Source organism: Streptomyces sp. NPDC048718, assembly GCF_043198875.1.
Lineage (GTDB): Bacteria > Actinomycetota > Actinomycetes > Streptomycetales > Streptomycetaceae > Streptomyces.
Window position 1 is genome coordinate 1 of sequence record NZ_JBICVG010000030.1, and the last position, 45592, is coordinate 45592.

The 45592-nt window shown below is 72.4% G+C and carries 38 protein-coding genes; 14 read left to right on the top strand and 24 right to left on the bottom strand.

Translation table 11 applies throughout. From position 1 onward, the window contains the following. Positions 1-319 precede the first annotated feature (319 nt). The gene (locus ACGFRB_RS32985) at positions 320-1327 is read right to left on the bottom strand and encodes a stage II sporulation protein M (RefSeq protein ID WP_393248308.1); all 1008 of its coding nucleotides are present in this window, start codon (positions 1325-1327) and stop codon (positions 320-322) included. Positions 1328-1448: 121 nt separating this feature from the next. Between ACGFRB_RS32985 and ACGFRB_RS32990 the strand changes: the two genes are divergently transcribed. Then, a complete protein-coding gene (locus tag ACGFRB_RS32990; protein ID WP_393248310.1) occupies positions 1449-2381 on the top strand; it encodes an RDD family protein in 933 nt (310 codons plus the stop codon). A gap of 29 nt (positions 2382-2410) precedes the next feature. Here ACGFRB_RS32990 and ACGFRB_RS32995 read toward each other — a convergent pair whose 3' ends face one another. The 8 genes from ACGFRB_RS32995 to ACGFRB_RS33030 form a co-directional block, all read right to left on the bottom strand. After that, the gene (locus tag ACGFRB_RS32995; protein ID WP_393248312.1) at positions 2411-3022 is read right to left on the bottom strand and encodes a hypothetical protein; all 612 of its coding nucleotides are present in this window, start codon (positions 3020-3022) and stop codon (positions 2411-2413) included. Between the two features lie 280 nt (positions 3023-3302). After that, a complete protein-coding gene (gene ahcY, locus ACGFRB_RS33000; RefSeq protein WP_363012304.1) occupies positions 3303-4757 on the bottom strand; it encodes an adenosylhomocysteinase in 1455 nt (484 codons plus the stop codon). A gap of 471 nt (positions 4758-5228) precedes the next feature. After that, the gene (locus tag ACGFRB_RS33005) at positions 5229-6182 is read right to left on the bottom strand and encodes a cation diffusion facilitator family transporter (protein WP_393248314.1); all 954 of its coding nucleotides are present in this window, start codon (positions 6180-6182) and stop codon (positions 5229-5231) included. 99 nt (positions 6183-6281) lie between these two features. Beyond that, complete coding sequence (gene manA, locus ACGFRB_RS33010; protein WP_393248315.1) at positions 6282-7478, bottom strand: mannose-6-phosphate isomerase, class I; 1197 nt, start codon at positions 7476-7478, stop codon at positions 6282-6284. 404 nt (positions 7479-7882) lie between these two features. Continuing rightward, on the bottom strand, positions 7883-9043 hold the full coding sequence (locus tag ACGFRB_RS33015) for an SIS domain-containing protein (protein ID WP_393248317.1): 1161 nt from the start codon (positions 9041-9043) through the stop codon (positions 7883-7885). Positions 9044-9394: 351 nt separating this feature from the next. After that, complete coding sequence (locus ACGFRB_RS33020; RefSeq protein ID WP_361237140.1) at positions 9395-9577, bottom strand: Trm112 family protein; 183 nt, start codon at positions 9575-9577, stop codon at positions 9395-9397. A gap of 330 nt (positions 9578-9907) precedes the next feature. Next, a complete protein-coding gene (locus tag ACGFRB_RS33025) occupies positions 9908-11272 on the bottom strand; it encodes a phosphomannomutase/phosphoglucomutase (protein WP_393248319.1) in 1365 nt (454 codons plus the stop codon). A 96-nt stretch (positions 11273-11368) separates the two neighbouring features. Then, the gene (locus ACGFRB_RS33030; RefSeq protein WP_361237146.1) at positions 11369-11800 is read right to left on the bottom strand and encodes a DUF3499 domain-containing protein; all 432 of its coding nucleotides are present in this window, start codon (positions 11798-11800) and stop codon (positions 11369-11371) included. Between the two features lie 366 nt (positions 11801-12166). On the opposite strand from ACGFRB_RS33030, the gene ACGFRB_RS33035 reads away from it, so the two are divergent. Then, positions 12167-12604, top strand: a complete 438-nt coding sequence (locus ACGFRB_RS33035; RefSeq protein ID WP_363012299.1) for a metallopeptidase family protein — start codon at positions 12167-12169, stop codon at positions 12602-12604. Positions 12605-12754: 150 nt separating this feature from the next. On the opposite strand, the gene ACGFRB_RS33040 is transcribed toward ACGFRB_RS33035, so the two are convergent. The 3 genes from ACGFRB_RS33040 to ACGFRB_RS33050 all read right to left on the bottom strand — a co-directional run bounded on the left by ACGFRB_RS33040 (position 12755) and on the right by ACGFRB_RS33050 (position 18866). After that, the gene (locus ACGFRB_RS33040) at positions 12755-14347 is read right to left on the bottom strand and encodes a DUF5719 family protein (protein ID WP_393248321.1); all 1593 of its coding nucleotides are present in this window, start codon (positions 14345-14347) and stop codon (positions 12755-12757) included. Continuing rightward, positions 14344-18222, bottom strand: a complete 3879-nt coding sequence (locus ACGFRB_RS33045; RefSeq protein ID WP_393248323.1) for a glycosyltransferase family 2 protein — start codon at positions 18220-18222, stop codon at positions 14344-14346. The genes ACGFRB_RS33040 and ACGFRB_RS33045 overlap by 4 nt, the downstream gene beginning before the upstream one ends. A gap of 380 nt (positions 18223-18602) precedes the next feature. After that, the gene (locus tag ACGFRB_RS33050) at positions 18603-18866 is read right to left on the bottom strand and encodes a WhiB family transcriptional regulator (RefSeq protein WP_361237125.1); all 264 of its coding nucleotides are present in this window, start codon (positions 18864-18866) and stop codon (positions 18603-18605) included. A gap of 811 nt (positions 18867-19677) precedes the next feature. Here ACGFRB_RS33050 and ACGFRB_RS33055 point away from each other — a divergent pair. From ACGFRB_RS33055 to ACGFRB_RS33065, 3 genes are all read left to right on the top strand, one after another. Continuing rightward, entirely contained in the window at positions 19678-20238 is a 561-nt protein-coding gene (locus tag ACGFRB_RS33055) for a cysteine dioxygenase (protein ID WP_393248325.1), read from the top strand. 167 nt (positions 20239-20405) lie between these two features. Further along, positions 20406-21434: a 2-phospho-L-lactate transferase gene (gene cofD, locus ACGFRB_RS33060; RefSeq protein ID WP_393248327.1), complete on the top strand. Its 1029-nt coding sequence runs from the start codon at positions 20406-20408 to the stop codon at positions 21432-21434. Then, the gene (locus ACGFRB_RS33065) at positions 21431-22837 is read left to right on the top strand and encodes a coenzyme F420-0:L-glutamate ligase (RefSeq protein WP_393248329.1); all 1407 of its coding nucleotides are present in this window, start codon (positions 21431-21433) and stop codon (positions 22835-22837) included. Before cofD ends, ACGFRB_RS33065 begins: the two co-directional genes overlap by 4 nt. A gap of 25 nt (positions 22838-22862) precedes the next feature. Here ACGFRB_RS33065 and ACGFRB_RS33070 read toward each other — a convergent pair whose 3' ends face one another. From ACGFRB_RS33070 to ACGFRB_RS33080, 3 genes are all read right to left on the bottom strand, one after another. Next, complete coding sequence (locus ACGFRB_RS33070; protein ID WP_393248331.1) at positions 22863-23774, bottom strand: DNA-3-methyladenine glycosylase family protein; 912 nt, start codon at positions 23772-23774, stop codon at positions 22863-22865. A 576-nt stretch (positions 23775-24350) separates the two neighbouring features. Beyond that, complete coding sequence (locus ACGFRB_RS33075) at positions 24351-25433, bottom strand: sugar phosphate nucleotidyltransferase (RefSeq protein ID WP_393248333.1); 1083 nt, start codon at positions 25431-25433, stop codon at positions 24351-24353. A 111-nt stretch (positions 25434-25544) separates the two neighbouring features. Continuing rightward, positions 25545-27200 (bottom strand): N-acetylmuramoyl-L-alanine amidase, encoded by a 1656-nt coding sequence (locus ACGFRB_RS33080; RefSeq protein ID WP_393248335.1) that lies wholly within the window; start codon positions 27198-27200, stop codon positions 25545-25547. Between the two features lie 137 nt (positions 27201-27337). On the opposite strand from ACGFRB_RS33080, the gene ACGFRB_RS33085 reads away from it, so the two are divergent. The 4 genes from ACGFRB_RS33085 (at position 27338) to ACGFRB_RS33100 (ending at position 34060) form a co-directional block, all read left to right on the top strand. Next, the gene (locus ACGFRB_RS33085) at positions 27338-28105 is read left to right on the top strand and encodes a TIGR03089 family protein (protein ID WP_393248337.1); all 768 of its coding nucleotides are present in this window, start codon (positions 27338-27340) and stop codon (positions 28103-28105) included. Positions 28106-28507: 402 nt separating this feature from the next. Beyond that, positions 28508-29794 carry an LCP family protein gene (locus tag ACGFRB_RS33090; RefSeq protein ID WP_393248339.1) on the top strand — a complete coding sequence of 429 codons (1287 nt, stop codon included), beginning with the start codon at positions 28508-28510 and terminating at the stop codon, positions 29792-29794. A gap of 199 nt (positions 29795-29993) precedes the next feature. Further along, positions 29994-32192 (top strand): LCP family protein, encoded by a 2199-nt coding sequence (locus ACGFRB_RS33095; protein ID WP_393248341.1) that lies wholly within the window; start codon positions 29994-29996, stop codon positions 32190-32192. A 386-nt stretch (positions 32193-32578) separates the two neighbouring features. Beyond that, complete coding sequence (locus tag ACGFRB_RS33100; protein WP_393248343.1) at positions 32579-34060, top strand: LCP family protein; 1482 nt, start codon at positions 32579-32581, stop codon at positions 34058-34060. A 107-nt stretch (positions 34061-34167) separates the two neighbouring features. Here ACGFRB_RS33100 and ACGFRB_RS33105 read toward each other — a convergent pair whose 3' ends face one another. Continuing rightward, positions 34168-35184 (bottom strand): glycosyltransferase family 2 protein, encoded by a 1017-nt coding sequence (locus ACGFRB_RS33105; RefSeq protein ID WP_363012286.1) that lies wholly within the window; start codon positions 35182-35184, stop codon positions 34168-34170. A 369-nt stretch (positions 35185-35553) separates the two neighbouring features. Between ACGFRB_RS33105 and ACGFRB_RS33110 the strand changes: the two genes are divergently transcribed. Beyond that, positions 35554-37005, top strand: a complete 1452-nt coding sequence (locus ACGFRB_RS33110) for an LCP family protein (RefSeq protein ID WP_393248345.1) — start codon at positions 35554-35556, stop codon at positions 37003-37005. Between the two features lie 57 nt (positions 37006-37062). Here the strand turns inward: ACGFRB_RS33110 and ACGFRB_RS33115 are convergent, their stop codons facing one another. From ACGFRB_RS33115 to ACGFRB_RS33125, 3 genes are read right to left on the bottom strand one after another with little or no spacing between them, the layout of a single operon-like run. Continuing rightward, positions 37063-37254 (bottom strand): DUF397 domain-containing protein, encoded by a 192-nt coding sequence (locus ACGFRB_RS33115; RefSeq protein ID WP_393248347.1) that lies wholly within the window; start codon positions 37252-37254, stop codon positions 37063-37065. A gap of 37 nt (positions 37255-37291) precedes the next feature. Further along, complete coding sequence (locus ACGFRB_RS33120) at positions 37292-37483, bottom strand: DUF397 domain-containing protein (RefSeq protein WP_361237082.1); 192 nt, start codon at positions 37481-37483, stop codon at positions 37292-37294. Then, positions 37470-38357 carry a helix-turn-helix domain-containing protein gene (locus ACGFRB_RS33125; RefSeq protein ID WP_393248349.1) on the bottom strand — a complete coding sequence of 296 codons (888 nt, stop codon included), beginning with the start codon at positions 38355-38357 and terminating at the stop codon, positions 37470-37472. The genes ACGFRB_RS33120 and ACGFRB_RS33125 overlap by 14 nt, the downstream gene beginning before the upstream one ends. A 257-nt stretch (positions 38358-38614) precedes the next feature. On the opposite strand from ACGFRB_RS33125, the gene ACGFRB_RS33130 reads away from it, so the two are divergent. Beyond that, the gene (locus ACGFRB_RS33130; RefSeq protein ID WP_393248351.1) at positions 38615-39061 is read left to right on the top strand and encodes an ATP-binding protein; all 447 of its coding nucleotides are present in this window, start codon (positions 38615-38617) and stop codon (positions 39059-39061) included. A 121-nt stretch (positions 39062-39182) separates the two neighbouring features. On the opposite strand, the gene ACGFRB_RS33135 is transcribed toward ACGFRB_RS33130, so the two are convergent. The 3 genes from ACGFRB_RS33135 to ACGFRB_RS33145 form a co-directional block, all read right to left on the bottom strand. Further along, a complete protein-coding gene (locus ACGFRB_RS33135; protein WP_393248353.1) occupies positions 39183-39884 on the bottom strand; it encodes a class I SAM-dependent methyltransferase in 702 nt (233 codons plus the stop codon). Positions 39885-40365: 481 nt separating this feature from the next. After that, positions 40366-40836 carry an NUDIX domain-containing protein gene (locus tag ACGFRB_RS33140; RefSeq protein WP_393248355.1) on the bottom strand — a complete coding sequence of 157 codons (471 nt, stop codon included), beginning with the start codon at positions 40834-40836 and terminating at the stop codon, positions 40366-40368. Positions 40837-40838: 2 nt separating this feature from the next. Then, positions 40839-41585 carry an XRE family transcriptional regulator gene (locus tag ACGFRB_RS33145; RefSeq protein WP_393248357.1) on the bottom strand — a complete coding sequence of 249 codons (747 nt, stop codon included), beginning with the start codon at positions 41583-41585 and terminating at the stop codon, positions 40839-40841. A 182-nt stretch (positions 41586-41767) separates the two neighbouring features. On the opposite strand from ACGFRB_RS33145, the gene ACGFRB_RS33150 reads away from it, so the two are divergent. Then, positions 41768-41902, top strand: a complete 135-nt coding sequence (locus ACGFRB_RS33150) for a hypothetical protein (RefSeq protein WP_393248359.1) — start codon at positions 41768-41770, stop codon at positions 41900-41902. Positions 41903-41909: 7 nt separating this feature from the next. Then, the gene (locus ACGFRB_RS33155) at positions 41910-43103 is read left to right on the top strand and encodes a methyltransferase domain-containing protein (protein ID WP_393248361.1); all 1194 of its coding nucleotides are present in this window, start codon (positions 41910-41912) and stop codon (positions 43101-43103) included. 272 nt (positions 43104-43375) lie between these two features. Here the strand turns inward: ACGFRB_RS33155 and ACGFRB_RS33160 are convergent, their stop codons facing one another. Then, entirely contained in the window at positions 43376-43909 is a 534-nt protein-coding gene (locus ACGFRB_RS33160; RefSeq protein WP_361237042.1) for an acyl-CoA thioesterase, read from the bottom strand. A 119-nt stretch (positions 43910-44028) separates the two neighbouring features. Here ACGFRB_RS33160 and ACGFRB_RS33165 point away from each other — a divergent pair, with 119 nt between their 5' ends. Continuing rightward, positions 44029-45405, top strand: a complete 1377-nt coding sequence (locus ACGFRB_RS33165) for an LCP family protein (RefSeq protein ID WP_363012278.1) — start codon at positions 44029-44031, stop codon at positions 45403-45405. Between the two features lie 91 nt (positions 45406-45496). Here the strand turns inward: ACGFRB_RS33165 and ACGFRB_RS33170 are convergent. After that, positions 45497-45592, bottom strand: a 96-nt coding sequence (locus ACGFRB_RS33170; RefSeq protein ID WP_157849844.1) for an acyl-CoA dehydrogenase family protein, incomplete at its 5' end; no start/stop codon positions are given.

Consider the following 45592-nt stretch of genomic DNA (forward strand, 5'->3'; position numbering starts at 1 on the left):
GCGCTTCCTTCGTTTCCGACTCTATCAGATCTTTCCGATCCGATTTCCTCGGTGCTTTCCGGTCCCGGTCGCTTTCGCTTCCGTTCCCTTCCGGCTTTCCCGACTTTATCAGAATCATTTCCGCCGACCTAATCGGTGGCTTCTTGATTCGGAAGGAATCGGGGTGGCTCCGAAGTGGAGCGAGGAAGAGTTTAAATGATCAGCCGGGAGTTTGTCCAACTTCCCGGGCAACCGTTTGAATCTACCTCCCCGCTCCGACCGTGTCAACGGTTTTTGCGGGCAAGGGAGAGACTAGCAGGTCAGCGGCGGGGTCCGCACATCAAGCGGCCGTCGGGAGTACGGCGGGCCGGTCCGCCTCCTCGACATCGCCCGTGTCGCCGGCGCGGGCCGCGCGGCCGCCGAGCACGTAGACGTACACAAGGAACGCCAGCTCGGCGGTGACGCCGATGCCGATCCGGGCCCAGGTCGGCAGGCCTGACGGGGTCACGAAGCCCTCGATCAGGCCGGAGACGAAGAGAACCAGGGCGAGGCCGATGGCCATGCCGATCGCGGCGCGGCCCTGCTCGGCGAGGGCGGCGCGGCGGGTGGTGGGGCCCGGGTCGACGAGGGTCCAGCCGAGGCGCAGGCCCGTACCGGCGGCGACGAAGACGGCGGTCAGTTCGAGCAGGCCGTGCGGAAGGATCAGGCCGAGGAACACGTCGAGCCGGCCGGCGGACGCCATGAGACCGAGGCCGAGACCGAGGTTCAGCATGTTGGCGAACAGGATCAGCAGGACCGGGATGCCGAGGAACGCGCCGAGGACCAGGCAGACGGCGGCGGCCTGGGCGTTGTTCGTCCAGACCTGGGCGGAGAAGGACGCCGCCGGGTGGCTGGAGTAGTAGGTCTCGTACTCGCCGCCGGGGCGGGTCATCGCGCGGAGTTCGGCCGGGGCGCCCAGCGCCGACTGCACTTCGGGGTGGGCGGCGACCCACCAGCCGATCAGCGCGCCGACCAGGACGGAGAGGATCGCGGTCGGTATCCACCAGTGCCGCGCGCGATAGACGGCGGCGGGGAATCCGGTCGTGAAGAAGGCGGCCGCGTCGCGCCAGGAGGCGCGGCGGGTGCCGGTGACCGTGGCGCGGGCGCGGGCGACGAGCTGGGTGAGCCGCGCCGTGAGCATCGGGTCCGGGGCGCTGGACTGGATCAGGGAGAGATGGGTGGCCGTGCGCTGGTAGAGGGCGACGAGCTCGTCAGCCTCGGCGCCGGTGAGCCGGCGGCCCCGGCCCAGCAGCTGGTCGAGACGGTCCCACTCGGCGCGGTGGGTGGTGACGAAGACGTCGAGATCCATGATCGGCTGCTGCTCCAGGCACTGGTGCGTACGGTCCGTATCTACTACTGCGGCGCGCTGCGGGTCAGCTTGGCAGACTGGCGTTCGGACGGGGACGGGCAGGGCGCAAAGGGGTGGGGCAGTGAGCGGAGTGGTGACGGGGGACGCGGTCGTCCTCGGATTGCAGCCGGCGCGGCTGCCGAGCCGGGCGCTGGCGCTGGTGATCGACCTGGTCGTGATCTGGGCCGTCTACATGGGGATGACCTTCGGTCTGCTGATGCTCACCGTGTCGCTGGACGAGGCCGCGCTCGCCGCGGTGAGCGTCGCGGCGTTCGTGCTGGTCCTGGTCGGGGGGCCGATCGCGGTGGAGACGCTGACGCACGGGCGCTCGCTGGGGAAGCTGGCGTGCGGGCTGCGGGTGGTGCGGGACGACGGCGGGCCGATCCGGTTCCGGCACGCGCTGGTGCGCGGGGCGATGGGGGTGGTCGAGATCCTCATGACGTTCGGGGTGGTCGCCGTCATCGCGTCGCTGGTGTCGGAGCGGGGGCGGCGGCTCGGGGACGTGTTCGCCGGGACGCTGGTGGTCCGGGAGCGGGTGGCCTCCTCGGCGGGCATGGTGCTGCCGCCTGCGCCGCCGTGGCTGGCGGGGCGGTTCGCCGGGCTCGATCTGTCGGCCGTACCGGACGGGCTGTGGCTGGAGATACGGCAGTACCTGACGCGGATGCGGCAGCTGGACCCCGTGATCGGGCAGCGGATGGCGGACCGGCTCGCGAACGAGCTGGTGGCGCGGACCGGGGCGCTTCCGCCGCCGGGGGTGCCGGCCGCCGCGTATCTGGCCGGGGTCGTGGCCGAGCGGCAGGCGCGGGAGGCCCGGCGGGCGTTCGCCGCGCCGGTCGGCGCACCGGTCGCCGGGGGTGTTCCGGGCGCGGTGGCGAGTGTGGGCGCAGGTGCGGGGGTGTCGGTGAGCGTCGCGCCTCAGGTGTCCGCTCCGCCCGTCGTACCGGACGCGCCGGAGGTACCGGACGCGCCCGCCGATCCCCGGCCGCCCGCGACCGGGTTCGCGCCTCCGGCCTGAGCGGGACGGGGCAGGACGGGGCCGGCGGGTCAGAACGTGTTCGGCGGGGTGTCGAGCTCTTCGAGTTCGATGCCGGGCGCCGAAAGGACCACGTCACCGGCCAGGTGGACGCTGTGCCGCTCCCCTGTGTCCAGGTCGTCGACCTGGTACTCGTCCACGGTCAGCGGGCCGTTGTCAGTGGGGTGCGCTTCACTCTTCACCAGCGACCAGGACTGATCGGTCGTCAGGGGGGCCAGTGACGGGCCCGTGAAGGCGACGAGCCGGACGCGGGCCCCGGGGGAATCGGGGGTGAGGCCGAGGAGACGCGAGAGCGCGACGAGGAATGCCGGGGACGTGCCCGTGAAGGCATGGGCGCGAACCGTGCCTTCGGTGGCATGGGCTCCGGTGGGGTCGGTACGGACCCAGGTGACGCCATCGAGGGCGGCGCCGCGGACTTGCCAGTGCGCGGTGCGCAGTTCGAGGCGGATGGGGCGGCCCCGGTCGTCGACGGCCAGGTCGACGGAGCCGGTGGGATCGCCCGAGGGGGTGGTGGTCCGTGCCACGTAGCGCCAGCCGGATGGGCCGGGCGCGCAGGAGAAGTGCTCTTCGCCAAGGGGGGTGTGATCGTGCGGATCATGGAGCGAATAGCGGCCGCGGGGCATGGGTCCTCGGGGTGCTTCCTGGAGCGGTGATCGGCTGGGCGGGGCTGCCTGGGGTGGGGGCTGCCCGGGCGGTGGTCGCCTGAGCGGTCGTCGCCCGCGGCGGTGGGCCGCCGGAACGCGGAGACGGGACAGGCCCCCGGCACGGGGGTGCGGGGGCCTGCTCGTTACCGCGGGGGGGGTCCGGGGCGGGCGGGTGGTCGGTCACCCGCCCGTCGTCGGACCGACGCTGATCGGATCGGCCCGGGCCGGTTCCGGCAGAACCGGTTCGGGCCGGGTCGGATCAGTAGCGGTAGTGGTCCGGCTTGTACGGGCCCTCGACCGGAACGCCGATGTACGCGGCCTGCTCCGGACGCAGCGTCGTGAGCTTGACGCCCAGCGCGTCGAGGTGGAGGCGGGCCACCTTCTCGTCCAGGTGCTTCGGCAGCGTGTAGACGCCGATCGGGTACTCGGACGTCTTGGCGAACAGCTCGATCTGGGCCAGGGTCTGGTCCGCGAAGGAGTTCGACATGACGAACGACGGGTGACCGGTGGCGTTGCCCAGGTTCAGCAGACGGCCCTCGGACAGCAGGATGACGACCTTGCCGTCCGCGAAGGTCCAGGTGTGGACCTGCGGCTTGACCTCGTCCTTCACGATGCCCGGGATCTGCGCCAGACCGGCCATGTCGATCTCGTTGTCGAAGTGGCCGATGTTGCCGACGATCGCCTGGTGCTTCATCCGGGCGATGTCGGACGCCATGATGATGTCCTTGTTGCCCGTGGTGGTGATGAAGATGTCCGCGGTCTCGACGACATCGTCCAGCGTGGCGACCTGGTAGCCGTCCATCGCCGCCTGGAGCGCGCAGATCGGGTCGATCTCGGTGACGATGACCCGGGCGCCCTGACCACGGAGGGACTCGGCGCAGCCCTTGCCGACGTCGCCGTAGCCGCAGACCACGGCCGTCTTGCCGCCGATGAGGACGTCGGTGGCGCGGTTGATGCCGTCGATGAGGGAGTGGCGGCAGCCGTACTTGTTGTCGAACTTCGACTTCGTCACGGCGTCGTTCACGTTGATCGCCGGGAACAGCAGGGAGCCGTCGCGCTGCATCTCGTACAGACGGTGGACACCGGTGGTGGTCTCCTCCGTCACGCCGCGGATCTCGGACGCCAGCTGGGTCCACTTCTGCGGGTTCTCGGAGAGGGTGCGGTTCAGGAGACGGAGGATGTAGCCGTACTCCTCGCTGTCCGCGGTGGCCGGGTCCGGGGCGGCACCGGCCTTCTCGAACTCGACGCCCTTGTGGACGAGGAGGGTGGCGTCACCACCGTCGTCGAGGATCATGTTCGGGCCGCCGGTGGGCGTGTTCGGCCAGGTCAGCGCCTGCTCCGTGCACCACCAGTACTCCTCCAGGGTCTCGCCCTTCCAGGCGAAGACCGGGATGCCCTGCGGGTTCTCCGGGGTGCCGTTCGGGCCGACGGCGATGGCCGCGGCGGCGTGGTCCTGGGTGGAGAAGATGTTGCAGGAGGCCCAGCGGACCTCGGCGCCGAGGGCGACCAGGGTCTCGATGAGGACGGCGGTCTGCACAGTCATGTGCAGCGAGCCGGTGATGCGGGCGCCGGCCAGCGGCTGCTGCTCGGCGTACTCCTTGCGGATCGACATCAGGCCGGGCATCTCGTGCTCGGCGAGGGTGATCTCCTTGCGGCCGAAAACGGCCAGGGACAGGTCGGCGACCTTGTAGTCCTGCGTGGCGACAGTCGTCATGACGGGGGCTGCTCCTCGTGGCATCGGTTGCGAGGGTCGATGGGGCGGCTCAACCGCGGCGGTGAGCGACGCGGGCATACGAATGCCCGGGAACTCGCGCGGTGCAGTCGTCGGAGGCCCTCTCTCCCTCGGCCGGTCCGCTCGTTTCGCGGACCGCCCGACCGCCATCAGCAGCGACGTCTGGCTCGTCACGAATCTACACCGATCGGCCCAGCGGACCACAGTCCGCCTGCTCGGGGGCGGGTTGGATCCCGCCGCCCCTGCCGGGCGGCGGGCCTGGGGCCGGGTGGTCGGGCGGGTGGTGTTCCGGGCGGGTGGCCGGGTCCGGAAAACGGGGGGGGGGGGGGGGGGGGGGGGGGGGGGGGCCGGCGGCCGGCCGCGCCCCCCCCCCCCCCCCCCCCCCCCCCCCCCCCCCCCCCCCCCCCCCCCCCCCCCCCCCCCCCCCCGTGACTCCGACGCGGGCTCCGCGCGCTACGCGGTCGTCTTGCCCGTGCCCTTGTCGCTGCCCTTGTCCTTGGTCCGGTAGATGTCCGGCTCCAGGTAGATGACCCGGGCGATCGGCACGGCGGCGCGGATCCGGGACTCCGCGTCGTCGATCGCGCGGGCGACCTCGGCGGCGGTGTCGTCGTGCTCGACCGCGATCTTGGCGGCGACCAGCAGTTCCTCGGGGCCGAGGTGCAGCGTGCGCATGTGGATGAGGCGGGTGACGGAGGTGCCGTCGACGATCGCGTCCTCGATCTTCTTCACCTCGTCGACGCCGGCGGCCTCGCCGAGCAGCAGCGACTTCGTCTCGGCGGCGAGCACCAGCGCGATGGCGATGAGCAGGAGGCCGATGCAGAGGGTGCCGATGCCGTCCCAGACACCGTCGCCGGTGAGTACGGCGAGGCCGACGCCGCCGAGGGCGAGGACGAGACCGATGAGCGCGCCGAAGTCCTCCAGGAGCACGACCGGCAGCTCGGGGGCCTTGGCGCGGCGGACGAACTGCCGCCAGCTCAGGCTGCCGCGCAGCTCGTTCGACTCCTTGATCGCGGTACGGAAGGAGAAGCCCTCCGCGGCGACCGCGAAGACCAGGACGGCGACGGGCCAGTACCAGGACTCCAGCGCGTGCGGGTGGGTGATCTTCTCGTAGCCCTCGTAGACGGCGAACATGCCACCGACCGAGAACAGCACGATGGAGACGAGGAAGGCGTAGATGTAGCGCTCACGGCCGTAGCCGAAGGGGTGCTGCGGGGTGGCCGCGCGCTGGGCGCGCTTGCCGCCGAGGAGGAGCAGTCCCTGGTTGCCGGAGTCGGCGAGGGAGTGGACGCTCTCGGCGAGCATCGACGACGAACCACTGAACAGGAACGCCACGAACTTGGCTACGGCGATCGCGAGGTTGGCGCCGAGCGCCGCCACGATCGCCTTGGTTCCGCCTGACGCGCTCATGGGTCTGGGTGTTCCCTTCGTCGGTGCTCCGGCCCCGGCGGCGCTCATGCTGATGCTGTTGCCGCCGCGACGTGCCTGGTTCGGCCGGTCATTCTCGCATCAGGCGGCGACGGTGGCACGAAAAACTGTTCCCGCCCCATGCATCTCGGCCGTCTCGCCCGCCGGCACGAACACGGACTCGCCCTGAGCGAGGGTCAGGCCGTCACCGCCCGCGCCGCGGCCGTCCGTTGCCCCGCCGCGCAGCCTGAGGGATCCGCCCGGGGCGTCGACGGCGAGCAGGATCTGTGGCGTCGGGGCGGTGAGCCGGGTCGGGGCGGCGCCCTCGGCCCGTACGAACCGGGACAGCCGGAACTCGTCGATCGGGGTGTCGTACACCTCCTCGCCCGAGGCCGTCGCCTCCGGGCGCAGGATGCCCGGCTCGCCGGGCTCGAAACGCACGACCCGCAGCAGTTCGGGGACGTCGACGTGCTTGGGCGTCAGCCCGCAGCGCAGGACGTTGTCGGAGTTGGCCATGATCTCGACGCCGAGGCCGTCGATGTAGGCGTGCGGGACGCCCGCGCCGAGGTAGAGGGCCTCGCCGGGCTGGAGCGTGACCGGGTTGAGGAGCATGGCGGCGAGCACGCCGGGGTCGGTCGGGAAGTGGTGGGCGATCCGGGCGTACGTGGTGTGGGGGCCGCCCAGGCGGGCCGCGGCGTGCGCGGCCTCGGCGACGGTGGGGGCCAGTTCGTCGTGGTCGGCGCTGAGGATCGCGGTCAGGACCTCGCGGAGAGCGGCCTCCTCGGGGTGGGCGCTCAGCAGGTCGACGTACGGCTTGAGGGAGTCGACCTCCAGCGCGGCCATGGTGGCGGCGGCCTCGGCCGGGTCGCGGAAGCCGCACAGGCCGTGGAACGGGGTGAGGGCGCAGATGAGTTCCGGCTTGTGGTGCGGGTCCTTGTAGTTGCGCCGCGGGTCGTCGAACGGGATGCCCTCGGCCTCCTCGGCCGCGTATCCGGCGCGCGCCTGGTCGAGGTCGGGGTGGACCTGGAGGGAGAGCGGGGCCCCGGCGGCGAGGACCTTGAAGAGGAAGGGGAGCCGCGGGCCGAAGCGCGCGACGGTCGCGCGGCCGAGTTCGCGGGCGGGGTCGGCGGCGATGAGCTCGTCGAGCGCACCGCGGCCGGTGCGGGACGGGGCGCCGGGGTGGGCACCCATCCACATCTCGGCCTGGGGCGCGCCGGTGGGGGCGACGCCGAGCAGTTCCGGGATGGCCGTCGTGGAGCCCCAGGCGTAGGGGCGGACGGTGTTGACGAGGCGGTCCATGGTGCTTCCAGCTCTTCTCAGTGCGGTGGGTGCCGGTGGTGCCGGGCGCCTGGTGCCGCGGGCCCGGGGGCGGGTGCGGCGCGCGCGGAGGAGGGGGTGGGTGGAGGTACGGGGGGTACGGGTGGGGCGGGTGGGGTTGTCGGGGCGTACCAAGGGACGCCGGGTGGGGCGGGCGGGTTGTCGTGGGTGGCGGCGGGCGACGGGGGCGGTACGGGGAGGGGCGTGGCCCCTCCCCGTACGCGCCGGAGGCCGGTTGTCGGGCGCCGCGTTCCGGTTGTCGGGCCCGGGGCCGGGCCGGGGGCCGGGGGTCCGGCTCGGTCCGGGCTCGGGCTTGGTTTCCGGGCTCTGGTCACGGACTCGGGCCACGGGCTCGGGCGGTGCCGCGTCCGGCGCCGCCCGGGGCGTCAGCCGGCGGTGGCGGTGAGACCCGCCGACGCGAGCGAGAGGTACGCGGCGGCGAAGTCGGTCACCGCGAGCAGTTCGGCGAGGTTCTCCAGCGCGCTGCCCGCCTCCGGTTCGACTTCGCTGATGGCCGTCTCGTGGCCGAGCGCGAGCTCTCGGGCCGCGGGCACGGCGCTGAGCGCGCCCGCTTCGGCGGGCCGGTCCCGGAGGAGGACCACCCGGGCGCGCAGCGCCTGGGGTTCCTCGACCCGGTCGCGGAAGAAATCGTCGGGGTCGGCGCCGGCCGCGTAGCCGCCGGCCAGCAGCATGCCGTGGGCGGGCAAGGCCTCGGGCAGTTCGCCGGCGAGCGCGGGCAGCCCGGCCAGCTCGGCGAGGACGGCGGCGAAGCGGCGGCCGACCGGCCCGGCGGCCTCGCCCTCGGTCCAGACGAGCGGCAGCGAGTCGGCCAGCTCGGCGGCGAGGGTCTTGGCCGGGTTGCCGTACGTGGCGATGGCCGGGCCGCAGCGTTCCGCCATACGGTCCAGCCGGTCCGCGACCTGGTCCAGGGCCTCCGGCGGCGCCTCGACCAGGCCGACCCGGTCGAGCAGCGCGAGCAGCGGCGTGAACAGCGCCCACAGCGCGACGGGTCCGGCGCCCGGTGTCCCGGCGGACTCCTCGGCCGTCTCGTGCGGGGCCATCGCCAGCGGGACGAACAGCCCGCGCGAGCCGTTCACGGAGTCGGAGAGCGGGGACGCGGCGGGTGCGACGGCGACGACCGTGAGGCCGCGCCGGTACGCCTGCTCGACGAGGAGCGCGAGGCCGGGTTCCGAGCCGTCGGTCGTCGGGACGAGCAGCAGGTCCATCGAGCCGGCCCAGCCGGGCAGCGCCCAGCGGAGCGCGCCGGCGGCGTGGGCGACTCCGGTCGGCTGGAGCCGGATCACCGGGGCGGCCGCGCCGGCGAGGGCGCCGATCAGGTCGGCGACGCCCGCGGCGGCGACGCCGGGGCCCGCGACGAGGACGGTGCGCGGGCGGCCCTCCGGACTGAGTTCGGCGATACCGGCCTCGGCGGCGTGCCGGGCGGCGGTCCGTACCCGCGCGCCCGCCTCGGCCGCGCCGCGCAGCAGATCGCGGCGGTCGGCGAGGGCGAGGGCTTCCGGTGCGTCGAGGAGGGTCTCGTCGAGCATGTGGCGGGCCTCCGGTCGTCGAAGCGGGGACCGGCCGGGCGGCCGGGTTCCGCGTGGTCTTCCTGCCGAGGGGCTTACCCAGGTTCTCCGGGGGCCTCCCGGGATGCCTGGGGTTTCCCTGTGTCCCGGGTGTACCGGGGTGTTCGCGGTGTACGCCGTGTCCCCGGGTGTCTCGTGGCCGGGGGCTCCCCGGGCCCGGGGACGGGTCCGGCGGGGCCGCCCCGGGGCCGGCCGGGTCATCCGGGTCGTCGGGTGGGATTCCCCTGGCCGGATCACCCGGTGGGGTCATCCGGTGGGGTCATCCGGGCGGACGGCCCGGTGGGGTCGGCGGGGCGGGGTGCCCGGGCCGGGTCAGGCGGGGCGGCGCGCCTCGTCCACGAGCAGCACCGGGATGTCGTCACGGACCGGGTAGGCGAGACCGCAGCCGTCGCCGGTGCAGACCAGCTCCGGGGTCTCCTCCGCCGTACGGTCGTCCAGCGGGGCGTGGCAGGCCGGGCAGGCCAGGATGTCCAGGAGGCCGGCTTCGAGCGGCATGTGCGGTCCCTTCGGGGGCGGTGCGGCTGCGTACCCGGGGGCGTACGGGCATGCGGGGCGGACGGTTCCGGCCCCGGTCAGCCTACCGCCGGGTCAGGTGCGGCGCCCGCCCCCGCGGGGGCGGCGCCGGGGACCAGGTTCCGTGGCCCGTGTGACGGACGAGCGGCACGGGGTGGGCGTGGCGCGGAACAGCGGGTGTCCGGGAGAACGCGCGAACGCGCGGTGCCCGTGGCGGGAACGCGCGGAGCGCGCCCGCCACGGGCACCGCAAGACCGGCCGTCGGCAGAGCGACCGTCAAAACGACCGTCTCGGCCCCGGATCGGCCCCGGATCAGCCCCGGATCAGCTCCAGCGCCTCGTCGCGCACCTTCGCCATCCGCGCCTCGTCCCGCGCCTCGACGTTCAGCCGGAGCAGCGGCTCGGTGTTGGAGGCACGGACGTTGAACCACCAGTCGGCGGCGGTGACCGTCAGTCCGTCCAGCTCGTCCAGGGTGACGCCCTCGCGGTCGCCGAACGCCGCCTTCACGGCGGCCAGCCGGGCGGCCTGGTCGTCGACGGTGGAGTTGATCTCGCCGGAGGAGGCGTAGCGGTCGTACGAGTAGACCAGCCCGGACAGCGGACCGTCCTGGCCACCGAGGGCCGCGAGGACGTGGAGCGCGGCGAGCATGCCGGTGTCCGCGTTCCAGAAGTCCTTGAAGTAGTAGTGGGCGGAGTGCTCGCCGCCGAAGATGGCGCCGGTCCTCGCCATCTCCTCCTTGATGAAGGAGTGGCCGACCCGGGTGCGCACCGGCGTGCCGCCGTGCTCGCGGACGACCTCGGGCACCGACCACGAGGTGATCAGGTTGTGGATGACCGTGCCGCTGCCGCCGTGCTTGGCCAGCTCGCGCGCCGCGACGAGCGCGGTGATCGCCGACGGGGAGACCGGGTCGCCGTTCTCGTCGACGACGAAGCAGCGGTCGGCGTCGCCGTCGAAGGCGAGGCCGAGGTCGGCGCCCTCGGCGCGGACCCGCGCCTGGAGGTCGACGATGTTCTTCGGGTCGAGCGGGTTGGCCTCGTGGTTCGGGAAGGTGCCGTCGAGCTCGAAGTACATCGGGACGACGTCCAGCGGCAGACCGTCGAGGACGGTGGGCACGGTGTGGCCGCCCATGCCGTTGCCCGCGTCGACGACGACCTTGAGGGGCCGGATGGCGGTGAGGTCGACCAGCGAGCGCAGGTGGGCCGCGTAGTCGTGCAGGGTGTCCCGCTCGGTGACGGTGCCCTCGGTGGCGGCCGCCTCCGGCGCGCCCTCCTCGCTCCACCGCTCGACGAGCGCGCGGATGTCGGCGAGGCCGGTGTCCTGGCCGACGGGGGCGGCACCGGCGCGGCACATCTTGATGCCGTTGTAGCGGGCCGGGTTGTGGGACGCGGTGAACATCGCGCCCGGCAGGCCGAACTGCCCGGAGGCGAAGTAGAGCTGGTCGGTGGAGCAGAGGCCGATCAGGGTCACATCGGCACCGAGGCGGGTCGCGCCGCGCGCGAAGGCGGCGGAGAGACCGGGCGAGGAGGGGCGCATGTCGTGGCCGATGACGATGGCGTCGGCCTGGGTCACGCGGACGAACGCGGCTCCGAACAGTTCCGCCAGGGCCTCGTCCCACTGATCCGGCACCACCCCGCGGACGTCGTACGCCTTCACGATCTGCGACAGATCAGCAGCCACGGATCAAACCCTCCTGAAGTCTCGGCATGTCACACCGGCGCGATGCGGTGCCCGTACGGATACGGAACGCCCAAACTACCCGGGACCGGGCCCCGGTCAGTTCTCGGGGGAACGCAGCACCCTCAGATGGCCTCGCCGGCCGACCTCCATCGGGTCGCCGCCGCGCGGGCCGCCCTTGCCGCCTGCCTCGGCCGCGCGCTCCTGGGGGCGGGCCGCCTCGCGGACCGCGTTGGCGAGGGCTTCGAGGTCGTCGCCGCTGGGGCGGGTGGGGACGGTCGCGTCGGAGAGCCGCACGACCTCCCAGCCGCGCGGCGCGGTGAGGCGCTCGCTGTGCTCGGCGCACAGGTCGTAGCAGTGGGGCTCGGCGTAGGTGGCGAGCGGGCCGAGGACCGCAGTCGAGTCGGCATAGACGTACGTCAGTGTCGCGACGGCAGGGCGGCCGCACGCGGTGCGCGAACAGCGACGTACAGGGCTCACGACGTTGGACGGTACCGCACTCTTGAGCGGGCCGCGACGACTCTCCCCCAGGTCACTCCACCGTGTCGCGGTGTGACGTCCGCCACGGCGGCTGTTCCCGGCACCCCTCCGACCTGCGGAAGTGGCCGGATTCAAGGCCCCGGCCGAGGCCTGATCCGGATGGTCGGAGGGGCGGGAAGAGGGTGGGGGGCGGTCCGGGGAGGGGGTCGGGAGAGGCGCCGGGAGGAGCACCGGGAAGAACACCGGAAGAAACGGGAAAGCGTGAGCGGATGGAGAGAACGCCGGGAGGTACCGGAGAGAAAGCGGGGAGGGACGGGGAGAGGGAAGCGGGGAAGCGGGGCGGGGGTGGGGCAGGGCCGGGAAGGGAGGGCCTCCCGGCCGTCGGCAGCCGGGCCCGGCGGGAGTTACGCTGCGTCGGTGACGGACACCACCGAGAGCAGGGGCACTCCTGCCGCACCGCGCCCGCGGCACCGTGACCGGCACGGCCGGGGCATGCGGGGGCCGGTCGCCCCGCCGCAGGTCCCGCTGTCCGCGAGCCGGGCGGACACCTTCCGCGACCTGGTCCTGGACTCGGTGGAGCGGCTGGAGCGGAGCTGGCCGCAGCTCACCGACGTCGAGTTCATGGTGCTGGAGGTACCGCCGGCGGAGCCGGCCGACACGGTGCCGCTGGGCATCGCGCTCCCGGCGGACCGGAAGGACCCGGCCCGGGTGATCGTCTACCGCCGCCCCATCGAGCTTCGTGCCAAGACCCGCGACGAGCGGGCCCTGCTCGTCCACGAGGTCGTGGTCGAACAGGTCGCCGACCTGCTGGGACTCTCCCCCGAGACGGTGGATCCGCGGTACGGGGAGGAGTGACCGGGCGGGGCGGAGCGGTCGTGCGGCAAGAAGTGGTCGTACGAAGAGGCCCGCGCCTTCACGGCGGCACGGCCACCCTGCCCGCGCCGGGACCCGCGCTCGTACTCGGACGCGGACCCCGACCCCGGCCGCGTCCGAGTCCGCGTCCGCTCAGTCGTCCAGCACCTTCAGGTCCTGGCGGGCCGGCGGCACCTCCACCGAGCTGCGGTCGTCGGTGAAGGCCTGCACGGTGAACATCGGTACGCCGTCCTGCGGCAGGGCCAGCGTGCGCGCGGCGTACACCGGGCCGCCCGACAGCCGCTCCACCGTCAGCGCGTAGCCGCCCTTCGCCCCCTCAGGGACGGGCCCGTCCATCGAGACCGTGCTGCCCGCCTTGATCGTGACGTTCTTGGTGACCGGCGTACCGCCCTCCGCGCCCGCCGACGCCGTGATCCGCACCTGGGCGGCGTCGCCGGGCGCGCTGAGGGCGAGGGTGGTGCCCTTGGCGCGGTTGTCGGCGACGGTGGCCCGGCCCTCGATCGCCGCGGTGGCCGGGATGAACGCGATCTCCTTCTCGGCGCCCTTGCCCCGGACGACCTTCACCGCCGCCACGACGGGCACCGGCTTCTTCGGGTCGGCGGAGGTCAGCAGCAGCGAGCCGGGCTCGCCTCGGGTCAGCTCGGGCAGGTCGACGGCGGCGGTCATGCCGGACTTCACATGCAGGGAGTCGGCGCCCGCCGGGACGATCGTGCCGGTCGGGGTGATCAGCTGGACCTTCAGGTCGGCGTCGTCGTCGCCGGGCGCGAAGGCGACGAGCCGGACCGAGGTCGCGTCGGCCGGGATGCCCGGCAGGACGGCCTTGCCGGCCGCGTCGGCGGAGGCGGGCAGCCAGTCGCTGCCCAGCTTCTCGTCGGCGACGCCGAGGGCCGCGCCGACGCGGCCGCTGCGGGTGGTGACGTGGACGGTGAGGTCCTGCTGCGCCGCCTCGGTGGTCAGGGTGGAGAGCAGCACCGGCACGGTGCTGTGGCCGGGCACCGGGATGCCCTCGGTGACCTCGGTCTTCAGGGTGCCGTCGGGGCCGTACAGCTCGATGTCGGCGACGGCCGCGCTGTCGTCGGGGTTGGTGAGGTGGACGTAGTCGTGCCGCTCCTTGGCCGTGGAGGCGGCCGGGAACCAGAAGTCGGTGTCCGGGGCGGTGCAGGCCGTGCCGAGCAGGCCGCGGGCGCCACCCGCCGGGACGACGGTGGTCTGCTGGACGGTCCAGCCGGGGGCGAGCGCGCCGTTCGCGGTGCCGGTCAGGGCGGGCACGGAGCCGCCGTCGAGCTGCTCGGCGACCGGGGTGCCGGGCTTGGTGACGGTCGGCGGGGCCTTTGGCTCCTTGGCCTTCTTCTCCTGCTTCCCGGTGGCGTTCTCGCCGGGGATCGCGGCCTTGGCGGCGGGCTTCAGGACGGCCTCGGCGGCACCCTTGCCGCCGGCGCCCGAGCCGGTGCCGGAGCCGGAGCCGCCCTCGCCGCCCTGTCCGTCCTGGGGCTGCCCGGCGGCGTTCCTCGCCGGCGGGGTGAACGAGGTGTACGTCGTCTCCGCCACCTCCGAGGTACTCGGCGCCGGGCAGAGCAGCCCGGTCCGCTCCACCGGGAGGCGGGCCGCCTTCGGGGCGGCGACGGGTGCGGCGCTGTCCGGACCGGGGGCGGTCACGGCGGCCACGCCGGTGACGGCGGCCAGGGCGGTGGCGACCGCGATCAGGGAGAGGGTGGTGCGCTTCACTGGTTGCTGCTCCCGTCGGAACGCTGCTGCTGCCCGTAGCCGTACGGGTCGTAGACGTCGTAGCCCTGTTGCTCGTCGTACCCGGGGTGCGCCTGACCCTGGCCCTGGTTCTGGCCCTGGTTCTGGCCCTGCGCCTGGCCCTGGCCCTGGCCCTGGCCCTGCTCGTGGGGCTGGTCGGGGGACTGCTGCGGCGCGTACGGGTCGTACGACTGCTGCTCGCCGTAGTACTGCTGGTCGTACGACTGCTGGTACGGCTGCTGTTCGTACGGCTGCTGCTGGGCGTACGGGTCGTACCCGTAGCCCTGCTGGTCGTACTGCTGGTCGTACGACTGCTCGTACCGCTCGTCGTACGGGGCGGCCTGCTGCGGGACGGCGGCGTACTGGCCGTTCCACTCCTGCTGGCCCTCGGATTCCTGCCCGGCCTCAGGCCCGGACTCCTGCTCGTACACCGGCTGGTGCGGGACGGGCACGGGCTCGGGCATGCCGGGCGCGGGCGCCTCGGCCTGGTCGCCGGCGGCAGCGGTGGCCGCGGCGGCCTCCGCTTCGGCGGCAGCGCGCAGTCGGCGGGCGCGGCGGCCCTCGCCCTCGACGCTCCGGGCCTCGGCGGCCTCCTGGACCGGCAGGCCGGCGTCCTCGTCGGGCAGGTCGTCGTCGATGTCATGGCGGCGGCCGGGCAGCGCGAGGACGATCAGGACGAGGGCGAGGAACGCCTGGGCCCAGATCCACACGGTGTGGGTGACCGGCGCGTCGTGGGCGAGGTCGAGGCGGCCGCCCTCGGCGGGCAGTTCGAAGCCCTGCGCCCAGTCGTCGACGGTGACCGGCTTGAGCGCCTTGCCCGCGAGGGTGGCGGTCCAGCCGGCGTCGGCGCGGTCGGCGATCCGCAGGACGCGGCCGACGGGACCGGCCGGGATGTCCGTGTGGGCCTCGACGGGACCTGCGGCGACGGCCACCATGCCCTCACCGGCGGCCGAACCAGCGGCTGAACCGGCGCCGGAAGCGGCACCGGAACCGGCGGCCTTCGCGGCGGCCGGGGGCACGATCATCACGCGGGCGACCTTGCGGTCGACCCGCCACAGGGCGCTGCCGTCGAGCTGGCTGAGCCGGGTCAGGCCGGGCGTGGAGTCGAGGACGCGGCTCATGGCGCGCGGGGCGCCGTCGCGGACCAGGACGTAGCGGATCGCGAAGCCGCCGAGCTCGGCGGTCTGGTCGGCGCCGGAACCGGCGACGAGGTGGGAGACGACCTGGTCGAGGCGGGTGTCGGCGCCGCCGGAGGCGGTAGCGGCGGCGGCGGTGAGTTCGGCGTCGCCGAGCCGGCTGCCGGAGCCGCGGACCAGGCTGTACGCGACCTCGCCAGGCGCGCCCGCGCCGAGGACGAGGGTGCGGGCCTGGTCGCGGGTGCCGCTCTCCTCGGCGACGAACGCGGGCACCTGGACCGGGTCGCGGCGAGTGAGCGGGCCGTCGGCGCCGCCGATCATCCAGCCGGCCGCGGCGACGACCGGGCCGATGGCGCAGGCGAACGCGATGAGCGCGGCGAGCGGCTGGCGCCAGCCGAAGCCGTGGGCGGCGACGCGGGTACGGCCGCCTTCGGCGCCGACCATGGCGGCGGCCAGCAGGGCGGCGCCGTAGACGAGGGTGGCGGGGCCGGCCCAGCCGGTGGCGCCGTCGCCGGAGCCGTTGGTGAGGACGGCGAGGAGCAGGCCCGCGAGGGCGGCGGTCCAGGCGGCGCGCACGGCGAGGGTCCGCTCGTCGCGCAGCAGGGCGCCGAGCGCGGCGAGCACGAGGCCGGCGAAGACGAGCCCGCCGAAGGTGCCGGGGCCGCCGGGGCCGGCGCCGAGCAGGTCGAACGCCGAGGCCGTGCCCGTACGGATGTCGAGTCCGGCCTCGCGCAGGAACCCGGAGGGACTGGTCAGCAGGGTCAGCGACCAGGGCGCGAGGAGGAGCAGCGGGGTGCCGGCGAGGGCGAGGAAGCGCAGCCCGTACGCGGTGATGTCGCCTCGGCGCAGGACGAGCGCGCCGAGTCCGAGGACGACGGCGAGCGGCCAGACGACCGGGGTGAAGGCGGTCGCGAAGGTGAGCAGGAAGGTGTACGCCCAGGTGGCGCGCCAGCTGCCGCGCTCGCCGTCGGCGCGGTTCAGCCCGTACGAGGCGACGGCGGCGCGGGCCATGAGCGGGAGCAGGATCGCGAGGACGGCGGTGCCGAGCCGGCCGGTGGCGAGGGCGCCGGTGGCGGCGGGCAGGAAGGCGTAGGCGATGGCGGCCCAGGCGCGCAGCAGCCGGGATTCGACGATGCCCCGGGAGGCGAAGTACGCGGTGAAGCCGGCAAGCGGGACCGAGCAGACGAGCAGCAGGGTCAGCGCGAGGGACGTCGAGCCGAACAGCAGCCCGGACAGCACGGCGAGGACGGCCAGGTAGGGCGGGGCGGTCTGGGTGCCGCCGGTGCCGAGCGCGTGCCAGCCGTCGGCGTAGCGCGACCAGAGTGCGGAGACGGTGTCGGGGGCGGGCAGCAGGGTGCCGCCGGCGAGCGAGCCGCCGCCGAAGAGGTTGCGGCAGGCGACCAGGGAGACGACGAGGAGGAGCGCGAAGAGGACCGGGCCCGGCCTGCGGGCGATCTTCTTCAGCCGGGCGAACTGCTCGATCTCCAGGAAGTCGGCGTCGTCGCCGCCGGGGCCGGATTCGACGGCGCCGTGGCGGGAGCCGCCGGACTCGGCGTCGTCGGCGCCGAAGTGGGAGGCGAGCTGTTCGGCGGTGGCGCGCAGGGTGGCGCCGGGCGGCGGGAAGAGGGGGCGGAGCTCGGACGGCGGGACGGCCGGGGTGCCGCGCCGCTTGCGCGCCGCGAGCACCTTCTCGGGGCGCAGCAGGGTGCCGAGCAGGCCCATGATCTCGTCGACGGCCTGGCCGGGCGCCTTGCCGACGAGATAGCCGAGGGTGCGCACCAGGGTGCCGAGGACGAGCCGGAGCAGGACGTACGGCAGGGCGCGGCCGCGGGTGTTGGCGAGCAGCGTGTAGACGGCGCCGGCCTTGTCGACGCGGTGCGGGTTGGTGGCCGAGCGGCCGGCGCAGTCGACGGTGCGGCGTTCGCGGGCGGAGGCCTCGGCGTGCCGGAGGACGGCGCCGGGGGCGACGAGGACGCGGTGGCCGGCGGCGTGGGCGCGCCAGCACAGGTCGACGTCGTCGCGCATGAGGGGCAGCCGGCGGTCGAAGCCGCCGAGTTCCTCGAAGACGTCGCGGCGGATGAGCATGCCGGCGCTGGAGACGGCGAGGACGGTGCGGACCTGGTCGTGCTGGCCCTGGTCCTGTTCGCGGCGGTCGAGTCCGGTCCAGCGGCGGCCGCTGCGGGCGATGCTGACGCCGGCTTCGAGCAGCTGCTTGCGGTCGTACCAGCCGCGCAGCTTGGGGCCGACGACGGCGGCGGTCTCGTCGGAGTCGGCGACGCGCAGGAGTTCGGCGAGCGCGCCGGGCTCGGGGGCGCAGTCGTCGTGCAGCAGCCAGAGCCACTGGACGGGTTCGCCGTGCGGCAGTTCGGGCAGGTCGTAGTTCTCGTCCTGCCAGGTCCGTGTGACGGGGTCCCAACTGCTGGGCCGCTTCAGATAGGTGAGGTCGTCGGGGCCGAGGACGGGCGCGGCGCGCACGGCCTCCTCGACGGCGGCGCCGAACCCGGTGCGGCGGGCCAGGTGGAGGACGCGGTCGTCGCCGAGCGCGTCGGAGAGGAGCCGCGCGGAGTCGTCGGCGCTGCCGGTGTCGGCGGCGACGGCGTTCTGGACGGGGCGTTCCTGGGCGAGCAGCCCGGCAAGGGCGTCCGGCAGCCAGCGGGCGCCGTCGTGGGCGACGAGCACGGCGGTGACGACGTGTCGTGGGAACTCAGGAGTTGAGGACATCGAGCTACGGGCCCTCCGGCCGGGGGTCGCCCGCGAGGGGGCGTGGGTGCGTCTCGGACGGAGCCCCACACTAACGGCTGGTACGGCGACGGTCCGCCGCCTGTGGATGGAGCACAGGGGGCGGACCGTTCGTTGTATGCGTCTTTGGGTGCGTCTTCGGTGGGTCCGGGGTGGGGCCCGGGCCTTGTACCTGTGGGTGGCGCCGGTGGTGCGAGGACGGCGGCGCCGAACCCGGTGCGGCGGTCGCCGTCACCGGGGGCGGCCGGTCGGCTCGTACGCGCCGGCCCGTACGAGCCGGTGCGCGCGAGGCGGTACGTACGCACCGCGGGTGCGAGCCGGGCGTACGAGCCGGGTGTGGCCGAAATCGAACGGTGCCGGTCTCAGACCGCGGCCTTCTTCAGGCGGCGGCGCTCACGTTCGGACAGGCCGCCCCAGATACCGAAGCGCTCGTCGTTCTGGAGCGCGTACTCCAGGCATTCGGAACGGACTTCGCAGGCGAGACAGACCTTCTTGGCCTCGCGGGTCGAGCCGCCCTTCTCGGGGAAGAAGGACTCGGGGTCGGTCTGCGCGCACAGGGCGCGTTCCTGCCAGCCGAGCTCCTCGGCCGCGTCCTCGACCAGCAGTTCCTGGAACAACTCGGTCATCTACGCCCCTCGTCTGTCTGTGCGTCCCCGTGGGGTTGCCGTTTCCGGTCGGCCGAACGACACGAGTGAAATTACAAGTTCGTCGCTCAGTACGAGTCAAGCCGGGATCTGCTATTAGGCCCCGTATTCACTCTGCGGAACCAACCCTATGCGGAAAGTACTCGAATCGGCAAAAACCATGACACAAGCCACTAACCCCTGTCGCGCCGTCACGTCCTACTGAGAGGGACGTCCGGGAGGCGGATCATGTTGCGATCCAGCCACGGAAGCGATCCGGATCACAGTCCGATCACGAGACCCCCGTCATGTTTACGGCACCGGATGTTGCGCCATCTCTCCTGGCCGCAACACGAACAAACCTTTCTCCGTGCACAGTAACCGGATGAGGTGAAACATTACCCCCAAATCGGTCATTGAGTTGACAGTCGGGTATCGATCCCGCCACGTTGGTGGCATGCCAGCGACCGCAGCGTCCACCGCGACCCACCGCCATGGGGTCCATCGGGCTGCTCTCGTTCGCTGTCGCTGTCGCTGCTGTCCCAGCTGTTGAGCGCGCCCTTCTCCGGCGCCTCCGGCTTCCCTGCGGTCCGCCCCCGACCGCTGCCTTGCGTACAGCTCCCCTTGCCCGACCTCTGTTCGACCCCCGCGTGATCCCCGCTTGAGCTCCGTTCCCCGACGGGTCTCTGGCTGATTCCCCTCGCTCCACCCCTCCCCCGCATCACCCGTTCGGCTCGTTTACCTGCGTTTTCTGCGTTTCTGCGTTTCCCCGTTCTGCGACACCCCGACTTCTGCCGAGGAACACCCGCATCCCATGAACATGGACAGCGACCTTCAGATCGCCGGCGACATCCTTGAGGTCCCGCACCTCCTCCAGCCCCCGCGCGCGCACCCGGCCACGGTGGCCGAGTTCGCCGGCCTCGCCCGGGAGATCGCCGCCGACCGCGACCAGTGGGCCCCCTACGTCCAGTACGACGCCACCACCCGCTGGTACCACCGGCTGCGCACCGGCCCCGGATACGAGGTGTGGCTGCTGTCCTGGCTGCCCGGCCAGGGCAGCGGACGCCACGACCACGGCCCGTCCTCCGGTCTCCTCACCGTCCTCGCGGGCGAACTCACCGAGCGCTCGCGGCGCGGACCGCGCGCCTTCGCGCCCGGCTCCCAGTACGTCTTCGCCCCGGGATACGTCCACGAGGTCGTCAACGACTCCCTCGAACCCGCCGTCAGCCTGCACGTCTACTACCCCGGCCTCACCGAGATGCCGATGCACACGGCCGGACACGTGCAGGGTGCGGTGGCGCGCGTCGCGCACACCGCGCGGACGGCGGAACCCGCGCTGCCCGGTGTGACCGGTCAGGGAGGCGTACCGGCCTGACGGTCCGGGCCGTTGTCCGGGCTGTCGCCCGAGCCCTGTCCGAGCCGTCGCCCGAGCCGCCGCCCGAGCCGTGGTGCGGGCTGTCGTGCGGGCCGTCGTCAGGGCCCGCACGACGGCGTGTCACCACCCCCCGGATGGCGGTGGGGCGCTGCTGACAGACTGTCCGCATGCGCATTGTGGTTCTGGCCGGTGGCATCGGTGGTGCCCGCTTCCTTCGCGGCCTCAAGCAGGCCGCGCCCGACGCGGAGATCACGGTCGTCGGCAACACCGGTGACGACATCCATCTCTTCGGCCTCAAGGTCTGCCCCGACCTCGACACCGTGATGTACACCCTCGGTGGTGGCATCGACGAGGAACAGGGCTGGGGCCGCGAGGACGAGTCCTTCACCGTCAAGGAGGAACTCGCGGCGTACGGGGTCGGGCCCGAGTGGTTCGGCCTCGGCGACCGCGACTTCGCCACCCACATCGTCCGTACCCAGATGCTGGGCGCCGGCTATCCGCTCAGCGCCGTCACCGAGGCGCTGTGCGCCCGCTGGCGGCCCGGCGTCCGGCTGCTGCCGATGTCCGACGACCGGGTCGAGACGCATGTGGCGATCGAGGTCGACGGCGAGCAGCGGGCCGTCCACTTCCAGGAGTACTGGGTGAAGCTGCGCGCCTCCGTGCCCGCGCTGGCCGTCGTGCCCGTCGGCACCGAGCAGGCCAAGCCCGCGCCCGGTGTCCTGGAGGCGATCGCCGAGGCCGACGTCATCCTCTTCCCGCCGTCGAACCCGGTCGTGTCCGTCGGCACGATCCTCGCCGTGCCCGGCATCCGCGAGGCCGTCGCCGCCGCGTCCGCGCCGGTCGTCGGCCTCTCCCCGATCGTCGGCGACGCGCCCGTGCGGGGCATGGCCGACAAGGTCCTCGCGGCGGTCGGGGTGGAGTCCACGGCGGCGGCCGTCGCCCGGCACTACGGCTCCGGGCTGGTCGACGGCTGGCTCGTCGACACCGTCGACGCGGACGCCGTCGCCGACGTCGAGGCGGCGGGCATCCGCTGCCGCGCCGTGCCGCTGATGATGACCGACCTCGACGCCACGGCCACGATGGCGCGCGAGGCGCTGACGCTCGCGGCGGAGGCCGCTGCGGCCAAGGCCGGGGCTGGTGCTGGTGCTGGTGCCGAGGCTGGTGCGGGCGCCGGGGCCGAGGAGGGCGACGCGTGAGACCAGGGGCTCCGGAGGCCCGGTTCGAGGTGTGGGCGCTCGACGGGATACCCGAGGTGGCGCCCGGCGACGACCTCGCCAAGCTGATCACCTCCGCCGTCGCGCCTGTGCCCGGTGAGGCGTCCGCCTCCGGACTGGCCGACGGGGACATCCTGCTCGTCACCTCGAAGATAGTGAGCAAGGCCGAGGGCCGGTCGCTCGTCGCCGCCGACCGCGAGGCGGCGATCGACGCCGAGACCGTACGGGTGGTGGCCCGGCGCGGGCCGCTGCGGATCGTCGAGAACCGGCAGGGCCTGGTCATGGCCGCCGCCGGTGTCGACGCCTCCAACACCCCGGCCGGCACCGTGCTGTTGCTGCCCGAGGACCCCGACGCCTCGGCCCGCCGGATCCGGGAGGGCCTGCGCGAGGCGCTCGGCGGCATCGACGTCGGCGTCCTCGTCACCGACACCTTCGGGCGGCCCTGGCGCAACGGGCTCACCGATGTGGCGATCGGCGCGGCCGGCGTCCGGGTCCTCGACGACCTGCGCGGCGGCACCGACCCCCACGGCAACCCGCTGAACGCCACCATCACCGCCACCGCCGACGAACTCGCCGCCGCCGGCGACCTCGTGAAGGGCAAGCTCGGCGGGCGGCCCGTCGCCGTCGTCCGCGGGCTCTCCCACCTGGTGGGGGACGCTGAACCTGGTGCGGGTGCTGGTGCTGGTGCTGGTGCGGGCGCGGGTGCTGGTGCGGGTGCCGGTACGGACTCGGGTGCGCGGGCGCTGGTGCGGGACGCCTCCGAGGACATGTTCCGGCTCGGCACCTCCGAGGCCGTACGCGAAGCGGTGACCCTGCGCCGTACCGTACGGGACTTCACGGACGAACCCGTCGACCCCGGCGCGGTACGCCGGGCCGTCGCCGCCGCCGTCACGGCGCCCGCCCCGCACCACACCACCCCCTGGCGGTTCGTGCTCCTGGAGACAAAGGCCGCGCGGACCCGGCTGCTCGACGCGATGCGGGACGCCTGGATCGCGGACCTGCGGGCGGACGGCAAGTCCGAGGACTCCATCGCCAAGCGCGTCCGGCGCGGCGACGTGCTGCGCCGGGCGCCGTACCTCGTCGTCCCCTGCCTCGTCACGGACGGCGCGCACCACTACGGCGACGCGCGCCGCGACGCCGCCGAACGCGAGATGTTCGTGGTCGCGGCCGGCGCCGGCGTACAGAACCTGCTGGTGGCGCTCGCCGGGGAACAGCTCGGATCGGCGTGGGTGTCGTCCACGATGTTCTGCCGCGACGTCGTCCGCGACGTCCTCGCCCTGCCGGCCGACTGGGACCCGATGGGCGCGGTCGCCGTCGGCCGGCCCGCCTCGGCGCCGAAGGAACGGCCGGCGCGGCACGCCGCCTCGTTCATCGAGGTGCGCTGAGGCATTCCCGCCAGGGTTCCTCTCCCTAGAGGGCCCTGATGTCGCCGGGCGCCATCCTCGGCGCCCGGCGCGGCGGCACCCGGCCGCTCAGCAGGATCAGCCGGGCCGCCCGGTGCCGCTGGCCCTCGTACGGGGCCAGCAGCTCCAGCATCGCCGCGTCGTCGGCCGACCGGTCGCCCGCCAGCGCCCAGCCGACGATGCCCGGGAGGTGCAGGTCACCCGTCGTGACCTCGTCCGGAGCGCCATTGCTGCGCTGGACCGTCTCCGCCGACGTCCACGGGCCGATCCCCGGGATCAGTTCGAGACGCTTCCTCGCCTCCGCCGGCGGCATGTGCGCGGCCTCCTCCAGCCGGGCCGCGACCCGTGCCGCCCGGACGATCGTCGCCGCCCGCTTCCCGTCCACGTTCGCCCGGTGCCACTCCCACGACGGGATCGCCGCCCAGCCCCGGGCGTCCGGCATCACGTACATCCCCTCCGGCACCGGGCCCGGTGCCGGCTCCCCGAACGTCCGCACCAGCTGCCGCCAGGAGCGGTACGCCTCCGTGCTCGTCACCTTCTGCTCCAGGACCGTCGGAATCAGCGACTCCAGGACGAGCCCCGTCCGGGTCAGGCGCAGGCCCGCGCGGGCGCGGGCCGTCGCCGCGACGATCTTGTGGCGCGGGACGAAGGCGGTCGGGTCGTCCTCCGCGCCGAGCAGGGCGGGCAGGGCGTCGAGCAGCCAGGCGGCGCCGGGGCCGTAGGCTTCCGCGCCGTTTTCCTGAATGCGGAGGGTGCCCGGGCCGGCGGGGGTGCGGCTGGCGCGCCAGATGGAGCCGTCGGGGGTGGTCTGGAAGGTGGGGTCGGCGGGGCCGCGGCGGAGGGGGGCGAGGGTGAGCGAGGTGTTCGCGTTGTTCGCGTTGTTCGCGTTGCGGGGGAGGGGGGTGAAGCGGGCGGCCATGTCTTTGACGGTAACGCGGTTGGGGGTGGGCGCGGGGAAAGCGACAAGGGTGAGCGCGCCACGAGGCGGGGCGCGCGGCGGGGGGCTTCAAGGGCGAGCGCGCCGCCCAGGGCGCCGTTCCGTGTGCCCACCCGTCCCTCCCCCTAGGGCTTCGCCGCTGGGGGACCCCCAAGCGGAACGATTGCCCACACGTCGGTGGGACCTGCGGGGCCGCACAGGCGGGGGTCGTGGGTGGTGCGCGGGGTCCGGTCAGGGGCCGTGTTCTTCACTGCATGATTTACGGCGCGGGGGCCTTACTGGTGCGTTGAACGTTCTTCTTCCGCGCCACAAATCACGCTTTACGTTCCGAACACGACCCCTCCCCTCCCCCCGCTCCCCTCACCACACCCCCTCGCGCCGCCCCTCGTCCCGAGGAGGGGGAGGTCGACCTTGGCCGGCGCTGTCTTGTCTCTGCGGGCTGCCTCACCCCGAGGCTCCGCCTACGGAGCCATGGTCAGGGGAGGTGAGTAGGGGGACGGGGTGCCGTCCCACGGGCCGCCGTTCCAGGATCGGGGAGCTACGAGGCTCTCCGGCCCCCTACTGATCCGACGAGAAGCGGATCGATCCGCCCGGCAGCACCGTGTCGCACCACACCCGCGCGCCCCCGCGCAGTTCGTTGTCCGGGCCGATGTGGGCGCCGTCGCCGATGACCGCGTCCGTGAGGATCGTGCGGGCACCGATGCGGGCTCCCGCGCCGATGAGGGAGTCGGTGAGGACCGCGCCGGGTTCGACGATCGCGCCCGCGAGGACCGCGGAGCCGTGGACGCGGGCGCCCGCGCCGACGGTCGCGCCGGGGCCTATGACGGTGCCGCCGGTGAGCTTGGCGTCGGGGGCGACCTCGGCGGTGTCGAGGACGAGGCGGTCGCCGCAGCGGCCGGGGACCGCCGGGGACGGGGCGCGGCCGAGGACGAGGTCGGCGGAGCCGCGGACGAAGGCCTGCGGGGTGCCGAGGTCGAGCCAGTAGGTGGAGTCGACCATGCCCTGGAGGTGGGCTCCGGCGGCCAGGAGGTCGGGGAAGGTCTCGCGCTCGACGGAGACCGGCCGGCCGGTGGGTATGGAGTCGATGACGGAGCGGCGGAAGACGTACGCGCCCGCGTTGATCTGGTCGGTGACGATCTCCTCGGGCGTCTGCGGCTTCTCCAGGAAGGCCGTGACGCGCCCGGTGTCGTCCGTCGGCACGAGGCCGAAGGCGCGCGGATCCGCGACCCGGGTGAGGTGGAGGGAGACGTCCGCGCCGGAGTCGCGGTGGGTGGCGACGAGGGCCTGGATATCGAGGCCGGTGAGGATGTCGCCGTTGAAGATGAGGACCGGGTCCTCGGGGCCGGAGTGGAGGCGCGAGGCGACGTTGCGGATCGCGCCGCCGGTACCGAGGGGTTCCTCCTCCGTGACGTACTCGATGCTGAGGCCGAGGTCCGAGCCGTCGCCGAAGTGCGGTTCGAAGACCTCGGCGAGGTACGAGGTGGCGAGCACGATGTGTTCCACACCGGCGGCGCGGGCGCGGGCCAGTTGGTGGGTGAGGAAGGGGACGCCGGCGGCCGGGACCATCGGCTTGGGGGTATTGACGGTCAGGGGACGCAGCCGGGTGCCTTTGCCACCGACCAGGAGAATCGCTTCGGTCACCTGTCGTCTCTGCTTCCTGTTCGGGTCCGGTCGTCGCCGGGTGGTTCTCGTACGGACGGCAGCCTGCCCCCGTCCGTACGATATGACCGGTCAGTCTATGCAGAGGGTTGCTCAGCTCCTGCCCTGGTACTTGGCGGAGGCCGACCGCGCGGTGCCCAGCTTTCCGTAGAGACGTTTGCCCGGGCACTCGGTGGAGAAGCCGTCGCGATGTCCCGAGATGACGTTCAGTTTGACCTTGCTGCCCTTCTTGAAGCGGTTCCCGCCGCCGGAGGTCAGGGTCGTCTTGCCCTTCGGGTTCGCCTCGAACAGGCCCAGCTTCCAGGCCGTCAGGCGGGCGATCGCGGTGACGGCCGCGGCCGGCGGGTTGGTGCTGCCGTAGCTGCCGAGGACCGCGATGCCCATGCTGTCGCTGTTGAAGCCCATCGTGTGGGCGCCCTGGACGGCCTTGGCGACGCCGCCCGCGCGGCCCTCGTAGATGGTGCCGCACTTGTCGACGGCGAAGTTGTAGCCGATGTCGCGCCAGTGCATGCTCTTCACGTGGTAGCGGTAGATCCCGCGCAACACGGACGCCGCCTCGCCGCACTTGTAGGAGTTGCCGGTGGCGCTGTGGTGGACGAAGGCCGCCTTGACCGTCTTGGTGTAGGAGAAACCGCCCTCTCGCAGCCCCTCGTCGGCGCCCCAGCCCTTACGGGTGACGATCTTCGGCCGGGCCCCGATGTACGGCTTCGCCCCGGGGGCCTTGTGGAGGGACGCCACCGTCTGCGCGTGGGTCTGGGCGGGGATCGAGGAGACGCCGTACGGAGCGAGTTCGGCGTTCGCGCCCGCGCTCTCGGCGGCCGCGGTGGCCTTCCGCACCGCCTGCTCCGCCTTCTCGGACTCCCCGGCCGGTCCCGACTGCCCCGACTGGCTCGGCCGGCTTGGCTTCCCCGGCTTCCCGGATTGCCCCTGCTTCCCCGGCTTCCCGGACTGGCTCGACTTCCCGGGCTGTCCGGGCTGTCCGGAGCCTGAGGACGTGTGGCCGCCCACCGGGTACGGGCGGGTGAACTGGCCGGTGTAGCCGGGATAACCGGGGTAACCGGTGTAGTGCGTGTACGGCGCCGCCACACCGCCACCGCCGCCGTCGGCCGGGGCGCCCATCGCCCGGGTGCTCGTGGTGCGTTCCGGTTCCCGGCCCGGGTCGACGAGTTCGAGGCGCAGTCCGCGCGGCAGCTCCCCGGCCCGCTCGTGGCGGTCGTGCCGGTCGTCTTGTCCGGGCCGTACGCGGACCTCGACGCCGTCGGAGGCGCCGACCCACAGCGGCGCGGTGCCGCCGCGCGGGGCCGCGCCGCGGTCCTCCACGGTGCCGGGGTCGGCGCCGTGCTCCTCGTTGTGGGTCTCGACGTCCCGCCAGCGCGACCACGTACCGTCCGCCGTGGACCGGGAACGGACCTGCACCGTGCCGTCCAGCGGCGCGCGGGCGTCGTCCCAGACCACCCCCACGAGCGAGAACGGCCGGACCTCACTACGGGTCAGCCCCCGCTCCCCCGCCGCCGTCCGGCCGCCGGCGCGGTTGCGCGGTCCGTCGGGGGCGAGCGGTTCGAGCGGCAAGGACTGGGTGGAGCCCGCGACATCGGCGTCGGGCGCGTCGGGCGCGGTGGGTGCGAGGGCGGGCGCGAGCCGGGGCCCCGGGGCCGCGGCGGCCGCCGGGGTCGGGGCCGTGAGGGAGAGCGGCAGCGCGAGCGCGGTGGCGCAGCCGACGGCGAGCGAGGAGACGAGGGAGGCACGCATGGGGTGATCGTGAGGGTGCGACCGGGTTTCCGCGCGCGATGACCCGCGCGGCGGACAGGTGACAGTGCGGGCCGCCCGGTGGACGCTGTCACCGGAACGGGGGATCCGGGGCGGGGTCCGCGCGTACGCTTGCCCGCGTGAACGCCAGCGACCGCACCCCCGCCGACCTGCTGCGATCCGCGCTCGCCGCGGACCCGGCCCGCCCCTTGGTCACCTTCTACGACGACTCCACGGGTGAACGGGTGGAATTGTCCGTGGCCACCTTCGCCAATTGGGTGGCGAAGACGGCCAATCTGCTCCAGGGCGAGCTGTCCGCCTCCCCCGGCGACCGGCTCGCGCTGCTGCTGCCCGCGCACTGGCAGACCGCCGTGTGGCTGCTCGCTTGCTCGTCGGTGGGCGTGACGGCCGAGATCGGCGGCGATCCGGCCGGCGCGGACTACGTCGTCGCCGGGCCCGACGCCCTGGAGGCGGGCCTGGCCTGCTCCGGGGACCGGATCGCGCTCTCCCTCGCGCCGCTCGGCCGCCGTTTCCCCCAGCCGCCCGCCGGATACGCGGACTACGCGGTCGAGGTGCCGGGTCAGGGCGACCGCTTCGCGCCGTTCGTTCCCGTCGGCCCGGACGAGCCGGCCCTCGTCGTCGACGGCATGGAGCTGACGGGCGCGCAGCTCGTGGACCGGGCCCGCGCGGACGCGGCGGAGCTCGCGGCCACGGCGGGTGACGGCGCCGGTCTGCGGGTGCTGTCGGACCGCGCGTACGACAGCTGGGCCGGGCTCTCGGCCGGGCTGTACGCGCCGCTCGCGGCGGGCGGGTCGGTCGTGCTGTGCCGGAACCTGGACCAGCTGGCGCCGGAGAGCCTGGCGAAGCGCGTGGAGAGCGAGCGGGTCACCGTCCGGCCGGCAAGCTGAGGGGCCGGAGGGCTGACCTTGTTCCCGGGGCCGTCTTGAGGCTGCCCCGGGGGCCGTTCCCGATGTCGCGGTCCCCACGCGCGCGTGCGCTCGTACTCCCGCCATTCCTGTCATTCCTGTCATATGCCTGACGGCCGGGGCCGTCCCCGGTTGCGCCACCCCCACGCGCGCGTCCGCGCCGTACCCCCCTCGCACCGCTGTCATATGCCCGTCCGCCCTTCCCTCCACCCGTACGGCCCATCGACGCGCCGCGTACCCGCGTAACCGGCGGGCGGGCGGGTCATGATCGGCCGGGAGCGGAGTGCAGTGCTCCGCACAACCAAGCCCGGGAACCGGCCGTCTACACCTGCATGACAACGGACTCCCGGCGCGCAGCGGACGCCAGCGAGGACGGACTCAGACGTGACGGACAGCGCGGACACGCCCACGGGGACGGGCGGCGGACGCAAGCCGCGGCACTGGCTGCGCTGGACGGCGCTGGGGACGGCCCTCGTGGTGCTGGTCGCGGCCGGCGTGGGCTGGTGGGTCTACCGGAAGCTGAACGCCAACATCACGGCGGACGCGGCCGCCGAGGCCGAGCTGCGCGCGTACGAGAAGGAGCGGCCGGCCGCGGAGGTCCGCGGGGCCCGCAACATCCTGCTGATCGGCTCGGACTCCCGGGCCGGCGCCGGGAACTCGGAGTACGGGCGGGTCAAGGGCCAGCGGTCCGACACCACGATCCTGCTGCACATCGCCGCGCACGGGTCGAGCGCCACGGCGGTGTCCGTGCCGCGCGATCTGATGGTGCGGGTCCCGAGCTGCGCGCGGCCGGACCGGACGCGTACGGCGGCGCGGTACGCCCAGTTCAACTGGGCCTTCGCGGTCGGCGGGCCGGCCTGCACGATCCGCACCCTGGAGAAGCTGACCGGCATCCGGATCGATCACTTCGTGGTCGTCGACTTCCAGGGCTTCAAGGAGATGGTCGACGCCGTCGACGGGGTGACGGTCTGCCTGAAGGAGCCGATCGACGACCGCGACGCGCGGCTCAAGCTGCCGGCGGGCCGGCAGCTCCTGCGCGGCGAGCAGGCGCTCGGCTTCGTACGGGCCCGCAAGACGCTGGGCGACGGCAGCGACACCGAGCGGATGGACCGCCAGCAGCAGTTCCTCGGCGCCCTGGTCGACAAGGTGCAGAGCGACGGTGTGCTGCTCAATCCCGCCAAGCTGTATCCGGTGCTGGACGCGGCCACCCGGTCGCTCACCACCGATCCGGGGCTGGCCTCGCTGCGCGATCTGTACGGGCTCTCGCGTTCGATGCGGTCCGTGCCGACCGACCGGGTGCAGTTCCTGACGGTGCCGCGAGAGCCGTATGTGAACGACCCCAACCGCGACCAGCTGGTGCAGCCCGCGGCGGACCGGCTCTTCGCCCGGCTGCGTTCCGATCTGCCCGTGACCGTCCACCCGTCCCCCACCGGGGACGCACCCGGGAACGGCTCCGGCGGCAGCTCCGGGGGCGGTTCCGGGGGCGAACCTGGGGACGACGCCGGGAACGGACCCGGGGACGACTCCCGGGGCAAGACCGCGACCGGGAACGTGACCGGAAACCGCGCGGGAAACGAGGCCGGATTGGGTGCCTCAGCCGCCCCGGGTCCCCTCGCCGCCCCCTCCCCGACGCCCTCTTTCGCGGGCCGGAACGCCGCCCAGAGCTGCTGACTGTGCAAAGAAGCGACCAAGGGGAGGGCAGTGGCGGATGAGGTATGGGCAGATTGCCCAGGTGTAAGGGACGTGGAATTTGTCACGCACGTCGCCCCGCGCTGAACTGGCCGGATAGTGTGACGCGATCCGGTGCTACCGGCCGCATGGTCGCGCACTCGATGGACCAGACCGAGCGCCCGAGGGGGAGGCGCCTCGCGTGGCACCGACGGAGGACCGAGGAACCGTGGACGCGCACAGCCGTGGAGGGGCGGACGAGATCGACCCCGCCGACCAGTGGGTCCTCAACCCGCAGACCGGTAACTACGAACTGCGACTGGACCACTCCGCTGAGCAGCAGCCCGGCCCGGCGGGCCCGCCCCGGCCGCGTCGTTCGGCACCGCGCGGCACCACCCCGCCCGGACAGCGGTCACACCCGCACGCGCCCGGGCAACTCTCCGACCAGGGGTACGAGCAGAGCTACGAGCAGAGCCAGGCGCCGGGCTACACCCAGGGTTACGCGCAGGATTACGCCCAGGGGCAGGGGCAGGCGTACGAGCGCGTCCCCGGCCCCTCCGTCCCCGGTGCCATCCCCGGTGCCGTCCCCGGCCCCTCCGGCCCTGTCCCCGGTGCCGGCGCCGGTGCCGGCGCCTGGCGCGGCAGGGGCGGCGAACGGGGCCCCGGCGGCAGCTCCGAGTTCGGCCCCGAGACCGACTCTGGCCTCGTCTCCGGCCCCGGCCTCGTCTCCGGCCCCGGCTTCGACTCCGGCTTCGGTCCCGAGGCCGGCTCCGAGCGCGCCTCCGGACGTACCGCCGGCCGTACCGCCCGTGAGCGGACCCGCGAGACCGACCCGGCCGCCTCCCCCGCCGCCGCTCCGACCGTCCCCGGGCAGCGCCGCCGCCGCGCGCCCGAGCCCGCCGGCGGTGGCGGCCGGCAGACCGCCGCGAGCCGCCGCAAGCGCCGGCCGGGCAAGAAGTCCACGAAGAAGAAGGTCCTGCTGTGGACCGGCGGCACGATGGCCTTCGTCCTGGTGGGCGGCGCCGCCGGCGCGTACGCGCTGTACAACCACTTCAACAACAACATCAACACCATCGAGGTGGCGGGCGGCACGGCGGAGGGCTTCCAGGACGGCCGGCCGTTCAACATCCTGCTCATCGGCACCGACAAGCGGACCGGCAAGGGCAACGCGGGCTACGGCGACAAGGACAGCCCGGGCCACGCGGACACCACGATCCTCTTCCATGTGTCCGAGGACCGGACGAACGCCACCGCGATGTCCATCCCCCGGGACCTGGTCACCGACATCCCCGAGTGCCAGACGAAGATGCCCGACAACACCCTGAAGACGATTCCGGGGACGAACGCGGTCCGCTTCAACACCAGCCTCGGCCAGGACGAGCGCGACCCGGGCTGCACCATGCGGACGGTCAAGGCGCTCACCGGGCTGACCGTGAACCACTTCATGATGGCCGACTTCAACGCCGTCAAGGAGATGACCACGGCCGTCGGCGGTGTGAAGGTCTGTCTGGCCAAGCCGGTGAACGACCCGAAGTCGCATCTCAAGCTGCCGGTCGGCGAGTCCACGATCGAGGGCGAGCAGGCCCTCGCCTTCGTCCGTACCCGTCACAGCTTCGGCAACGAGAGCGACCTGGACCGCATCAAAGTCCAGCAGCAGTTCCTGAGTTCGATGATCCGCGAGATGAAGTCGAACGACACGCTGACGTCGCCGACCAAGCTGTACGACCTCGCCGACGCGGCCACCAACGCCCTCACCGTCGACAGCGGGATAGGCACGATCGGCAAGCTGAAGTCCCTCGCGGGCGAGCTGGCCAAGATCGACCCGAAGAACATCACGTTCACCACGCTGCCGGTCATCGACAACCCGGCGGAGCCGAGTCCGGTCACGGTCGTACCCGACCCGGTCAAGGCGCCCCGGCTGTTCTCGATGCTCAAGTCCGACACCTCGCTCACCGAGGTGAAGAAGAAGGAGAAGGACGCCAAGAACGCGCAGGTCAAGGCCCAGGCCAAGCTTCTGGAGGGGGAGCGCGCCACCGAGCGCGAGGTCCGGGTCGACGTCTTCAACGGCAGTGGTATCCAGGGCGCGGCCCAGTCCACGGTCAACTGGCTCCAGAACGAACACGGCGTGACGCGGTCCACCAACAAGTCCAACGCCCCCGAGAAGGCAGCGAAGACCACGCTCACGTACGCACCGAACCAGGCCGCCCAGGCCCGCAAGCTCGCGGATCTGATGGGCCTGCCCGCCTCGGCGCTCAAGCCGGGCACACAGGACGCGGGGGAACTCGAGCCCATGACGCTCGTCCTCGGTTCCGATTTCAAGGGCGCGGGGGTGCCCCTCACCGGATCGGCGAAGGCGCCGGACGGTGCTCAGACAGCAGACAAACAGGTGTGCGCCAAGTAGCCAAGTGGCAATCCCGGGACGCCCGTTGGCGACCCCCGGGCCTTGGGGCGCGGCATCTGCAGTGACGAGGGAGACCTGGGGTGGGACGCAGTAGCGTGCGCAGGGAGGGGGCGCGGGAACGCGCCCCGCACGCCCGCAGTACGGAGTGGGACGACCGCACGTACGAGGAGGGGGGTGATGACACCGGCCCGGGCGGACGCCCGGACGGTGGCGTGCCCCGATCCCGTCGTGCCAAGGACGGCGGTGCGCGTGACCGCGGAGGCAAGGGCACGAGCCGCTCGGCGCACCGCCACGGCGGCGGTGGCGGTGGCGGTGGCGGTGGCGGCAGGGCGCGGCGACGGGCGAAGACGAAGAAAAAGTCCGGAAAGCGCAGGATATTCCGCTGGGTGGCCATCACCCTGTCGGTGCTGATACTCGGTACGGCCGGCGCCGGATACCTGTACTACCAGCACCTCAACAACAACCTTCGCGGCGGCAGTCGCGCGGGCGGCGAGAGCGGTGTGAAGAAGGCCGCGCCGGACGCGCTCGGCAATACGCCGCTGAACATCCTGCTGCTCGGTTCCGACGACCGGTCGAAGAGCGCGAACGTGGCGCTGGGCGGCGGCAAGAACGAGCGGGACCGCAAGCCGCTCGCGGACGTGCAGATGCTGCTGCACGTCTCGGCGGACCGGCAGCACGCTTCGATCGTCTCCATTCCGCGTGACACGGTCGTCCCGATCCCGGCGTGCACGGACACCACCGACGGCAAGGTGTACGCGGCGACGAACAACCGGCCCATCAACGAGACGCTCAGCCGGGGCGGCCCCGGCTGCACCCTCACGACGTGGGAGAAGCTCACCGGGGTCTACATCGACCACTGGATGATGGTCGACTTCGCCGGCGTCGTGTCCATGGCCGATGAGGTGGGCGGTGTCCCGGTCTGTGTCAAGACCGGCGTGTACGACAAGTCCACCGCCCAGCAGCACGGCGGCTCGGGGCTGAAGCTCCCCGAGGGCACGACCGACGTGAAGGGCGAGCAGGCGCTCCAGTGGCTGCGGACCCGGCACGCGTTCGGCAGTGACCAGAACCGGGCCAAGGCCCAGCACATGTACCTGAACGGCATGATGAAGAAGCTCCAGGAGCAGAACGCCTGGACCGACACCGGCCGGCTCACGGGGCTCGCGGAGACCGCCACCACGGCCCTCCAGGTCTCCGACGAGATCAAGTCCGTGTCGAAGCTCTTCAATCTGTCGATGCAGCTGAAGAACGTGAAGCTGGACCGTCTCACCACGACCACCGTCCCGACCGACCCCTACCCGGGCAACCCGGACGCGTGGCTCTCGCTGCGCTCCTCGGCGGCCGACAAGATGTTCGCGATGGTCCGCGAGGACGTGGCCTTCGACAAAAACGGCGGGCCGAAGAAGCCGAAGGGCGACGGGGGCACCTCCGACAAGCCGAAGACCGAGCCCGAGGCGCCCGACGCCTTCTCCGTCACCGTCGTCAACGGCACCAGCGGCGACGGGCAGCCGGCCGCCCCGGGCCGCGCCTCCGCGCTGGCGACGACCCTCCAGGGCAAGGGCTTCACCCGGGCCGAGGCCACCCGGGAGGGAGAGGGCAGCAAGGACACCGCGGTCCTCTACCCGAAGTCGGCCGGCGACCAGGCCAAGGCGAACGCCGAGTCCGTGGCGAAGGCCCTCGGTCTGCCGGGTTCGGCCGTCCACGGCGACGCGAAGGCCGTGACCATCACGCTCGTCGTCGGCTCCGACTGGCGCACGGGCTCCGTCTACAAGAAGCCGCAGATCAACGACGGTGACCTGCCGGAGGGCGCGGACGACAAGACGGAGTGCATGGACGTCTACTCCATCTATAAGTGGGACGGGAAGAGCTGACGGTCCCGCTCACTTGGCGCGCGTGTACGGCACAAGGCCGGGCCCCCTCGATGGGAGGGGGCCCGGCCTTGTGCCGTACGAAGGGGGTGGGGTGCGCGGGACGGAGGTCAGACCGTCTCGGTCTTCACCGCCGGGCGCTTGCTCGCGATGACCTTCCGGGCCAGCGCGCGCGGGCTGGTCAGGAAGCCGAAGCCCCAGGACATGTGCATGGTCGCCAGCGCCACCGGAATCTGGAGCCGGGCCTTCAGGGACAGGCCCTTGCCCGCCGGTATCGAGCCCGCGACGATCGCCGCGAGGTAGCCCGCCGGGACGACGAAGCCGACCGGGGTGAGCGTCGCGCCGACGAGGAGACCGGCGGCGATCGCGACGACGGCGGCCGGCGGGGCCAGGTAGCGCAGGTTGATGGAGCCCTCGTGGTAGCGGGCCACCACGTGCCGCCAGCGGCCGTAGTCCTTGTACTGCTTGGCCAGCGCGCGCACCGACGGCCTCGGCCGGTACTGCACCCGCAGCTCCGGCGAGAACCAGATCAGGCCGCCGGCCTCGCGGATGCGGAAGTTCAGCTCCCAGTCCTGGGCGCGGATGAACTCCACGTTGTAGCCGCCCTGCTGCTCCAGCGCCTCGCGCCGGAAGACACCCAGGTAGACCGTCTCCGCCGGGCCCGCCTTGCCGCCGGTGTGGAAGGCGGCGTTGCCGACGCCGATCTTCGAGGTCATCGCGGCGGCGACCGCGTCCTCCCAGGCGTTCTCGCCCTCGGCGTGCATGATGCCGCCGACGTTCATCGCGCCCGTCTCCTCCAGGAGGCGGACGGCGGTGGCGATGTAGTTGGGCGACAGCATGCCGTGGCCGTCGACCCGGACCACGATCGGGTGGCGGGAGGCCTTGATGGCGGCGTTGAGCGCGGCGGGGGTACGGCCCGTGGGGTTCGGCACGGTGTGGACGCGGGGGTCCTCCCGTACGAGCTCGGCGGCGATCTCGTCGGTGCGGTCCGAAGACGGGCCGAGCGCGATCACCACCTCCATCTCGCCGTCGTACTCCTGCGCCAGGATGTGACGGACCGAGTTGCGCAGATGCCGCTCCTCATCGAGGACCGGCATGATCACGGAAACAGGCGGATTGGCGTTCATCGCCCGCCACGTTACCGCGAATGGGGGATACGTTCGCGCGCCCCCGGGTCGCTGCGGGGCGGCGCTGATCTCGGGGCCTACGGTGCTCGGGATCCGCTTGTCGTACCAACGGAGGTGTCCCTCGTGCCCACTCCGCCCCGTCCGACCCGGTCCACCGCCCGCCCCGCACCGGCCTCCCGGCCGGGGACACAGCCAGGGACGCGATCAGGGACACGGTCAGGGGGGCGGCAGCCGGGGTGGGACGAGCGGACAGGAGGGTGGACGGGGCAAACAGAGAGGTCAGGGCGGACTGGGCGGGGTCGGGTTCGGGGGCCGGGGCGGGGGCGGGGGCGGGCCAGGCGTCCGGGGCAGCCGGCCTGGGGGACGCGGGTGGCGACCACCCTCTCGGTGGTGGTGCTGGCCGCCGGGGGGTTCGGGCACGCGCTGTTCACCGGCCTGGACACCGGTCTCACCCGGGTCGACCCCTTCAAGGACATGAAGAACCGGCCGCAGGGCGGGCACGGGCTGAACTTCCTGCTCGTCGGCACCGACGAACGCGCCCGGATCACCCCCGAGGAGCGCCGGGCGTACCGGCTCGGCGGCGAGTCCTGCCACTGCACCGACACCGTGATGCTCGTCCACCTCTCCGAGGACCGGGACCGGGCGAGCGTCGTGTCCCTGCCGCGCGACTCGTACGCCGAGATGCCCGAGCACACCGACCTCACCACCGGCAAGCTCCACCACGCGCACCCGGTGAAGCTGAACGCCGCGTACGCGGAGGGCGGGCCCGGACTGACCGTACGGACCGTGGAGGCGATGACCGGTGTGAAGATCGACCACTATCTGGAGGTCGACTTCACCAGCTTCATGCGGACCGTCGACGCGGTCGGCGGTGTCCGGATCTGCACGACCTCGCCGATGAAGGACCCGTACAGCGGCCTCGACCTGCCGGCCGGGACGCACGAGCTGGACGGCGGGCAGGCGCTCCAGTACGTACGGTCCCGCCATGTCGACGGGGCCGCCGACCTCGGGCGGATGCAGCGCCAGCAGAAGTTCGTGGCGGCGCTCGTCGACCGCGTGACCAGCGGCGGGGTGCTGCTGAACCCGGTGCGGTTCCGGGAGGTCGCCACGACGATGCTGAGCTCCGTACGGGCGGACCAGGGCTTCGGTACGGAGCAGCTGCTGTCGCTCGCGAAGGCGATGCGCGGCTTCACCCCGGCGTCGTCGGAGTTCGCGTCCGTGCCGATCGGTGACGCCGGTTTCCAGGTGAAGGGGATCGGGTCGACGGTGAAGTGGGACGCGGCGAAGGCACAGAAGCTCTTCCAGTCGCTGCGCGAGGACCATCCGCTGGCGACCGCGGGCGCCACACCGGCCTCCCCGCCGGCTCCCTCTGCCTCCTCTGCCGCGCCGGCCGAGGGGGCGCGGCCCGGGGCGGTGGCCGTGGAGGTCGCGCCGTCCACCGTCCGGGTCCAGGTCTACAACGGCACCCACACGGCCGGCCTCGGCGCCCGCGCCGACGCGGCCTTGCGCGCCACCGGCTTCGACACGACCCGCGACCCGCAGACCCGGCAGAGCACCCACAACCAGGCGGGCACGGTCATCGCCTACGACCCGCACTGGGACCGCTCCGCCCGCACCCTCGCCGCCGCCCTCCCCGGCGCCACCCTGCAACCCGTCGCGGGCCAGGGCGCCACGCTCCAGGTGACGGTCGGCGCGGATTATCGGGGCGTGACTCCGGTGCGGGTCCGGGAGGCGGGGGCGGGGGCGGGGGCGGGGGCTGGATCGTCGGGTGCGGGGACGGGGTCGGAGGCGGTGCGCGGGGATCAGGTGGTGTGTCCGTAGGAACGCGACGCGCCCCCGAGTGGCCCGGAGGCCGCTCGGGGGCGCGTGCGCACGGGCTTACAGCCCGTCGTGGGCCACGCCGTCGATGAAGGCGCGCCAGCCATCGAGCGCACAGGTCACGACGGGCCCGGCCTCGACCTTGCTGTCCCGCATGGCGACAGCGCTGCCGAAGCGCGCCACCTCGACGCACTGACCGTTTCCGTTGCTGTGGCTCGACTTGAACCACTCAGCGTTCTCAACCTTTTCCATAACTCCCAGCCACCTCCGAGATCAGGCGCAGCGACGCCTACAGGCCGCGCTCAACCACGCTTCCGATGAATGCGCGCCATCCTTCAACCCCACAGGTCACGACGGGCCCAGACTCCACCTTGCTGTCCCGCATGGCAACAGCGCCGCCGAGGTGCGCCACCTCGACACAGGAGCCGTTCCCGTTGCTGTGGCTCGACTTGAACCACTCAGCGTTCTCAACCTTTTCCATAACTCCCAGCCACTTCAGAGATCAGGCGCAGCGACGCCTGCTCGTCGAGCGATCCTTCCCAGATGTCGGTGAAGGCCGCGTCGTACTGTTGCACCTCCCGGTCCTTGTCCAGGTACAGGCCGCCGGTGTACCCGTCCGCGTAGACCGTCGGCGGCTCAGTGGCCGTCCCGTCACCGGTCAACGGGAACCGAAGGATCACGAAGGAGCCCGTGACGACTCCCGAGTGCAGACCGGCAGCAAGCGGCGTGACTCGAATCGAGATGTTCGGCAGCCCTGCGACGTAGGCCAGGTGGGCGAGCTGCCGCATCATCACCTCGGGACCGCCGACGGGACGCCGTAGCACCGCCTCGCCCAGCGCGACCCGCAGCACCGTCGGGTCGGTGGCTCGGGTCAGAAGTGCCTGCCGCTCGATGCGCAGCCGTACACGCCCATCGAGTTCCGCTTCACTGATCCCACGGATATGCGTACGGATGACCTCGCGCGCATACCCCTCCGTCTGCAGCAGCCCGTGAACGAGGTCGCTCTCGTACAACGACAGAGATTCGGCGGCTTCTTCGAGTCCCACGTAGACATCGAATCCGTCCGGGATCACGTCGCCGTAGGCGTGCCACCAGCCCCGCGCCTTGGTCTCCTTCGCGAGCCCCATCAGGGCCTCGGTGAGATCCGCCGGCGCGCCGTACACCAGGCACATCGCCTGGACGTCCAGGCTCCGCAAGGGAGTCTGGCCCGTCTCGATGCGCCACATCTTCGCCTCGGACCACTCCAGTTTCTTCGCCGCCGCGCGCACGGTCAGGCGCGCTCGGTTGCGTAGATCGCGGAGATTCCGCCCCAGCTGACGACGCGGAACTGTCGATCCGGTCGGGCCCTCAGCCATCCCAACTCCTTTGCCGTGTCCTCAGTATGAAGGACTTTTGCCCCTCACGATGAAAGCCGTCCGGCACTCGCCGCGCAGTGCAGGACATCCGTTCGACACCTTCTGAGCGGTACAACGCCATGAAGTCTTGCACAGCTCTCGTCACGCCGTGCACTGTGGACATGCACTCTCCGTGAGCGATCATTCTGCCCGCGTTTGCCGCGCCCCCCTTACCCAAGTCGTCGGCAACGCGGGGCACTTGCCCGTGAGGAATCCGCATGATCGACCTTCCGCCAGCCGTTCCCGTGGCCCTCTGCCCGCCTCCTGACGGCCCTCCATCCACCTTGCTGCTGGCGAGCGACCCTCAAGTCGCAGCGCATGCCCGCGTGTTCGCTCGCGAATTCATTGGCTACAACTCGCCAGAAGCCCCGGCGCCGCACCTCGACGACGTCGTTCTCGTGACGAGCGAGCTGGTCACCAACGCGTACCGGTACGGCACGGAGCCGGGCGACCAGATCCAGGTCGTCCTCCACAGCGACCACAGGCGAACGCGCGTCGAGGTGCACGACCCCGTGCGTCGACGCCCTTCGCCCCGGCCCGCGTCGGACGAAAGCACGCGCGGGCGCGGCCTGTTCATCCTCGACGCGCTGTGCATGGGGATGTGGGGCTGCGAGGACCGACCGTTCGGAAAGTTCGTGTGGGCGGAGATCCTGCGGATCGACTGACCCTTCGGCCAGAGCCCGGCATCCGCTCTTCCCCGCAGCGCCCCGGACCCGGCCCCGGACCCGGCCGGGCCGAAGGGGACGGCGCCCGAAGCGCTCTGGCCGGTCCGCCTCCTGCGGGACATCAGCGGTGGGCGATCACCAGAAGTTCGCCGTCTCCGTCACCGACCGATTCCCGGTTCCAGCCGCCGTAGACGTCCTTGACTTGGAAACCCGCGGTACGCAGTGCCGCACGCACTTCCCTCTCGGTCCGAAAGCGCAGGGTCGCGGTGCTCTGCAGTTGCTGGTGGTCGGGGAAGGCGTAGTGGTGAGTGAAGGAGACCGCGCCGTCGATGACGGCCGTGACCTCGGTCCAAGCCGTGACCACGGTTCCGTCCGCCAGCTCGACCTGCCGGTGGGAGTCGACCGGGTTCCACGCCTCCCAGCGCCGGGCCGCGGGGTCCCGGGTGTCGAAGACCAGGCGCCCGCCTGGCACGAGTGCACGCCTCAGATCGGCGAGCGCGCGGCCGAACTCCTCATCCGTGACGAAGAACTGCGCGACATGACTGGTCATGACCGCGACGTCGAACGCGGCGTCGGGCAGGTCCGCCGAGGTTCCCTCAACCCAGGTCACCCGTTCGGAGCCGGGTTTGGCGCGGGCTGCCTGGAGCGAGGCGCGGGCCGGATCGACTCCGGTGACCACGTGGCCGAGTGCGGCCAGGCCCAGAGCCAGCCGCCCCGTCCCACAGCCGAGGTCGAGCACCCTCCATCTCCGGGTCTCGCCGACCACTCCAAGGAAGAAGTCGTCCTCACGTGTCCACGGGCACTCGGCATCGTAGACAGTCACCAACAAGGGATCACGGAACTCGGCATGCAACATCAGCGGAGGCTAACCAGAACGACGAGAGATCAACTACCCATGACAAGGCCCGACTCGCTGTGCCACGGCGATCCGAAAGGCACCTTCGCCTGCCGTTTGCCGAGGACCCCGCCGGGATAGGTCCGCTCGAATTCTCGGATGGCTTCGATGAGCCGTTGCCGCGGGCTCGCTGACGCGCTCGCCCTCCCGGATCCGCTCGGCGGTTCCCCTCGTTCCGGGCGGCCGGGGTCTTGGCTGCCTCGCCCCAGTGAACGCGGAGCCAGTGCCCGCCCACAGTCCGACCGCCGATGGTGCGGCCCAGCCATCCCCAGACCGGAGCCCCTGCCGTCCTGGTGGGCAGCCGGGCGGCGGTGTGGGCCAGGGCTTCCTCCATGCGTGCCCTGGTGGTCTCATCCTTGAGCACGTCCATCGGTGGCCTTCCCGAGATGGCCTGGAACGGGAAACGGGGTCAGCCGAGATAGGGCCGCTCGCGCCCTTCCAGGAAGTGGCGGAGCCGGAGCAGTTGCGTGTGGTGCATCGGCAGCCCGTCCAGCTCATCCGGCGCGACGAACCGGAGTTCCGTCGACTCGTCCGAGATCACCAGTTCTCCGCCGGTGATCCGCGCGGTGAAGCAGACGTTGAACTGCCGGCGCACCTCGCCGTCCGTGTAGGCGATGACGTGCCTCGGGTCCGTATACGTACCGACCAGGCCCGTGATCTCCACGTCCAGGCCGGTCTCCTCCTTGACCTCGCGAACGGCCGTGCCGGGAAGCGAGTCGGTGAGATCCATGCCCCCGCCGGGAAGCGCCCACAGGTCGTTGTCGCGCCGCCGCTGGAGCAGGATGCGCCCCCGCTCGTCGGTGACGACGGCGGAAGCCGCGACAACCATGCTGTTCGGCCGGGGCGCGTTCGGGTCGTCGTAGTACTCGGTCCGTGCCATGGTCACCTCTCGTGCGGTACGGGCGTCGCAGTGGACCACACCGCGTCGAAGCTCTCGGCGTAGGTGTCGAACATGCCGCCGTCGCCGCTTCGCCGAAGATGCCACACCGGAGCCCCGTACGCGGTGACCCCCCATACATGGGCATTGACCAGCATGTGGTCATCGGCCCGGTAGAGCGAGTTGTAGAGAGTCGTCCCGTGGGTCCGGATGTCGATGCCGGGCACGCCGATCAGGGGTCGGTAATGCATGAGTGCCAGCCGACAGCGGGACTCGATGCCGTGGCCGAACTTCTCCTCCTGGCCGCGCGCCCGGACGTTCTCGCTCCCGGCGTCACCCACCGCGATCCGGATCGCACAGCCCTCCGCGGCGCGCTTGTTCAAGAGATCGTTGAGCCGGGGGTACGTCTCGTGCAGGAAGAGGGCGGCGTACACCAGCACATCGATCCGCTCACGCGCTTGGTCCAGCACGTCGACGAACGCCGACACGGGGGTGTCCGCCCTCTGCGCGTAGAGCGCCACGAGTTCCGTACTGCCCGCTCGTTCGGCACGCACCCGTCGCAGTCCCGGCCAGAGTGCGTGCATGTCCTCCCCCAGTGTCTCTGCCACCCGCATGGCTGTGCCGCGGCGTGGCGTACGGCCGAGATTGACCCATCGTTCAACGGACTTGGGGTCCACATCGACCTTCTCCGCGAGGCCGGAGTACGTCCAGCCTCCATCCGCCATCACGGCACGCAGTCTCTCGTTCGGCACGCGTCTCCCCCTGCTCCTCGGGACGGCCCCAGGGGACGTTCTACCGGACAGGGGACGTCCCGAAGTGGGGTTTGGAGGAGGTTCCTCCGTCCTTACGACAGACGTGATGATCGCGAAGCGCATCGGTCATGAGGACTGGTCGCACCACCTTCGTTGACAACGGCAACCACAAGGGAGCACCCATGGGATGGGGAACAGGCAAGGGTGGCAGCGGCGGCGACGGGAAGCACGCCGGGGACAAGGATCCGGGGACCGCCAAGCCTTCGTCGGACACGAAGATGCCCCAACCCGAGCCGAAGCACAAGAAGAGCAAGTGAGGACGAGGTGACGGACCGCGAGGTGGTGGCCGAGCAGACCGCGATGCGTGGTCTGCTCGGCGCAGTGACAGCGGATCTCGGGGAGCCGTTGGCCCCCGCCTGGGAGGAAGCCTTCTGGGCGGTGCCCCGGCACCGGTTCCTGCCGGACCGGGTGTGGCTCGGCGCCGCGCTGGACGTGTGCGACCGGAACACCGACCCCGGTGGGTGGCTGAGCGCCGCCTACGCGGATGGCTCGGTGGTGACGCAGGTCAACGACGGGCGCGACCCCGGCGAGGGTGATCCGTGGCCTTCGTCGTCGGCGTCGGCGCCCTCGATCGTGTTCCGCATGCTCGGCATGCTGGACGTACGGACCGGGCACCGGGTGCTCGAAGTGGGCACCGGAACCGGATGGAACGCCGGTCTCCTCGCCCACCGCGTGGGCGCCGGGAACGTGACGACGATCGAGGTGGATCCCGCTCTCGCCGCACAGGCCGCGCTGAACCTGAAGAACACGGGTCTGGAGCCGAGGGTGATCGACGGGGACGGCGCGGCCGGCCACCCGGCGTCCGCCCCGTACGACCGGATCATCGCCACCTGCTCCGTACGCGAAGTGCCCCGCGCCTGGCTGGAGCAGACCCGGCCGGGCGGGGTGATCCTCACGCCGTGGGAGACCCCGTGGGCCTGCTACGGGCTGGTGCGCCTGGTCGTGGAACCCGAAGGTCCGGCCTCGGGCCGGTTCCACCCGCACTCGGCGTTCATGCTGATGCGCAATCAGCGCACCGACCTGCGGATCTTCCGGGACGTGGTGCGGGACGAACACGTCCCCGACGAGTCCACGACCGACCTCTCCCCGTGGGCGGTCGCGGGGGACGACTGGGCGGCCCGGTTCGCCGTCGGGCTCCGGACGCGGGACGTGTGGCACGCCTGGCACGACGACCCCGATGTGGACGGTGTCGCCGCAAGGCTCTGGCTGGCCACCACGGACGCCACGTCCTGGGCGGCGGTCGACTGGGACGGCCGGACCCGCGAACGGTTCACCGTGTGGGAACACGGCCCGCGCCGGCTCTGGAACGAGGTGGAGACGGCGTACGCCTGGTGGCGGGAAGTGGACCGGCCGGGACCGGAACGCTTCGGGCTGACGGTCGCCACCGACGGAACGCACACGCCCTGGCTCGACCGACCCGACCATCCGGTGCCCGCACCTGTCCGACCTGAGGCATAGCGAAGACCGGACCGCTCCTTGGCCTTTCGGCCCATGCGGGGTGGTCCGATCGCTCCCCTGGTCAGTCACCGGCCAGACCCCGGCGCGGGGCGAACACCTGCCGTTGCGCCCGGGTGCGGGCCGCCCCCTACGGCCGAGTGAGCCGAAGGGGTGCGTCGGGGGAACAGTGCCGAGCACGATCGGTGCTGTGAGTCCGACTCCAGCACCCCGTGGGGGTCCCCCCGCCGAAGGCAGGGGGAGAACCGAGGCACAAAAAAAAGGGGGGCCGGGCCTCAGTCCTCCAGGCCGTCGGCCGCGCGCTGCTCGCGGAGGTCCTTGATGGCGCGGCGGCGGGCCAGGCGGTGGGTGCGGCGGATCTGGGCTTCCTGGTAGCGGCGCTTGTCGCGCTCGGTCTCCGGGATCACCGGCGGGACCGGGCGGGGCTTGCCGTCGCCGTCGACGGCGGCGAACACGAGGTAGGCGGTGCCGACCTGGGTGGCGGGCGTGGACTCGTTCCAGCGCTCGGCCATGACCCGGACGCCGACCTCCATCGAGGACCGGCCGGTCCAGTTGACCTGGGCCTTCACATGCAGCAGGTCGCCGACCCGGACCGGCTCCAGGAAAGCCATCTCGTCCATGGAGGCGGTGACGGCCGGACCGCCCGAGTGCCGGCCCGCGACCGCTCCCGCCGCGTCGTCCACCAGCTTCATGATCACGCCGCCGTGCACCGTGCCCAGGAGGTTGGTGTCGTGCGCCGTCATGATGTGGCTGAGAGTGGTACGGGAAGCCGACGTCGGCTTGCCGGGGATGTCGCCCTGATCTGTCATGCCCTCTACCTTATGCCCCGCCGCGACACACCCCTGTTTTGCATCAGCTTGGCAACAGCGGGTTCCCGATCCCGCACCCGCCCTGTCGGGGCGGGCCGGGCAGACGGCAGACTTACCGTATGAATGACTGGCCCGACGGGCGGAGCGAAGACCGCGGATACGGACGCGGCGGCGCGAGCGGACAGCCCGAGGAGGCCCGCCGGATGCGCCATGTCCAGCGTTCCCAGGTCCCGCCGCGGCAGCAGGGCGGCCGAGGGCAGGGCCCGGCGTACGGCCAGGGGCACCAGCAGGGCTACGACCAGGCCTACGGCCAGGGTTACGACCAAGGTCGCCCGCAGAGCTACACCGACGCGCGCGGCACCGGATACGACTCCGGTTACAACAGCGGACAGGTCTACGGCGGCGGCCCTGGCGGCCCGCAGGCCGGTGGCGGCCACGGCGGCGGCCGCGGAACCATCCCGCCGCAGTACGACCCGCGTCCGGCGGGCGCGGGCGGCGGCCGGCCGGGCCCCGCGCCGGACTGGCGCAAGCGGATCAAGGTCGGCTCGATCGTGGCGCTCGTCGTGATCGTCGGCTGGAGCGCCGGCACGTACGCCTGGGCCAGTTCGCGGATGCGCAACGAGGTCGATCTGGCCAAGGTCATCGAGCGCCCGGCGGAGGGCGACTGCACGACGTATCTGATCGTCGGCTCCGACAGCCGCGAGGGCATGACGGCCGAGGACAAGAAGAAGCTGCACACCGGCTCCGCCGAGGGCAAGCGGACCGACTCGATGATGATCCTCGCGTCCTGCTCCAGCGGGAACACGATGGTCTCGCTGCCCCGTGACTCGTGGGTGACGATCCCGTCGTTCGTGGGCTCGGAGTCCGGCAAGAAGTACGGCGAGCGCGGCGGCTCCAAGCTGAACGCGGCGTACGCGATGGACGGCCCCGAACTGCTCGTCCGCACGGTCGAGTTCAACACCGGTCTGCGCATCGACCACTACGCGGAGATCGGCTTCGCCGGCTTCGCGAACATCGTGGACGCGCTCGGCGGTGTCGAGCTGAACATCGAGAAGGGCTTCAAGGACAAGAAGTCCGGCGCCGACTTCCAGTCCGGCACCCAGACCCTCAACGGCGAGCAGGCCCTGGCCTTCGTCCGGACCCGTTACGCGTTCGCCCAGTCCGACCTCCAGCGGACGAAGAACCAGCAGAAGTTCCTGTCCGCGCTCGCCAACCAGGCGGCGACTCCGGGCACGATCATCAACCCGTTCAAGCTGTACCCGACGCTGGGCGCGGGCCTGGACACCCTCATCGTCGACAAGGACATGTCCCTGTACGACCTGGGCAAGATGTTCTTCGCCATGAAGGGCATCAACGGCGGCGACGGCAAGTCGATGAACATGCCGCTGAGCGGCACCGCCCCGCAGAACTCCCTGCGCTGGGACATGCCCAAGGTGAAGCAGCTGGTCAAGGAGATCCAGAACGACGAGCCGGTGACGGTCACCGCCGACCGCTGACCCCTCTGACACCCCTCTGACACATGGAGAAGCCCCGGTGCCGTACGGCGCCGGGGCTTCTCCATGACCGCGTATCCGCGTGCGTCCCCGCTTACGGGAGGTTGCGGGCCATGACGATGCGCTGGACCTGGTTGGTGCCCTCGTAGATCTGGGTGATCTTGGCATCGCGCATCATGCGCTCGACGGG

Coding starts and splice junctions, on each gene's coding strand:
- cofD (WP_393248327.1), top strand. CDS start 20,406: ATGCGCATTGTGGTTCTGGCCGGTGGCATCGGTGGTGCCCGCTTCCTT.
- ACGFRB_RS33165 (WP_363012278.1), top strand. CDS start 44,029: ATGAATGACTGGCCCGACGGGCGGAGCGAAGACCGCGGATACGGACGC.
- ACGFRB_RS33125 (WP_393248349.1), bottom strand. CDS start 38,357: ATGGCTGAGGGCCCGACCGGATCGACAGTTCCGCGTCGTCAGCTGGGG.
- ACGFRB_RS33050 (WP_361237125.1), bottom strand. CDS start 18,866: ATGACCGAGTTGTTCCAGGAACTGCTGGTCGAGGACGCGGCCGAGGAG.
- ACGFRB_RS33070 (WP_393248331.1), bottom strand. CDS start 23,774: ATGGCCGCCCGCTTCACCCCCCTCCCCCGCAACGCGAACAACGCGAAC.
- manA (WP_393248315.1), bottom strand. CDS start 7,478: ATGGACCGCCTCGTCAACACCGTCCGCCCCTACGCCTGGGGCTCCACG.
- ACGFRB_RS33015 (WP_393248317.1), bottom strand. CDS start 9,043: ATGCTCGACGAGACCCTCCTCGACGCACCGGAAGCCCTCGCCCTCGCC.
- ACGFRB_RS32995 (WP_393248312.1), bottom strand. CDS start 3,022: ATGCCCCGCGGCCGCTATTCGCTCCATGATCCGCACGATCACACCCCC.
- ACGFRB_RS33055 (WP_393248325.1), top strand. CDS start 19,678: ATGAACATGGACAGCGACCTTCAGATCGCCGGCGACATCCTTGAGGTC.
- ACGFRB_RS33130 (WP_393248351.1), top strand. CDS start 38,615: ATGATCGACCTTCCGCCAGCCGTTCCCGTGGCCCTCTGCCCGCCTCCT.
- ACGFRB_RS33120 (WP_361237082.1), bottom strand. CDS start 37,483: ATGGAAAAGGTTGAGAACGCTGAGTGGTTCAAGTCGAGCCACAGCAAC.
- ACGFRB_RS32985 (WP_393248308.1), bottom strand. CDS start 1,327: ATGGATCTCGACGTCTTCGTCACCACCCACCGCGCCGAGTGGGACCGT.
- ahcY (WP_363012304.1), bottom strand. CDS start 4,757: ATGACGACTGTCGCCACGCAGGACTACAAGGTCGCCGACCTGTCCCTG.
- ACGFRB_RS33150 (WP_393248359.1), top strand. CDS start 41,768: ATGGGATGGGGAACAGGCAAGGGTGGCAGCGGCGGCGACGGGAAGCAC.
- ACGFRB_RS33005 (WP_393248314.1), bottom strand. CDS start 6,182: ATGAGCGCGTCAGGCGGAACCAAGGCGATCGTGGCGGCGCTCGGCGCC.
- ACGFRB_RS33045 (WP_393248323.1), bottom strand. CDS start 18,222: ATGTCCTCAACTCCTGAGTTCCCACGACACGTCGTCACCGCCGTGCTC.
- ACGFRB_RS33080 (WP_393248335.1), bottom strand. CDS start 27,200: ATGCGTGCCTCCCTCGTCTCCTCGCTCGCCGTCGGCTGCGCCACCGCG.
- ACGFRB_RS33115 (WP_393248347.1), bottom strand. CDS start 37,254: ATGGAAAAGGTTGAGAACGCTGAGTGGTTCAAGTCGAGCCACAGCAAC.
- ACGFRB_RS33020 (WP_361237140.1), bottom strand. CDS start 9,577: ATGCCGCTCGAAGCCGGCCTCCTGGACATCCTGGCCTGCCCGGCCTGC.
- ACGFRB_RS33140 (WP_393248355.1), bottom strand. CDS start 40,836: ATGGCACGGACCGAGTACTACGACGACCCGAACGCGCCCCGGCCGAAC.
- ACGFRB_RS33160 (WP_361237042.1), bottom strand. CDS start 43,909: ATGACAGATCAGGGCGACATCCCCGGCAAGCCGACGTCGGCTTCCCGT.
- ACGFRB_RS33105 (WP_363012286.1), bottom strand. CDS start 35,184: ATGAACGCCAATCCGCCTGTTTCCGTGATCATGCCGGTCCTCGATGAG.